At 66.3% G+C, this 56,739-nt stretch carries 52 protein-coding genes and 1 riboswitch (2 of these 53 running past the window's edge); of the genes, 21 read left to right on the top strand and 31 right to left on the bottom strand.

The annotated features are described in order from the left end of the window. Positions 1–531 carry the 3' portion of a DsbA family oxidoreductase gene (locus tag ACQR03_RS27495; protein ID WP_315716055.1) on the top strand. The gene continues 135 nt to the left of window position 1, outside the view, so only the last 531 of its 666 coding nucleotides appear in the window; its start codon lies beyond the left edge, outside the window; it ends in the stop codon at positions 529–531. Here the strand turns inward: ACQR03_RS27495 and ACQR03_RS27500 are convergent. From ACQR03_RS27500 to ACQR03_RS27510, 3 genes are all read right to left on the bottom strand, one after another. Further along, on the bottom strand, positions 509–1,744 hold the full coding sequence (locus ACQR03_RS27500) for a GNAT family N-acetyltransferase (protein ID WP_316194705.1): 1,236 nt from the start codon (positions 1,742–1,744) through the stop codon (positions 509–511). The genes ACQR03_RS27495 and ACQR03_RS27500 overlap by 23 nt on opposite strands. A gap of 137 nt (positions 1,745–1,881) precedes the next feature. Further along, positions 1,882–2,928 (bottom strand): HD-GYP domain-containing protein, encoded by a 1,047-nt coding sequence (locus tag ACQR03_RS27505; protein ID WP_315716057.1) that lies wholly within the window; start codon positions 2,926–2,928, stop codon positions 1,882–1,884. 208 nt (positions 2,929–3,136) lie between these two features. Further along, positions 3,137–3,547: a hypothetical protein gene (locus tag ACQR03_RS27510; RefSeq protein WP_434842009.1), complete on the bottom strand. Its 411-nt coding sequence runs from the start codon at positions 3,545–3,547 to the stop codon at positions 3,137–3,139. A 222-nt stretch (positions 3,548–3,769) separates the two neighbouring features. Between ACQR03_RS27510 and ACQR03_RS27515 the strand changes: the two genes are divergently transcribed. Then, complete coding sequence (locus tag ACQR03_RS27515; RefSeq protein WP_434842010.1) at positions 3,770–5,281, top strand: caspase family protein; 1,512 nt, start codon at positions 3,770–3,772, stop codon at positions 5,279–5,281. A 228-nt stretch (positions 5,282–5,509) separates the two neighbouring features. After that, entirely contained in the window at positions 5,510–7,534 is a 2,025-nt protein-coding gene (locus ACQR03_RS27520; protein WP_315753110.1) for a pyrroloquinoline quinone-dependent dehydrogenase, read from the top strand. A gap of 15 nt (positions 7,535–7,549) precedes the next feature. On the opposite strand, the gene ACQR03_RS27525 is transcribed toward ACQR03_RS27520, so the two are convergent. Next, positions 7,550–7,801, bottom strand: coding sequence for a PilZ domain-containing protein (locus ACQR03_RS27525; RefSeq protein ID WP_315716061.1), 252 nt, complete (start codon positions 7,799–7,801; stop codon positions 7,550–7,552). A 144-nt stretch (positions 7,802–7,945) separates the two neighbouring features. Next, positions 7,946–8,404 (bottom strand): PaaI family thioesterase, encoded by a 459-nt coding sequence (locus ACQR03_RS27530; RefSeq protein ID WP_409977944.1) that lies wholly within the window; start codon positions 8,402–8,404, stop codon positions 7,946–7,948. 260 nt (positions 8,405–8,664) lie between these two features. Between ACQR03_RS27530 and ACQR03_RS27535 the strand changes: the two genes are divergently transcribed. Next, positions 8,665–8,961, top strand: coding sequence for a hypothetical protein (locus ACQR03_RS27535; RefSeq protein ID WP_315716062.1), 297 nt, complete (start codon positions 8,665–8,667; stop codon positions 8,959–8,961). A gap of 120 nt (positions 8,962–9,081) precedes the next feature. Then, a complete protein-coding gene (locus tag ACQR03_RS27540) occupies positions 9,082–9,327 on the top strand; it encodes a hypothetical protein (RefSeq protein WP_315716063.1) in 246 nt (81 codons plus the stop codon). Positions 9,328–9,666: 339 nt separating this feature from the next. On the opposite strand, the gene ACQR03_RS27545 is transcribed toward ACQR03_RS27540, so the two are convergent. Both ACQR03_RS27545 and ACQR03_RS27550 read right to left on the bottom strand, forming a co-directional pair. Then, a complete protein-coding gene (locus ACQR03_RS27545) occupies positions 9,667–9,906 on the bottom strand; it encodes a DUF6894 family protein (protein WP_012045383.1) in 240 nt (79 codons plus the stop codon). Between the two features lie 1,261 nt (positions 9,907–11,167). Further along, positions 11,168–11,461, bottom strand: a complete 294-nt coding sequence (locus tag ACQR03_RS27550; protein ID WP_315753150.1) for a hypothetical protein — start codon at positions 11,459–11,461, stop codon at positions 11,168–11,170. Positions 11,462–12,043: 582 nt separating this feature from the next. On the opposite strand from ACQR03_RS27550, the gene recA reads away from it, so the two are divergent. Both recA and ACQR03_RS27560 read left to right on the top strand, forming a co-directional pair. Beyond that, positions 12,044–13,138, top strand: a complete 1,095-nt coding sequence (gene recA, locus ACQR03_RS27555) for a recombinase RecA (RefSeq protein WP_315716064.1) — start codon at positions 12,044–12,046, stop codon at positions 13,136–13,138. A gap of 296 nt (positions 13,139–13,434) precedes the next feature. Beyond that, the gene (locus ACQR03_RS27560; RefSeq protein WP_434842011.1) at positions 13,435–14,514 is read left to right on the top strand and encodes a DUF1835 domain-containing protein; all 1,080 of its coding nucleotides are present in this window, start codon (positions 13,435–13,437) and stop codon (positions 14,512–14,514) included. Here ACQR03_RS27560 and gcvP read toward each other — a convergent pair. The 3 genes from gcvP to gcvT form a co-directional block, all read right to left on the bottom strand. Further along, a complete protein-coding gene (gene gcvP, locus ACQR03_RS27565; RefSeq protein WP_315753108.1) occupies positions 14,493–17,366 on the bottom strand; it encodes an aminomethyl-transferring glycine dehydrogenase in 2,874 nt (957 codons plus the stop codon). The genes ACQR03_RS27560 and gcvP overlap by 22 nt on opposite strands. Positions 17,367–17,520: 154 nt before the next feature. Further along, a complete protein-coding gene (gene gcvH, locus ACQR03_RS27570; RefSeq protein WP_315716067.1) occupies positions 17,521–17,886 on the bottom strand; it encodes a glycine cleavage system protein GcvH in 366 nt (121 codons plus the stop codon). A 9-nt stretch (positions 17,887–17,895) separates the two neighbouring features. Next, on the bottom strand, positions 17,896–19,044 hold the full coding sequence (gcvT, locus tag ACQR03_RS27575) for a glycine cleavage system aminomethyltransferase GcvT (RefSeq protein ID WP_315753107.1): 1,149 nt from the start codon (positions 19,042–19,044) through the stop codon (positions 17,896–17,898). A 145-nt stretch (positions 19,045–19,189) separates the two neighbouring features. Next, positions 19,190–19,300, bottom strand: a riboswitch (glycine riboswitch). 181 nt (positions 19,301–19,481) lie between these two features. Here gcvT and alaS point away from each other — a divergent pair. From alaS to ACQR03_RS27600, 5 genes are all read left to right on the top strand, one after another. Next, positions 19,482–22,193, top strand: a complete 2,712-nt coding sequence (alaS, locus tag ACQR03_RS27580) for an alanine--tRNA ligase (protein WP_434842036.1) — start codon at positions 19,482–19,484, stop codon at positions 22,191–22,193. A gap of 2 nt (positions 22,194–22,195) precedes the next feature. Further along, positions 22,196–23,425, top strand: coding sequence for a cyclic nucleotide-gated ion channel (locus tag ACQR03_RS27585; RefSeq protein ID WP_434842012.1), 1,230 nt, complete (start codon positions 22,196–22,198; stop codon positions 23,423–23,425). A 521-nt stretch (positions 23,426–23,946) separates the two neighbouring features. Continuing rightward, positions 23,947–24,078, top strand: coding sequence for a hypothetical protein (locus tag ACQR03_RS27590; protein WP_316171163.1), 132 nt, complete (start codon positions 23,947–23,949; stop codon positions 24,076–24,078). A 1,010-nt stretch (positions 24,079–25,088) separates the two neighbouring features. Continuing rightward, the gene (locus ACQR03_RS27595; RefSeq protein WP_434842013.1) at positions 25,089–26,438 is read left to right on the top strand and encodes a carbohydrate porin; all 1,350 of its coding nucleotides are present in this window, start codon (positions 25,089–25,091) and stop codon (positions 26,436–26,438) included. Between the two features lie 205 nt (positions 26,439–26,643). Then, positions 26,644–27,843, top strand: a complete 1,200-nt coding sequence (locus ACQR03_RS27600) for an adenylate/guanylate cyclase domain-containing protein (protein ID WP_315753104.1) — start codon at positions 26,644–26,646, stop codon at positions 27,841–27,843. 34 nt (positions 27,844–27,877) lie between these two features. On the opposite strand, the gene ACQR03_RS27605 is transcribed toward ACQR03_RS27600, so the two are convergent. From ACQR03_RS27605 to ACQR03_RS27630, 6 genes are all read right to left on the bottom strand, one after another. Further along, complete coding sequence (locus ACQR03_RS27605) at positions 27,878–28,270, bottom strand: hypothetical protein (protein WP_315716076.1); 393 nt, start codon at positions 28,268–28,270, stop codon at positions 27,878–27,880. After that, the gene (locus ACQR03_RS27610; RefSeq protein WP_315828238.1) at positions 28,255–28,572 is read right to left on the bottom strand and encodes a DUF3303 domain-containing protein; all 318 of its coding nucleotides are present in this window, start codon (positions 28,570–28,572) and stop codon (positions 28,255–28,257) included. Before ACQR03_RS27610 ends, ACQR03_RS27605 begins: the two co-directional genes overlap by 16 nt. Positions 28,573–28,662: 90 nt before the next feature. Continuing rightward, positions 28,663–30,327 carry a caspase family protein gene (locus tag ACQR03_RS27615; protein WP_434842014.1) on the bottom strand — a complete coding sequence of 555 codons (1,665 nt, stop codon included), beginning with the start codon at positions 30,325–30,327 and terminating at the stop codon, positions 28,663–28,665. Between the two features lie 85 nt (positions 30,328–30,412). Continuing rightward, entirely contained in the window at positions 30,413–31,831 is a 1,419-nt protein-coding gene (locus ACQR03_RS27620; protein WP_315753100.1) for a TolC family outer membrane protein, read from the bottom strand. Between the two features lie 248 nt (positions 31,832–32,079). Continuing rightward, positions 32,080–32,859: an enoyl-CoA hydratase gene (locus ACQR03_RS27625; protein ID WP_315716080.1), complete on the bottom strand. Its 780-nt coding sequence runs from the start codon at positions 32,857–32,859 to the stop codon at positions 32,080–32,082. Positions 32,860–32,942: 83 nt separating this feature from the next. Continuing rightward, the gene (locus tag ACQR03_RS27630) at positions 32,943–33,482 is read right to left on the bottom strand and encodes a hypothetical protein (protein WP_434842015.1); all 540 of its coding nucleotides are present in this window, start codon (positions 33,480–33,482) and stop codon (positions 32,943–32,945) included. A gap of 174 nt (positions 33,483–33,656) precedes the next feature. Here ACQR03_RS27630 and ACQR03_RS27635 point away from each other — a divergent pair, with 174 nt between their 5' ends. Next, positions 33,657–34,202: a sigma-70 family RNA polymerase sigma factor gene (locus ACQR03_RS27635; RefSeq protein ID WP_315753097.1), complete on the top strand. Its 546-nt coding sequence runs from the start codon at positions 33,657–33,659 to the stop codon at positions 34,200–34,202. A 2-nt stretch (positions 34,203–34,204) separates the two neighbouring features. Further along, positions 34,205–34,843 carry a DUF1109 domain-containing protein gene (locus ACQR03_RS27640; RefSeq protein ID WP_315753096.1) on the top strand — a complete coding sequence of 213 codons (639 nt, stop codon included), beginning with the start codon at positions 34,205–34,207 and terminating at the stop codon, positions 34,841–34,843. Between the two features lie 10 nt (positions 34,844–34,853). Here the strand turns inward: ACQR03_RS27640 and ACQR03_RS27645 are convergent, their stop codons facing one another. Both ACQR03_RS27645 and ACQR03_RS27650 read right to left on the bottom strand, forming a co-directional pair. Then, a complete protein-coding gene (locus ACQR03_RS27645; protein WP_315753095.1) occupies positions 34,854–35,963 on the bottom strand; it encodes a DUF2336 domain-containing protein in 1,110 nt (369 codons plus the stop codon). Further along, positions 35,960–37,123 carry a GGDEF domain-containing protein gene (locus ACQR03_RS27650; protein WP_315753094.1) on the bottom strand — a complete coding sequence of 388 codons (1,164 nt, stop codon included), beginning with the start codon at positions 37,121–37,123 and terminating at the stop codon, positions 35,960–35,962. Before ACQR03_RS27650 ends, ACQR03_RS27645 begins: the two co-directional genes overlap by 4 nt. Positions 37,124–37,445: 322 nt before the next feature. On the opposite strand from ACQR03_RS27650, the gene ACQR03_RS27655 reads away from it, so the two are divergent. The 4 genes from ACQR03_RS27655 (at position 37,446) to ACQR03_RS27670 (ending at position 41,627) form a co-directional block, all read left to right on the top strand. Beyond that, a complete protein-coding gene (locus tag ACQR03_RS27655) occupies positions 37,446–38,015 on the top strand; it encodes a sigma-70 family RNA polymerase sigma factor (RefSeq protein ID WP_008961196.1) in 570 nt (189 codons plus the stop codon). Next, a complete protein-coding gene (locus tag ACQR03_RS27660; protein WP_315716086.1) occupies positions 38,012–38,854 on the top strand; it encodes a hypothetical protein in 843 nt (280 codons plus the stop codon). The genes ACQR03_RS27655 and ACQR03_RS27660 overlap by 4 nt, the downstream gene beginning before the upstream one ends. A 33-nt stretch (positions 38,855–38,887) precedes the next feature. Further along, on the top strand, positions 38,888–40,531 hold the full coding sequence (locus tag ACQR03_RS27665; protein WP_409998673.1) for a S8 family serine peptidase: 1,644 nt from the start codon (positions 38,888–38,890) through the stop codon (positions 40,529–40,531). Positions 40,532–41,000: 469 nt separating this feature from the next. Then, on the top strand, positions 41,001–41,627 hold the full coding sequence (locus tag ACQR03_RS27670) for a TIGR03809 family protein (RefSeq protein WP_434842016.1): 627 nt from the start codon (positions 41,001–41,003) through the stop codon (positions 41,625–41,627). Positions 41,628–41,631: 4 nt separating this feature from the next. On the opposite strand, the gene ACQR03_RS27675 is transcribed toward ACQR03_RS27670, so the two are convergent. Next, positions 41,632–43,005 (bottom strand): TIGR03808 family TAT-translocated repetitive protein, encoded by a 1,374-nt coding sequence (locus tag ACQR03_RS27675; RefSeq protein WP_434842017.1) that lies wholly within the window; start codon positions 43,003–43,005, stop codon positions 41,632–41,634. 228 nt (positions 43,006–43,233) lie between these two features. On the opposite strand from ACQR03_RS27675, the gene ACQR03_RS27680 reads away from it, so the two are divergent. Next, positions 43,234–43,521 carry a GlsB/YeaQ/YmgE family stress response membrane protein gene (locus ACQR03_RS27680; protein ID WP_315716090.1) on the top strand — a complete coding sequence of 96 codons (288 nt, stop codon included), beginning with the start codon at positions 43,234–43,236 and terminating at the stop codon, positions 43,519–43,521. A 40-nt stretch (positions 43,522–43,561) separates the two neighbouring features. Here the strand turns inward: ACQR03_RS27680 and ACQR03_RS27685 are convergent, their stop codons facing one another. The 12 genes from ACQR03_RS27685 to ACQR03_RS27740 all read right to left on the bottom strand — a co-directional run bounded on the left by ACQR03_RS27685 (position 43,562) and on the right by ACQR03_RS27740 (position 53,461). After that, positions 43,562–44,218 (bottom strand): pyroglutamyl-peptidase I, encoded by a 657-nt coding sequence (locus ACQR03_RS27685; protein ID WP_315828246.1) that lies wholly within the window; start codon positions 44,216–44,218, stop codon positions 43,562–43,564. Beyond that, positions 44,215–45,204, bottom strand: a complete 990-nt coding sequence (gene meaB / locus ACQR03_RS27690; protein ID WP_316193833.1) for a methylmalonyl Co-A mutase-associated GTPase MeaB — start codon at positions 45,202–45,204, stop codon at positions 44,215–44,217. The genes ACQR03_RS27685 and meaB overlap by 4 nt, the downstream gene beginning before the upstream one ends. 35 nt (positions 45,205–45,239) lie before the next feature. After that, positions 45,240–46,013, bottom strand: a complete 774-nt coding sequence (locus tag ACQR03_RS27695) for an RsiV family protein (RefSeq protein WP_315828247.1) — start codon at positions 46,011–46,013, stop codon at positions 45,240–45,242. A 201-nt stretch (positions 46,014–46,214) separates the two neighbouring features. Continuing rightward, on the bottom strand, positions 46,215–48,371 hold the full coding sequence (scpA, locus tag ACQR03_RS27700) for a methylmalonyl-CoA mutase (protein ID WP_315753089.1): 2,157 nt from the start codon (positions 48,369–48,371) through the stop codon (positions 46,215–46,217). After that, entirely contained in the window at positions 48,368–48,520 is a 153-nt protein-coding gene (locus tag ACQR03_RS27705; RefSeq protein WP_315753088.1) for a hypothetical protein, read from the bottom strand. Before ACQR03_RS27705 ends, scpA begins: the two co-directional genes overlap by 4 nt. 33 nt (positions 48,521–48,553) lie before the next feature. After that, positions 48,554–49,018: a GFA family protein gene (locus tag ACQR03_RS27710; RefSeq protein WP_315753087.1), complete on the bottom strand. Its 465-nt coding sequence runs from the start codon at positions 49,016–49,018 to the stop codon at positions 48,554–48,556. A 2-nt stretch (positions 49,019–49,020) separates the two neighbouring features. Beyond that, a complete protein-coding gene (locus tag ACQR03_RS27715; RefSeq protein ID WP_434842018.1) occupies positions 49,021–50,883 on the bottom strand; it encodes a methylmalonyl-CoA mutase family protein in 1,863 nt (620 codons plus the stop codon). Between the two features lie 100 nt (positions 50,884–50,983). Then, positions 50,984–51,475 (bottom strand): 2-amino-4-hydroxy-6-hydroxymethyldihydropteridine diphosphokinase, encoded by a 492-nt coding sequence (gene folK, locus ACQR03_RS27720; RefSeq protein WP_316171190.1) that lies wholly within the window; start codon positions 51,473–51,475, stop codon positions 50,984–50,986. Between the two features lie 5 nt (positions 51,476–51,480). Then, entirely contained in the window at positions 51,481–51,849 is a 369-nt protein-coding gene (folB, locus tag ACQR03_RS27725) for a dihydroneopterin aldolase (RefSeq protein WP_315716098.1), read from the bottom strand. Next, positions 51,846–52,703: a dihydropteroate synthase gene (gene folP / locus ACQR03_RS27730; RefSeq protein ID WP_315716099.1), complete on the bottom strand. Its 858-nt coding sequence runs from the start codon at positions 52,701–52,703 to the stop codon at positions 51,846–51,848. The genes folB and folP overlap by 4 nt, the downstream gene beginning before the upstream one ends. Before the next feature lie 75 nt (positions 52,704–52,778). Next, on the bottom strand, positions 52,779–53,186 hold the full coding sequence (locus ACQR03_RS27735; protein WP_315716100.1) for a DUF4332 domain-containing protein: 408 nt from the start codon (positions 53,184–53,186) through the stop codon (positions 52,779–52,781). 68 nt (positions 53,187–53,254) lie between these two features. Beyond that, complete coding sequence (locus tag ACQR03_RS27740) at positions 53,255–53,461, bottom strand: hypothetical protein (RefSeq protein ID WP_316167043.1); 207 nt, start codon at positions 53,459–53,461, stop codon at positions 53,255–53,257. Positions 53,462–53,796: 335 nt separating this feature from the next. Between ACQR03_RS27740 and ACQR03_RS27745 the strand changes: the two genes are divergently transcribed. Both ACQR03_RS27745 and ACQR03_RS27750 read left to right on the top strand, forming a co-directional pair. Continuing rightward, positions 53,797–55,407: a helicase HerA-like domain-containing protein gene (locus ACQR03_RS27745; RefSeq protein ID WP_315828251.1), complete on the top strand. Its 1,611-nt coding sequence runs from the start codon at positions 53,797–53,799 to the stop codon at positions 55,405–55,407. 159 nt (positions 55,408–55,566) lie between these two features. After that, on the top strand, positions 55,567–56,739 hold the 5' portion of the coding sequence (locus ACQR03_RS27750) for a M20/M25/M40 family metallo-hydrolase (protein WP_316187280.1). Its footprint extends 231 nt past the window's final position; 1,173 of the gene's 1,404 nt are visible here — the first part of the coding sequence; the start codon lies at positions 55,567–55,569; its stop codon lies off the right edge, out of view.

Consider the following 56,739-nt stretch of genomic DNA (forward strand, 5'->3'; position numbering starts at 1 on the left):
TTCTTCCTCAATCCCTGGGTGCCGCGCGAGGGCATCAGCCGCGAGCAGTACCTCACGACCAAGTTCGGATCGGTTGAAGCCTACAAGGGCATCGCAGGCCGCGTGGTCGCGGCCGCGGAGCAGGAGGGGCTGAGCTATCATCCCGATCGTGTCGCCCGTCAGCCCAACACGATCGATTGTCATCGCCTGATCCGCTGGGCCGGCGAGATCGGCAAGGCGCCCGAGATGAAGCAGCGGCTGATGGAGTTGTATTTCCGCGACGGCGGCGATCTGACCGATGTCGAGGTGCTGGTACAGGCCGCAGCGGAGTGCGGGCTCGATGCCGAGGTGGTCCGCAAGATGCTGGCGACCGACGAGGATGTGGCGCTGGTCTCGGCCCAGGCGCAGGAGGCCGCAGAGAAGGGCATCTCCGGAGTGCCGACCTACGTCTTCGCGCAGAAATACGCCGTCTCCGGCGCGCAGGATCCGCAGATGCTGGCGCGCGCCATCCGGCAGGTGTCGGCGGAGGTCAACGCCGAGGCGGCTGAGTAGTCGGCCGGCGCTTTCGGACGGCGCGGACCGCGTGCACGGCGCGGCGTGCCACGGCGAGGCCTTCGCGTCGCGCAGTCAATGCGCCGTGAATAAGCTCGACGACCAGATCGCGCGTATAGAGCGGGATAATCACGTCGCCGATGGCAAGGCGTTCGCGCCAGATCGGGTTGATCATGGGATGGTCGGGACCGGCGGTGGAGTCGGCGGCGTTGATCTTCGGATCCGCGCAAAGGTGCCGCGTCAGGTCGAGCGTCAGCTGGACACCGGGCGAGTATTTCGCGAAGCGCTCGTCGACGCCGAGCTTGAAGAAAAAGGCGCGATCCTGATGCCGCAATACGACGCCTGCGGCGACGGTGGTGTCGCCCGCGATGAGGCTGATGATCTCGCAGGCCTCGTGCTGTGCCAGCGCCGGTGCAGCGCGTCGGATGAACGCCGCGTCGCCGTCGTGCTGGATCAGCGCAGTGCCGCGACGCCCCTTCCAACCGCTCGCCTCCAACACCAGAAAAGTCTCCAGCGCAGTGGAAACGTCGCCGGGAGAGCGCGCGACCTCGAAGCGGACGTCGCCATGCTCGGCCAGCCGATGACGCAGGCGGCGCAACTCCTTCAGCTTTTTGGCGCCGAGCGCATCATGCAGCACCGTGTCGGCGTCCCCGCTCGCATCGAGCAGGGCCCGGTCATAGGATTGCAGCACGCGCGGGCGCAGATCCACGCGACGAAGCGCCGCCTCGAACGCCTGCATCACGGAGCCTGCCAGCGACATGTCTCGCAGCAGCAGGGCGCGCGCGCCTGTTCGTCGCGCAGCGTCGAGCAGTTGCGCCGCAGCCCGCTCCGCGCTCCTTCTGTCGAGCAGCGGCGTGCACAGCGTGCCGTAGGGATGGCCGCTGGCGAGCGCGGGCAGGGGAAGCCTGCAGGCATGCCATAGAGAGGTCGTGGGCATCAGGCCGATGAGACGCGAGGGCTGATCGTCATCCCATGCGCACAGCGCCGATGTTCCGGTGCGGCCGCGTGCCGTGGCGTTCACCGCGCGTTCCCAGCCGGGCAGGTAATAGCCGTTCGGCTCCCGCGCATGCTCCGCCAGATCCTGCCACGCCTGCGGTGAAACGGTATCGAGCGGCACCAGGTCAGCGGCGCGCACGCGTTCGAGCGGACCGGCCTGCTGGTTCCTTGCCGTCGATGAAGCAGTCGCAATCGCGCGATCGATGATCTCGGCCACGTCCCGATGGTCCCCTCGCGGCGCGGACAACCCACACCGCGGGCGACACTAGCGCAAAGCTGACAAGAGACACTTGCCGTTGGCAGACAATTCGAATCGATGCGTTAACGGCCGGTTCAGCACGTCGCCTGATGCGATCAGCGGATCAGCGCCACCTCGCGGAAGGCGCCGATCAGCGGCTTCTCGAGCTTGCCCTCCATCCCCCGGAGGATCTCGTAGGCCTTCTCGCGCGTCATCATCGGCTTGTAGCTGCGGTATTCGATCAGCGCCGAGAAGATGTCGGAGATGGTGAGGATGCGCGTCAGGTCCGGGATGCTGTCGGCCATCAGCCCATCGGGATAGCCGCTGCCGTCGAGAAATTCGTGATGGTTGCGCACCGCCTTCAGCACTTCGTCGGTGATCGCTGCGTTGTCCTTCAGTGCATCGTAACCGGCCACCGGATGGGTTTCCACCAGCGTACGTTCCTTGACGTCGAGCCGGCCCGGCTTGTCGAGAATGGTGAGCGGGATCTTGGCCTTGCCGATGTCGTGGAACATCGCGGCCATGTAGAGACGCTCCAGATCCGAACTGTGGACGCCGAGGCTCAAGCCGAAATCCACGGTGATGCCGGTCACGAGCAGGCAGTGTTGATAGGTGCCTTCGTGATGGCGGCGAACGGTGGCAAGCCAATCGGACAGACCGTTTTCCGCTATACAGTCGGCGATCCGCTTGCCCGCCCGCCGGGTCTCCTCGACGTCGATCGCTGCACCGCCCAGCACGGCTGCAAACATCGAGGCGATGCAGGACGCGCCGGCAAATGCGGCCTGTCGGTCGTCGACCGCGATGCTCTTGGCCGCAGAACCGGGACGCACATCGAGCAGCTTTCCGAGCAACTGATTGCGGCTCGGCGTGCTCGACAATACACTTGTCGCACCGAGCGCATAGGCCTGGACCGTTGACAGACGGGATTTGTTGTTGGTCAGGAAGATCCGCCGCGGAATACGCGAGAGCCGCTCCGAGATCTCCTTCAATGCGGTGATGTTGTCGACGTGGCGCAGATCGGCGGCCACGACGATCGCGTCGATGTCGCCGCCTTTGAAGTCGGCATCACCGATCAGTTCAGATGTGAGCGAGCAGCGTTCGGCCAGCATGCCGCGAAGCATAGCGAGCTTGGCCGTGTCATCGCCGACGAGGTGAACGTTCATGGAAAACCAGGTCCAGGGTCATTCCGCGTTTAGGCCCCGATGTTCCGCAGGAATTGTTAAATTTGAGCCATTCGTTCGCTGTGCGGTTGCGGATTTGCGTTAGCTAAGAACTAACAATCTGCGACCGGTGCGGTAGCCCGTTCCTGTACGCCCACCGACAGGGCGAGTTCCAGCCGACGTGGCCGATCCAGCTTGTCTTCGGAGGGAATTACTTCGTCGGCAGGACGGCTTTGTAATCTTCAGAAACACAGTCGTCGCCGGTCGCCGCGCGCCGCCGGTCGATGATCTCGTTGTGCCTGATCAAGAGCCGATAGGTCTGGCGCCGGAGCGCGGTCCCACTGGCGGATATGATCTGAGCCCGCACGCAGGCGGTCCATGTATCGCCGGCATCGGCATGTCGGGCGGATGTTGCCTCGACATCACGTGGCAGCGTCGTTGCGACGAAGATCATGTCGAGATTCTTGCGCACGAGAAGCGCGACATCTGGCGCGGCTTCGGGCTGCGGCGGCTCGGGCGCCTTGGCCCGCATGAAGGCCGGCAGGCGCGCATTGCTGTCGGCGGCGCAGCCGATCAGGAGCAGGGCCGAGAGCAGCCCCACGCGTGACGCAATCCGCCGCATGCCGCATCGTCCCCCATTGCGGCGCGCACGCTAGCGAGAGATCGCGGCATTGCTGCGGGAGACTCGTGCCGCAACGATGTCCGGTCGCGGCCGGCGGCGGTCATGCGCGCGCGAACGGCGCCGGCCGTCCGGCATCGTGCTCACCGGATTGTGCTCGTCGGGATGAACCGGGCCGCGAACCGGCTCGACCAACAGGCACGCCATGAGCAGATTGGAGATCCCATGTTTCGGCACGCTCTCAGGGCTGCATTGCTCGCCGGCGGCCTGTTTGCCGGCCTTGCTCCCGCATTGGCTGAAAGCAGCAGGCTGGCGCTGGTGATCGGGCAGTCGGCCTATCGTTCGGTGACGCCGCTGCCGAATCCCGCCAGCGATGCCAAGGCAATGGCGAAGATGCTGGGTGAAGCGGGGTTCGACGTGACGACCGCCGCCGATCTGTCGCAGCGGGACCTCAACAGGGAGGTCGGCGACTTCGCCGCCAAGATCGCGGCCAAGGGACCCGACACGGTGGCGCTGGTGTTCTATGCCGGCCACGGACTGCAGATCGATGGCGAGAACTATCTCGTACCCGTGGACGTCGATCCGCGACGTGAAGCCGACATTCCGCTGCAGGCCGTGCGTCTCAACGATCTCCTGAACACGCTCAATTCGGTGCCGAGCCGGATGCGAATCCTGCTGCTCGACGCCTGCCGCAACAATCCGTTTCCCGCCATCAGCCAGAACGCGGGCCGTGGCCTCGCGCTGGTCGACACAAAGACGGGAGCGCCGGGCACCTTCCTGTCCTACTCGACCTCGCCCGGCGCGGAAGCCGAGGATGGCACCGGCGCCAACAGCCCCTATACCACCGCACTGCTGCAGGCGGCGCGGGAGCCGGACCTTCCCATCGAGCAGGCGTTCAAGCGCGTGCGCGTTGCGGTGAACAAGGTCACCGAGGGCCGGCAGACGCCGTGGGATTCGTCGTCCTTGACGGAGGATTTTCGCTTCGTCGGGTCGGCGGATGGGGGCGCTGCCAATGCCGGCCCGCGGCCGGTCGTCGCCAAGCGCAGCGTCGACGAATGGAAGCGCAGCCTGGAGGGCAAGCCGATCGAGGCCGCCAACGAAATCATCGTCGGCGACGGCAGCGTCGAGGCGTATGAGGCCTTCGTGACGCTCTACACCGCGCCGCCCTATGGCCCGCAGGCGCGCGAATGGCTCGACCTCCACAACAGGATGGCAGCCTGGAACGAGGCGGTGCTGATCAATACGGTGGCGTCCTATCAGGGCTTTCTCGACCGCTATCCGAACAGCGACCTGACCCCGACCGCGCGCAAGCTGATCGAGCGCCTGCGCAACCGGCCCGTGGTGACGCCGGTGGTGGCGGCCGCCAATGCAGCGATCCCGGCCGCCGCTTCGGCAACCCTGCCGGTCGTGCCGGCCGTAGCCGCGGCAGGCCCGACCTGCCCATGCTCGCAGACGCCTCCGCCGGCTCGGAAGTCTGAGACGCCGAAGCGGGTCGAAGAGAAGCCGGCGAGGAAGCGCGACGAGGACCCTCCCAAGCGCGCCGGCCGCACGCCCCGACGCGACCCTGACGACGATGTCGTCGTCTACGCGCCACCGCCTCCGCCGCGCGCGTATTATGGACCGCCGGTGCGCGTGGCGCCGCCGGTCAGTATCGGGATCGGCATCGGCGGCGGCTATGGCGGTGGCTATGGGCGGGCACCTCAGAACTATCCGACACGGCGCGGCTATGGCTACTGAAGCTGGCTGACGTCTGCGCATCGATGTGGCCGCCCGCAAGGGCGGCCACTGATGTTTGGCGGGGGACGTTCGTTGGGGTCATCCTCTCGGTTCTGCCATTCGTCATCGCTCCTCACCACTCGTCCCGCGGATGCCGCCGCCCGTCCCATCCTGCTCGATCCGCCCGCGAAGGCTGCTTTCATCGTCCCGGTGCGTCGCTTCGGATGCAGTCTGCGGGAGGGAAGGGTCATGTCATTGCGTCGAGCAGGTGTTTGCGCGGTCCTCGTCGGGAGCCAGTTGACGGTCGTGCCGGCCCTTGGCTGGCAGCACTGGGGCGGCGATGCCGGTGGAACGCGGTTCTCGCCGCTGGCGCAGATCACGCCTTCCAATGTCGATCGGCTGGTGCCTGCCTGGGACTATCACACCGGGGATCTGCAGAGCCGGCCGCCCGCGGCAGCCTTGCGGACCAAGTTCGAGGCGACGCCGATCCTGGTCGAGGACAGCCTGGTGTTCTGCACGCCGTTCAATGAGGTGGTCGCGCTCGATCCCGGCACCGGCGTGCAGCGCTGGCGTTTCGATCCCAAGGTCGGTGACGGGCGGCGCCCGGCCAATCGCTATGCCTGCCGCGGCGTTGCCCATTGGGTGGACGAGCGGGCGCCGGCCGGCGCGGCATGCCGCAGCAGGCTGTTCATGGGCACGGTCGATGCTCGCCTGATCGCCCTCGACGCGCAAACGGGACAGCCCTGCGCCGGCTTTGGATCGGACGGCGAAGCGCGGATCGACATTTCCAAGGATCTGCTATGGCCGGGCGAGTTCCAGATCACCTCGGCGCCGGTGGTGGGCGGGGGTGTCGTGGTGGTCGGCTCATCGATCGGCGACAATGTGCGGGTCGATGCGCCCAAAGGCACGGTCCGCGGTTTCGATGCGCGCACCGGCGCGCTGCGTTGGAGTTTCGATCCGTTGATCCATGACGGCATCGCGGCGGGACATGCGAACGTCTGGGCGCCGATGTCGGTCGACGAGACGCGCGGCCTCGTCTTCCTTCCGACCTCGTCGCCCAGTCCGGATTTCTTCGGCGGTGCGCGTCCGGGTGACAACCGGCATGCCGATTCCGTGGTCGCTTTGCGGATTGAAAGCGGCGAACTGGCCTGGTCGTTTCAGACCACGCACCACGACGTCTGGGATTACGATCTGCCGGCGCAGCCGACGTTGGCCCGAATCGATGCCGGGCAGGGGGCGCGTGACGTCGTCATACAGCCGACCAAGCAGGGCTTCGTGTTCGTGCTCGACCGCGACACCGGCGCGCCGGTCTGGCCGGTGGAGGAGCGCGCAGTGCCGCAAGGCGCCGCCGAGGGTGAGGTTCTATCACCGACGCAGCCATTCCCGACCCATGTGCCGCCGCTGCTCGATCAGCGCTTCGCAGCGGATGATATTTTCAGGGCCGTGCCGGGCGTCCTGGATTCCTCCTGCGACGATCAGCTCGCGCCATTGCGCAATGAGGGTTTGTACACGCCGCCCACGATCCAGGGCACGTTGCTGTTTCCGATGACCGGCGGCGGCGTGAACTGGGGCGGGGCGGCGTTCGATCCCGTCCATCAGATCCTCTACGCCAATGTCAGCCGTGCCATCCACATCGTCCGGCTGATCCCGCGTGCGGAAGCTGACGGGATGACGCCGCCGCGTGGTGTCGATGTCGGGCTGCAGCGCGGGTCGCCGTTCGCGGTGATGCGGGTGGTCGCCATGTCCAAGCTCGGCCTGTTGTGCAACCGGCCGCCATGGGGCGAAATGGTCGCGGTCGATCTCAAGGCCGGCAAGATCCTGTGGCGCTCGACCGTCGGCACCACCGAGGATCGCGCACCGCTCGGGCTGGCGTTCAAATGGGGCACGCCGCTCGTCAACGGCGTCGTGGTCACAGCCGGCGGCCTCGTCTTCACCGGCGCAATGGACGCCTATCTGCGCGCCTTTGATGCTGTCTCAGGTCAGGAGCTCTGGCAGGGCCGGTTGCCCGCGCCGGGCGTCGCCAATCCGATGACCTATGAATGGAAGGGCGAGCAATTCGTGGTGACCGCAGCCGGCGGCCATTCGGAGGCGGGAACGTCGCTCGGCGACAGCGTCGTGGCGTTTCGGCTGGCGCGCGATGGCGAAGGGCCCTCGCTGTGGTCACGGACGATTGATCGTCCGGGCGGACGGTTCGCTGCCGGCTCCCTGCTCGCGGCCGGGGTGCTGGCCGGCCTGTTGGTGGCGTTGTGGCGAGGGCGCCTGCGGTGGGTCTAGCCCGCCGCGCCGCTATCAGTCGAATGCCACGCCGATCCGCTTGTCGTGGCTCCAGACTGCGTGGCAGCGCCGCGTGAATTTGTCGGCCGGGATCACCAGCGTGAAGGCTTCGGGCAGACCGACCGGACTGACCACCTCGACCCTGGCGCCGGTGTCGGACATGTTGCGGACCATGCAATCGACCGCGCCGCCGCCGTCGAATGCCAGCCTGCCCTGCTTCAGCACCCGATGCCTCGGTGCAATGCGCTTGTCACTCGTCTCGCTCATGGCCTGTATTCCGGTGCCGGACGGCGTCACCTTTCGCGTCAAAAGCACCTAAAATAAATCAGGCTCGCGTTTCGATCAGATGAATCCGGCGTGCGAAGCCCGGGCCCTCGCCTTCACGTTTCGTTAACCCGGCCAGGCCGCGGATCAGAGCATCGCGAAGGCGCTCGACACCATGGCCACTGGCTTGCCATCGCCGGCGCTGGTCAGTGTGACCCGGCCGAAGCTCATGGTGCGGCCCATCCGCACCACGCGCGCATCGGCCATCACGTCGGCGGAGGCAATGGCGCGCATGAAATGCGTGGTCTGGTCGACAGTGGTCATCGGCCGGTAGCCGCCGCTGGCGGTGACCATCCCGATCACCATCGCGGTATCGGCAAAAGCCATCAGCGCCTGGCCGCAGACGACGCCATTGTCGCGGCAGAGCCGCGGCGAAAACGGCATGCGCAGGATGGCGCCGGCTTCGCCCTGCGGAGACGGCGCGATGTCCTCGACGATCAAGCCAAGATCCTTGATCCAGGGCGCGAACACGTCATCGAGGATGCGCCTCGCGTCGTCGGTGGTGAAGTTCAGGGTCTCGTTCGGCACGCGCGGAGGTCCTTCCATGATCGTGTCATCGACGTGTCTTGGCATCGACTTGCCTCGCCGCGATCGGCGGAGCCGCCGGAATGTTGCCGCAGAGCGGCGGCTTGAAAAGGCCGGAGTTGGAAAACTATGATGATGGCCCGCCGTGGAACAGACGGCAGGTGCGCGCAGACGATGCGGCCGTGAACATCCCGACCTGCGCTCCACCGTTCCGGCACAGTGCCGCGGGCTTGGCGCATGGCGAAGCGATGGTATAAGGCGCCTATACCGGGGAGTAACCAATGAAGAAGCTGATCGTGACGATGGCGGTCGCCGTGCTGGCCGGCTGGGCGGTTCCCGCAATGGCGCAGATGCCCAACATCAACCTTCTCGCCGACGGTCCCTCCAAGTCGCCCGAGGAGAAAGAGGCCGAAGCGGCGCGGGAGCAGGCCTACAGGGACACCATGCGCAAGATTCCTGACGCCAAGACGAGCACCGATCCCTGGGGCAACGTCCGGGCGGCGGAGCAGCCCAAGGCGGCGCCTGCCATGAAGACCACCGCGGCCAAGAAGCCGAAGGCTGTCGGCAGCACCAACTGAGATTTATCGCGCTCGGGTCGGGCGGGCTCTGACCCTCCCGGGCCCGCTTGCCGATTGCGGACTCGGATTCTTCGCGGCCCCGTCTATATTGATGGTGTGGCAGCGCGTTGGAGTTCGTCGATGGGGATGCGCCCCCGGGACATTGCCAGCCGGATGGCGGCCCGGCGCCAGAAGGGCGCCCCGCAGGCTCGCGACGGCTACGTTCGCGACACGTTCACGCTGCCGCGCGAGCAAGCGCGCGCCAAGGCCCGCGACTATCTGACCCGCTATCCCAAGGCCGGCTACATGAGCGCCGTCGAAAGCTGGCGCGAGCTTCCCGATGGGGCCATCGAGTTCACGATGCGGCGGCTTCCCAGCGCCGATTGAACGATTGCGGCGAGCGCCTCATTCCTTTTCGCCGAGAAGCTTGCGTGTATCGCGATTGATGAAATGAAGCCGCGTGCAGGCCTTGCAGACCACGGTTTCATAGGAGCACGTGGGATCGCCTGGCTTCGGCTCTTCCAGCCAATGCTGCACGTTCATCCCCGTTCGCGGACATTTGAAGATCAGATTACCCATACAAATTTAAATGTCTGCCAAGATGCAGACAGGCATTTTGATCTCGATCAAGTTCGGCTGCCGAAATGACGCGCAGCAACCTCGCTGTCAACAATCTTAGATTGTGTCTTTTTACCTGCGGCGATCCACAAGAGGTGTGGCGAGCCGTCAGGCCTGATCCAGCGACTCGGCGACGATCCGGATGCGGAAGACCGGCTGCCTTGCCTCGTCGAGCAGCTCCATCTGCCATTCGGAGTTTTCGGCGAGCTTGCGCGAGATGCTGCTGGCCATGTCGGCACAGACGGTGGTCATCTCTTTCCAGGCTGCGTTGCGGTCGGCGCACTCGGTCCCATACTCGGACGCGCCTGAGAAGTGGCCGTTGCGGATACGAAAGAAATAGAGCGGCATTGCCAAAACCGGTGAGCCCTGACCGCCCCAGGCCGCTGGGTTTGATGTACGCACCACAAATGGAAGCGCAAAACCCACTCGGATCAATTCCGGTAAAATACGGTCGGTCGCGCTGTTCGCTTCCGTTAGGCTGATTGCCATGGGTGATGTGCGGCGCAACCGGACGAATTGCGCGCCAACGAATGAGCCTCGGACCGCTGCGGTCCGAGGCTCGGCGTCAACGTCGTAGCTTCCCAGCGAGGGCAGTTCGGCAGTGACATAATTAAACTAGTGCGAAATCTGTAGGCATGCCTTGCGTCAGATCAAGGTTGCAATCTCGATCAACCGCCGTGGGACGCGCACCTAGCTATGGTCGAAGATCCGTTCCGGCACGACTGTCAGTCGGTAGGCGATCTGCGTCGCGCCGTCGACCATCTCCAAGAGTTCATCGCAGGCCGGACAACGCCTCTCTCCCGCCGCGTCTTGCTGCGAGTGAAGCTCGATCCTTTGAAGGCCGGCCCTGCAGGACGGGCACGTCACGTCATTTGTTGTCATCGCCAATATGAAGCGCAACGCACGCGATCCGTTCCCCGACATCACGACAATGACGGAGGGAGATGCATCCCGAGCGGAGCTATCAACGTCGAAAGCCCCGGACGTCGTCCGGGGCTTTCTTTCGGCGCGGATGGTTTCAGGGCCGTGCGCCTACGTGTGACGGAGCCTGCAAGTGCGGGAGCTGGCAGGCTGCAAGGGATCGGTCGACGGCACACCAAAGGCGATACACTAGACGATGTGCGGCGACCATCATCGCAACGAACAAACAAATCCGGGGCTGATCAAAAATCTGCTCAGACGTACGACAACCACGATTCTATAACGCAACCCAAAGTTTATGACAATGGTTTGTGGCCTGAAGATGTCGTGAGCGCCGGCGCGCGTGATGCGGATCACGCGGGTTTTGTCCGGGCCATTCCTCGGGCCGGCATGAGGAGCTGCGCGAATGGCGCGCTAACGCATCCTTGGGCAGGGTCCGACACGGGGGCGTCCGAGGTTCGTCGCTTCATCTGTCGTCCGTCATATGGTGGCCGTCGAGTGCTTGCACGCCACGTGATGCGGAACCTGATGGCCGGCCGCCCCTTGCGCACGGCTGCGCGTCTGCATCGAAATCGTGCGCCTGCACGCACGACGAGCCGAACAAAAGCAGAAGAGGCGATGGAACTTCGTTCCTCTCAGGAGAACCACGGAATGTGCGATCTACGCACGCGTGTAGGAGTTGGTAGTTTCAAGGAAAAGACCTGACGAGCACGATCGGTCCAACGATTGCGGCGTTGAAGTCGACGAGGTCTTCGCTGGGAATCCAGTACTCGCGATGCTTGCGGCCGCCGGCCTCGCGCACCTCGTAGGTGTCGATGAAGCCTCGCAGGATCGCAAAGCGCAGCACGTGGCCGGCTCCGCTCGCCGGCACGTTCCAGTCCCGTGCGATCTTCACGGCATAGTCCTCGGTCAGCACCGGGTAGAAGATCGGCTGCTCCGGAAGGCGCGGCGGAAACGCACGCATGCCCGACGCCTCGATCAAGGCAAGCTCCTTTGGGCCGACAGGGCGCCACAGCGTGAGGGTCTGTTCGTTGTTGGATCCGGTCATGCTGGTTCCGAAAATTGGAAGCAGTCTGCGAGGCTCACAGAGAAGGACCAGCAGGATGATGGGACACGGCCGAGACGACAATAACAATTTATAGTTGGGTCGGCGTCTGCCGCTGGTGCGGGCGATGAGGTTGGAGCGCTCGGACAGTTTGGTTGTAATCCGCGTGATCGCCGGTCGGCGGCTGCGCCGCTCGCGCGCATGGCTTCCGCCTCCAGCCGGATCGGGATCCCTTCGCAGTCGCCGTCATCCAGCATCCCGCATGCCGTACTTCGCTTCCGGGCGCGCTGATCGGGCAGCGCTCCCTCGCTGGTGCTCGGTGCACTGCGCGCCGGCCCTCGGCCTTCGAGCGGCAGGCGTGTCTCCCGCGGGTTGTCAGGGGTTTGTGAAAGAGAGGTGTGAATGTCGAGAAGAACATATTGCGAACAAAGAACGGATGGAGTACATTCGCCTCAAGATTGCTGGCCGACCTCGTTAACCGTTTGTCCATCCCGCGAATCCCCGCCATAAGGAGCGCCAATGTCCGCCACCGCCCTGCGTATCGTCGAAGGTTCCTCCATGGATAAGAGTAAGGCGCTCTCCGCTGCGCTGTCCCAGATCGAGCGTCAGTTCGGCAAGGGCTCGGTGATGAAGCTGGGCAAGAACGACCGTTCGATGGATGTCGATACGGTGTCCAGCGGCTCGCTCGGGCTCGACATCGCGCTCGGCATCGGCGGTCTGCCGAAGGGCCGCATCGTCGAGATCTACGGGCCGGAATCCTCGGGCAAGACCACGCTGGCGCTGCACACGGTGGCGGAAGCGCAGAAGAAGGGCGGCATCTGCGCCTTCATCGATGCCGAGCATGCGCTCGATCCGGTGTATGCGCGCAAGCTCGGCGTGAACATCGACGAGCTTCTGATCTCGCAGCCGGATACGGGTGAGCAGGCGCTGGAGATCTGCGACACCCTGGTGCGTTCCGGTGCGGTCGACGTGCTGGTGGTCGACTCCGTGGCGGCGCTGGTGCCGAAGGCCGAACTCGAAGGCGAGATGGGCGAGTCGCTGCCGGGCCTGCAGGCCCGCCTGATGAGCCAGGCTCTGCGCAAGCTGACGGCCTCGATCAACAAGTCCAACACGATGGTGATCTTCATCAACCAGATCCGCATGAAGATCGGTGTGATGTACGGCTCGCCGGAGACCACCACCGGCGGCAATGCGCTGAAGTTCTATGCTTCGGTCCGCCTCGACATCCGCCGCATCGGCGCGATCAAGGAGCGCGACGAGGTGATCGGCAATTCCACCCGTGTGAAGGTGGTGAAGAACAAGCTGGCGCCGCCGTTCAAGCAGGTCGAGTTCGACATCATGTATGGCGAGGGCGTCTCCAAGATGGGCGAGATCCTCGATCTCGGCGTCAAGGCCGGCATCGTCGAGAAGTCCGGCGCCTGGTTCTCCTACGATAGCCAGCGTCTCGGGCAGGGACGTGAGAATTCGAAATCGTTCCTCAAGGCCAATCCGGACATGACCGCCAAGATCGAAGCCGCGATCCGCCAGAACTCCGGCCTGATCGCCGAGCAGATCCTGGCCGGCAACGCCGAGCGCGACGCCGACGCCGACGGCGAGGAGCCGACGGAGGAGTAGAGGTAAGACGGCGGCGGGTGCCGTGGACGTTGCGTTGCCGACGTTCCGGCGCCCGTTTGCAGATGTGTGGTGTTCTGCCGAAATCTGGGGTTGCTGCATGATCGAATGCAGTGAGCCTGAATTCCGAGCGCCGGATACGATCTTCAGCGCGAATAGTCGAAAGCGCGTGCGCGGGCGAGCGGACCGGATCCGCGCGGCGGCACCGACATTTCCGACGCCAGTCCTGGGCGCCGGGAGCCGATCGCGAGCGTGTTGATAGCGTCTTGAGCCAATCAGGTCGTGCCGGAGCCAACAGCATGACGCGTTTGATTCTAGCGGCCGATGATCCCAGCGCCGGAGCGCTTCGGAGAGGCGGCTTTGCCGACCTGGTGGTGCCAATTCTCCATCGTTTCGTATGGGGACCGTTGCCATCAGATGCCGAGTTATCGGCTTATCTCGTCCAGCGCACCGCGCGACCGAAGCGCGGGCATTGGTTGGATTTCGCCTCGCGTGGCGACTTCATGGCGGTCGGCGGGCGGAGTCAGAGTTTTCTCGAACTTGTCGACCGTTGCGATAGCGTCGAGCTGTGGATGGGGACCCGTCCGAACGACCAGTTGGTGCTGATCTGGCTCTTGGACTATCTGCGCCATCACGCGGAGATCGCGACGAAGATCGTATTGCGGCATGTCGATGTCCCGCTATCCGATGCCCCGGCCGGGCGACTCGCCGGTCGGGCCATTGCCGGCGTAGAGCTTGCGCGTGAGCATCTCGATTTGGGCCATCTGGCATGGCAGGTGTTTCGGGCGCCCACGCCGCAAGCCTGGTTCGATCTGTTGAAGCAGGATCTCAGTGCACTGCCGCAGCTTCGCCGCTGCGTGCAGGAGATGCTCGATGAGCTTCCTGGTGTTGCGACGGGCCTGGGAGCATCGGAGCTGAGAATCCTCGAATTGCTGTCAGCCGGCTATCAGCACCCATTCGACCTGTTGCCGCATCATCGGGATCGCTTTCAACGCCGCGTCTATGACTATTGGGAGGGAGGCGCGTTGCTCGACGGTCTGGCACTGGCGCCGGCGCCGGCAATTTCGGGCCTCGCCGAACGGCCGTTCTCGGTCGAGATGCACGACAGCCGTGAACGCCTCGAGCGCTACAAGGCGAGCACGCTGTCGCTGACGCCGCTCGGCAAGGCGATCCTGGCCGGCGAGGAGGATTTCAGCAGCCATAATCCGATCCGGCGCTGGTGGGGCGGCACCGAATTGATCAACGCCAATCTCTGGCGTTGGCATGCGGTGCTCATCGCTCCGGATCCCGACACGCCTCACGTCATTGATTGTCGCGAGCCGTGGCGCCCGATCCACTGGAACATGCGTGAGGAGGCTTACTCCGCCGCCTGGGCGTAGTCCGCCACCGGCGGGCATGAGCACACCAGATTGCGGTCGCCGTAGACGTTGTCGACGCGGCCGACCGGACACCAGTACTTGTCGGTGCGCGAGGTGCCCGCGGGGAAGCAGCCCTCGCTGCGCCGGTAGGCCCTGTTCCAATCGTCGTCGGCGATGTCGTGCACCGTGTGCGGCGCGTGGCGCAGCGGCGAGGCCTCGATTCCGAAGCGGCCCTGTTCGACCTCGGCGATCTCCTTCCGGATCGCGATCATGGCGTCGCAGAAGCGGTCGAGCTCCGCCTTGGACTCCGATTCCGTCGGCTCGATCATCAAGGTGCCCGCCACCGGGAAGCTCATGGTCGGCGCGTGGAAGCCGTAGTCGATCAGCCGCTTGGCGATGTCGTCGACGGTGACGCCGCTGCTCTGCTTGAGCGGCCGCGGGTCGATGATGCATTCATGCGCGACGCGGCCGCGCTCGTTGCGGTAGAGCACCGGAAAATGCGCATCGAGCCGCGCCGCGACGTAGTTGGCGTTGAGGATCGCAATCTCGGTGGCGCGGGTCAGGCCGTCGCCGCCCATCAGCAGCATGTAGATGTAGGAGATGGTCAGGATCGAGGCCGAGCCGTAGGGGGCGGCCGAGACCGGCCCGATCGGATGCGCGCTCGCGCCGTCGGTCACAGGGTGACCGGGCAGGAAGGGCGCCAGATGCGCCTTCACGCCGATCGGGCCCATGCCCGGGCCGCCGCCGCCATGCGGAATGCAGAAGGTCTTGTGCAGGTTGAAATGGCTGACATCGGCGCCGTAATCGCCGGGTCTGGCGAGGCCGACCTGCGCATTGAGGTTGGCGCCGTCGAGATAGACCTGTCCGCCGTGGGCATGGACGATGTCGCAGATGTCGCGGATGTGCTCCTCGAACACGCCATGCGTCGAGGGATAGGTGATCATGATGGCGGCGAGCTTGGCGCTATGCGCTTCCGCCTTGGCCTTGAGATCGGCGAGATCGACATTGCCGCCTGCATCGCAGCCGACCACGACCACCTCCATGCCGGCCATGTGCGCCGAGGCCGGGTTGGTGCCGTGGGCGGAGGAAGGAATCAGGCAGATGGTGCGATGGCCCTCGCCGCGGGCGGCGTAGTAGCCGCGGATCGCCAGGAGGCCGGCATATTCGCCCTGCGCGCCCGAGTTCGGCTGCAGCGACACCGCGTCATAGCCGGAGATCCGGCACAACCAGTCGGTCAGATCGGCGAACATCGTATGATAGCCGGCGGCCTGCGCGCGCGGCACGAACGGGTGCAGGCTGGCGAATTCCGGCCACGTCAGTGGAATCATCTCGGTCGTCGCGTTGAGCTTCATCGTGCAGGAGCCGAGCGGAATCATCGCGCGATCGAGCGCGAGGTCGCGGTCCGCGAGCTTGCGCAGATAGCGCAGCATCTCGGTCTCGGAGCGATGCGCGTGGAACACCGGATGGGTCAGGAACGGCCGCTGCCGCTTGAGCTCGGCCGGCAGAGCCTCGCGCGCTTCCGCCTCGATCGTCGTGTAGGAGAGCTCGCCGCCGAAAGCGCGCCAGACGGCTTCGACGACATCGGCCGTCGTGGTCTCATCGAGCGCGATCCGCAGCCTGCTGCCGTCGCGCCCGAGATTGATCCGCTCGCCTTCCGCGCGGGCGATGATCGACTCGGACTTGGCGCCGGCCTCGACGGTGACCGTGTCGAAGAAGGCCTCGCTTTCCGGCGCAAAGCCGAGCTTGCGCAGCCCTGCAGCCAGCACCGCGGTCCGCCGATGCGCGGTGCGGGCGATCGCCTTCAGCCCGTCGGGGCCATGATAGACCGCGTACATCGCGGCAATCACCGCCAGCAGCACCTGCGCCGTGCAGATGTTCGAGGTCGCCTTCTCGCGGCGGATGTGCTGCTCGCGGGTCTGCAGCGCCAGCCGATAGGCGGGAGCCCCGCGTGAATCGACGGAGAGGCCGACGATGCGGCCGGGCAGCGACCGCTTCAGCGCATCGCGCACCGCCATGTAGGCCGCATGCGGTCCGCCATAGCCCATCGGCACGCCGAAGCGCTGCGCCGAGCCGATCGCGATGTCGGCGCCGAGTTCCCCCGGCGAGGCAATCACGGTCACCGCCAGCAGGTCGGCGGCGAGGATCGCGAGCGCGCCCTTGTCATGCAGCTTGGCAATCGCGGCGCGCGGATCGCGCAGCGCGCCCGTCGTGTCCGGATATTGCAGCAGGCCGCCGAACACCTCGGTGCCGTCCAGATCCTCGGCGGGGTCGCCGACGATCAGCTGCCAGCCGAGCGGCTCCGCGCGGGTGCGCAGCACCGCCAGCGTCTGCGGATGCACGTTCCGATCGACGAAGAACGCCTTGGTCTTCGCCCGCGCCGAACGCTCGGCCAGAGCCATCGCTTCCGCCGCCGCCGTGGCCTCGTCGAGCAGCGAGGCGTTGGCGACGTCGAGCCCGGTGAGATCGCAGATCATGGTCTGGAAGTTGAATAGCGCCTCCAGCCGGCCCTGGCTGATCTCCGGCTGATAGGGAGTGTAGGCCGTGTACCAAGCCGGGTTCTCCAGGATGTTGCGCTGGATCACCGCCGGCATGAGCGTGCCGGAATATCCCTGGCCGATCAGCGAGGTGAAGACCTGATTCCGTGCGGCGAGTGCGCGCATGTGTGACAATGCTTCGGGCTCGCTCAGCGCCGGCTCGAGGGTGAGCGGCGCCGTCTGCCGGATCGTGCCGGGTAGCGTCTGCGCCATCAGCTCCGCCACGCTCTTGGCGCCGACGGTCTCCAGCATCGCCGCGACGTCGCGCGGCGAGGGACCGATATGGCGGCGGGCGAAGCTGGTGGCGGCATCATCGAGCGGCTTGAGCGGCGTGGTCATGAGCAAATCCTCTATGCCTCGTCATGCCCCGCGACGGCGGGGCATCCAGTAAACAGCGACGGCGAGATCGGCAGACCGTAGCCCGGGCGAGCGCAGCGACCCGGGACCGCCGGTCCCGCATCGCTCCGCTCATGCGGGCTACGCACCGCGCGTCTCACGCCGTATGCGCCTTGTAGGCGGCCTCATCCATCAGGCCGCCGAGTTCGCCCCGGTCGGCGATCTTGAGCTTGAAGAACCAGGCCTTGCCGCCGGCGTCGGTGTTGACGAGCGCCGGCTCGTCGACGATCGCCTGGTTGACCTCGACCACCTCGCCGGTGATCGGCGCGTAGACGTCGGAGGCGGCCTTGACCGATTCGACCACGGCGGCGGCTTCCGACTTCTTCAGCGCGCGGCCGACCTGCGGCAGCTCCACGAACACGACGTCGCCGAGTTGGGCCTGCGCATAGTCGGTGATGCCAATGGTGGCTGTGTCGCCATCGATGCTGAGCCATTCATGGTCGGAGGTGTAGAGCGTGGTCATGGACGTCCTTCAGCGCTTGTAGGTGTTGGGAACGAAGGGCATGGCGGCGACGCGCAGCGGCAGGCGTTGGCCGCGCACATCGGCGAACAACGGGGTGTCGAGCGCAGAGAGAGTGGTCGGCACGTAACCCATCGCGACCGGAGCATTCAGCGTCGGGCCGAAGCCACCAGAGGTGACCTGGCCGACCGGCTCGGCTGAATCGGCCGACGCGAACAGCGCAGCTCCCTCGCGCACCGGCGCGCGGCCCTCGGGCCTCAAGCCGACGCGGCGGCGTGTCGCACCGCCATCGAACTGGGCAAGGATCTTGTCAGCGCCGGGGAAGCCGCCGGCGCGCGCGCCGCCGCTGCGGCGGACCTTCTGCACCGACCACTCCAGCGCGGCCTCGACCGGGGTCGTCGTCGTGTCGATGTCGTGGCCATAGAGACAGAGCCCAGCCTCGAGCCGCAGGCTGTCGCGGGCGCCCAGCCCGATCGGCAGCACGTCCTTGTCCGACAGCAGCGCTTCGGCGAGCTGCTCGGCCTTGTCGGCGGGAACGGAGATCTCGTAGCCGTCCTCGCCGGTGTAGCCGGAGCGCGAGACGTAGCAGGCGAGCCCGTCGACCGTGCGCGGGCCGGAATCCATGAAACGCATGCCCTCGGCATCAGCGCAGAATTTCGCCAGCACGCTCGTGGCCTTCGGCCCCTGCAACGCCAGGAGTGCCCGGTCGGTCAGCGGCTGCACCTCGCAGACGTCGGACAGCCCGTCGCGCAGCAGCTCGATGTCGGCGTCCTTGCAGGCGGCGTTGACCACCAGCACCAGGTGCTCGCCGAAATTCGCCACCATCAGGTCATCGAGAATGCCGCCCTCGGCATTGGTGAACTGGGCATAGCGCTGCCGGCCCGGGGGAATGCCGATGACGTCCTGAGGCACCAGCCGCTCGAGCGCGGCTGCGGCGTCGGCGACCTTGCCGGATTTCGGCACCAGCGCGACCTGCCCCATGTGGGACACGTCGAACAGCCCGGCCGCGCTGCGGGTATGGAGGTGTTCCTTGAGCACGCCGGGCGCGTACTGCACCGGCATCTCATAGCCCGCGAAGGGCACCATCTTGCCGCCAAGGCTGACATGCAGCGCATGGAGCGGCGTTCGCTTCAAAAAAGGGGGGGCAGCCGGTTCAGCCATCGATCAGGGATCCTCGCGCGGTTCCTCGGGACCAGTCCCGAAAAACGCCACCGAAGCCCCATCTGTCGCTGTGCCTGAGAGTATTATCCCGTCGGCGGACGCGTCCCGGTCAAAACCGGACAAGCGTCTCTTTCCAGATGCAGTTGCAGTCGCGAGGGTCCTTTTGCCTGAGAGTTTCCGGGGCGGTTGCTCCTTCGGCGCCGACCCTTGACGTTCAACCAGAACCTCAAAGGCCAGTCTCTCCCGACGCGACTGTCGTCTATGTCCGGGACCAAACACCAGCCCGCGCAAGCTGTCAACGCGTCACGGCGGCTTTCAACCAGCTTTAGGAGCCGTGCAGCAAGCCCATGATGTTTCTGCACAGTTTCTGGACACGCGAAGTCGCCTTGTCTAAAAGCATTGCCGCCGAATTCCCGGACTTCTTCGATTGGATTGCTATGAGCGGCGTCAACGAGATCAGGTCGACCTTCCTCAATTTCTTCGCTGCGAACGGCCACGAGATCGTGCCGTCCTCGCCGCTCGTGCCGCGCAACGACCCGACCCTGATGTTCACGAACGCCGGCATGGTGCAGTTCAAGAACGTCTTCACCGGCGTCGAGAAGCGGCCCTACAACCGCGCCACGACGTCGCAGAAATGCGTGCGCGCCGGCGGCAAGCACAACGATCTCGACAATGTCGGCTACACCGCCCGGCACCACACCTTCTTCGAGATGCTCGGCAACTTCTCCTTCGGCGACTATTTCAAGGAGAACGCCATCGAGCTCGCCTGGACGCTCGTCACCAAGGAGTTCGGCCTCCCGAAGGACAAGCTGACCGCGACCGTCTACATCGATGACGACGAGGCGTTCGGCCTCTGGAAGAAGATTGCCGGCCTGCCGGAATCGCGCATCATCCGGATCGCCGGCTCGGACAATTTCTGGCAGATGGGCGACACCGGCCCGTGCGGCCCGTGCTCGGAGATCTTCTACGACCACGGCGACAAGATCTGGGGCGGCCCGCCCGGCTCGCCGGAGGCCGATGGCGATCGCTTCATCGAGATCTGGAACCTCGTGTTCATGCAATACGAGCAGCTCGAGGGCGGGGTCCGCAATCCGCTGCCGAAGCCGTCGATCGACACCGGCGCCGGCCTGGAGCGCGTCGCCGCGGTGCTGCAGGGCAAGCACGACAATTACGACATCGACCTGTTCGTCGCCCTGATCCGCGCCATCGCCGACCTCACCAATGCCGACCCGCAGGGCCCGCAGAAGGCGTCGCTCCGGGTCATCGCCGACCATTTGCGCGCCTCGTCGTTCCTGATCTCGGACGGCGTGCTGCCCTCGAACGAGGGGCGCGGGAGCGTGCTGCGCCGGATCATGCGCCGCGCGATGCGCCACGCGCAGTTGCTCGGCGCGCGCGAGCCGTTGATGCACAAGCTGGTCGGCGCGCTGGTGCGCGAGATGGGTCAGGCCTATCCGGAGCTCGGCCGCGCCGAGAGCCTGATCAAGGAGACCTTGCGGCTGGAGGAAACGCGGTTCCGCAAGACCTTGGAGCGCGGCCTTGCCCTTCTCGATGAGCAGTCGGCCAGCTTGAAGAAGGGCGACATGTTCGACGGTGACGTCGCCTTCACATTGTACGACACCTACGGTTTCCCGCTGGACCTGACCCAGGACGCGCTGAAGTCGCGTGGCATCAGCGTCGATCAGGCCTCTTTCCAGGATGCCATGAGCCGGCAGAAGGCGAAGGCGCGCGCCGCCTGGGCCGGCTCCGGCGAGGCTGCGACCGAGAGCGTCTGGTTCGAACTGCGCGAGAAGCTCGGCGCCACCGAGTTCCTCGGCTATGAGACCGAGACCGCCGAAGGCGCGGTCACCGCGCTGGTCAAGAACGGCGCCGAGGTCGACAGCCTCAAGGCCGGCGAGAGCGGCGTCATCGTCCTGAACCAGACCCCGTTCTACGGCGAGTCCGGCGGCCAGGTCGGCGACACCGGCCTCATGACCGGCGACGGCGTCCGCGTGCGCATCACCGACACCCAGAAGAAGGCTGGCGACCTGTTCGCGCACATCGGCACCGTGGAGCAGGGCACGCTCAAGCTCGGCGCGGCGCTGCAGCTCGACGTCGACCACACCAGGCGCTCGGCGATCCGCGCCAACCACTCGGCGACCCACATCCTGCACGAGGCGCTGCGCCAGGTGCTCGGCGACCACATCGCCCAGCGCGGCTCGCTGGTCTCTCCGGACCGCCTGCGCTTCGACTTCGTCCATCCGAAGCCGATCACCCCGGATGAGCTCGCCCGCGTCGAGGACATCGCCAACGACGTCGTGCTCGAGAATGCCGAGGTCACGACCCGCCTGATGGGGCTCGACGATGCCCGCGAGGCCGGCGCCCGCGCGCTGTTCGGCGAGAAATATGGCGACGAGGTCCGCGTCGTCTCGATGGGCAACGCCGCGCGTGATCACGGCAATAACGCCATGGGCTGGTCGGTCGAGCTGTGCGGCGGCACCCATGTCAGGCGCACCGGCGACATCGGCCTGATCGCGGTCACCTCGGAGAGTGCGGTGGCGTCCGGTGTCCGCCGCATCGAGGCGCTGACGGCGCGCGGCGCCCGTGCGCATGCCAACCACAACCTCTCGCTCGCCAAGGCGGCGGCGGCCGAGCTGCGCACCACGGTCGAGGACGTGCCGGCGCGCATCACCGCGCTGATGGAGGAGCGCAAGAAGCTCGAGCGCGAGCTGTCGGACGCGCGCAAGAAGCTCGCGATGGGTGGCGGGGTCAGCGGTGTCATGTCAGCAGGGGAAGCTGCCGATAGCATGGAGGGGCGAGGCCGCACAGGTCCGACTCTGATCGGAGACATCAAGTTTTTCCGGCGCGTGGTCACCGGCATCGAGATGAAGGATCTGAAATCGCTGGCCGACGACGCCAAGAAGCAGCTCGGCTCCGGCGTGGTCGCGCTTGTCGCGACCTCGGAGGACGGCAAGGCCGGGGTCGTGGTCGGCGTCACCGCCGATCTCACTTCGCGTTTCAATGCGGTCGACCTCGTGCGGGCTGCGTCCGAGGCGCTCGGCGGCAAGGGCGGCGGCGGCCGTCCCGACATGGCCCAGGCCGGCGGTCCCGACGGCTCCAAGGCGGAGGCTGCGCTGGCCGCGATCGAGAGCGCGATCAGCAAGGCAGGCTGACCGTGCCGACGCTCGGGCCGGGCGAGAGCGTTCGCGATCCCGATCTGCGCGACCGGCTGTACGAGCTGCTCGAGCACGACCATCTGCCGAGCACGCACGGCTCGCGCGTCGTCCAGTTCATCGTGCTCGTCATCACGCTCGACGTGCTGGCGGTGGTGCTGGCCTCCGACCCGAACATCGCGGCCGCCATTGGCGGATTGCTGCGAGCGATCAAGGTCTGTTCGCTGATCGTGTTTGCCGCGGAGTATGTCGCTCGGCTCTGGAGCGTGGCGGGGCACATGCCGCGGCGCCAGTCGCCGCACCGGGAGCGGCTCGCCTACGCCTTGTCAGCGCTCGGCCTGATCGATCTCCTGTCCTTCGTGCCGGCCGCGATTGCGCTCGTGCTCGGCGACCGCAGCCTGGAAGCGGTGTGCATCGTGCTGCCGTTCCTCAAGCTGGTGCGCTATTCGCCGGCGCTGCGCTCGCTGCTGTCGGCGGTGCAGGCCGAGCGGCGCATCCTGATCGGCTGCCTCGTCATCCTGGCCGGCGCGGTGCTGCTGTTCGCCTCGCTGCTCTATGCGGTCGAGCGCGACGTCCAGCCCGACAAGTTCGGCACCATCCCGCACGCGATGTGGTGGGCGATCGTGACGCTCGGCACCGTCGGCTATGGCGATGTCGTGCCGGTGACGCCGCTCGGCCGCATCATCACGGTGTTCGCGATCATCTGGGGCTTCGCCATGATCGCGCTGCCGGTCGCGATCATCTCCACCGCGTTCGCCGAGGAGATCAAGCGGCGCGACTTCGTCGTCACCTGGGGCATGCTGGCGCGGGTGCCGCTGTTCTCGCATCTTTCGGCGTCCGAAATCGCCGACATCATGCGGCTGCTGCGCGCGCGCACGATCGAATCCGGCGAGGTGCTGGTGCGGCGCGGCGATGCCGCCTCCTCGATGTATTTCATCACTGCCGGCGAGGTCGAGATCGAGCTGCCGACGCAATGCGTCAAGCTCGCCGACGGCACGTTCTTCGGCGAGATCGCGCTGCTGCACCGGACCAAGCGCTCGGGCACCGTGACGGCGACGCGCAAGACCCGGCTGCTGGTGCTCGACGCGCAGGATTTCCATGCGCTGATCGCGCGGATGCCGGCGCTCGCCGCGCATGTCCGGACCATCGCCAAGGCGCGCATGGCCGATTCCGGCGACCTCGCCCTTGCCGAGCTGTCGCAGGCCGAGCACGACGACCAGACGGACGAGTAGGGGCTGCGCGCGGATTCCGTACGTCGTTGGCGACGGCAGGCGCGCGTCTCATTCCATCTTCCAACGAGTCAAACAGCCGGGCGCGCGCGCACCATCCCGCGGCGCGATTGCACCCAGGAGATGCGGAAGACGTCCGCCCTCGAGAGTGATGAGGGCGCAGGGAATGCCGGGTGAGGGCCTCACCCATGGCCCGCCTGCGGAAAAAAATGCAGGCGGCAGGTACCACAGGCAAAGCCGGTTCATCCGGCATTCCCTGCGCGGCGGTTTTAACGCTTATACGCGATCTCCTCGGTGCACCGGGCTTGTTGGCCACCGTGCGCGACGACGCGCTTCTCGCTCGCCGCCGCGGGGACACCAGCTTCGGGGTGTCAGGACCACGCGACTTCACGTCCGCGAGCGCATCAATCGTCCGCGCATGAAGCGCGCTGATGCCCTCACGTCCACCGCATTGCCGGCCCAACGTTTCGTGACGACGCGTACGCCCCTCATCCGGACCGGAACGTGGAGAGAATAGACATGATTTGCTGATTTTCGGAAGTGATTTATTTTTGCGCGAAGCCCTTGAAACGGGCGATGGCGTTGAAGCTGCTGATGAAATGCGCCGTTCCGGCGAAGGCCGATTTGGGGTGGCCGAGACCAATTTCGTTGCATGAACGGCCGGGACGCTGCTCGTCGGGCAAATCAACGACGACAGGTCACGACCGAATTTGGCCCGATCGCTCCGACTCGCCCGGCGCAGCACGTCACCCGGAGACCAAGGGCGCTTCTGGCCCGTCTCGGGCCTTTCGGTCCGCGGCGGAAGTTTACGCTATCAGGGTGCAACTGGAAGTAAGCTTGCAGTGACGCCACAAGGCAGTTTTTTTCTCCGAAGCTGGCTGACCCTCGGCTGACGCGTAACTGGTGTTTACACACTTAAACCGCATAACTGCCGATGCAATTCTGATGGGCTGGATGTCATGGGGATCGATGCCTTGAGAACGGCAATTGCATTGCTGCTTGTTGCCGCTGCGCTGTTAGTATCAGCACGGGCTGAGAACGACAGACTGCGTCAAGTGGTCTCTAACCTCAAAGCCTGCGTCCGCACGTATGCACCGACGGCCAAAGCCGCTGGGGTTGAGACAACAGACGATGCCGTCAATTTCCTGATCGAGACATGCAGCCCACAGCCTAGTCATCTTGCGCCAGAGAACGTGGGCGCGATCCCTCCTGGTCTGCTTCGGGACGCCGTTCGCGATGAGTGGAATGCCCTCGTTCAAGATGCGCAGCCTCGCTAGGAAGTTGCCTCGGCCCGAGAGCTCTCGAACTCGCAGCTCCTCTCCAATGACGCGCGGAGACATCGTGCTTCCAGGCGAGCCGCTCGTGAGCGTAGCGACATACGGACGGCTTCACGTGGTCGGACCTGAACAGCAGATATTCCGCAGTGCGGCATGTGACGCTCATGTCACAGTTACGGTTATACCGACTCCCAAATATAATATGACTATTCAAAGGCGCCTCGGCGCTTGCTAGGATTGCCATCCAATCTCAGGTTGACGAAATCGCCCCTCGAATGGGCGGCGGCCGGGGATTGAGCCGTGGGGAAGCGCGTGCCGGGACGGAGGCTCTGGGCCGGGCGCGACAGAACAACATCCAGAGCCTGGGGACGCTGCGAGGAGCAGGAAAAATGAGTGGGTTTGCGACGACCGCGCGCATGTGCGGCGTAGGGGTTGCTTTGTCTTGTTTGTTGGGTGGCGGTGGTGCGGTCGCGGCCGATCTGCCGATGAAGGCGCCGCCGATTCCCTATGCGGGTGTCGATGATTTCTGGACGCGGCCGTATCTGTTCGGCGATCTCGGCCGGACCAGGCTGAAGGAGCAGGGCATCTCGCTCGCGCTCACGCTCGGCGACGAAGCCGTCACCAATCTGTCGGGTGGCTCGCGCAACACCGCGGCCAATGCCGGGCAATTGTGGTTCGAGGCCAAGTTCGACATGGCCAAGCTCGCCGGCATCCAGGGCGGCATGATCGGCGTGACGCTGGTCGATCGCTTCGGCAAGAATCTCAACAGCGAGGCCGGCATTCCGGCGCTGCAGCTGACCAACGAGGTGTTCGGCCGCGGCAACATCCTGCGCCTCACCGAGTTCTACTATCAGCAGAAGCTGTTCGACGACCGCCTCGTGCTCAAGGGCGGCCGGCTGCCGGTCGGCTCCGACTTCTTCTTCGGCCAGTGCGAGTTCATCAACCTGACCTTCTGCGGCGGCCAGCCGGGCAACATCCAGGGCGGCTACATCTACAACTGGCCGGTGAGCCAGTGGGCCGGCGTCGTGCACTACAACTTCACCAAGGAATGGAAGCTGTCGGTCGGCGTCTACGACGCCAATCCGAACTATCTGACGACGTCGGACGCGGGCGTCTATCTCGCGCCGGGCATTCCGCGCTCGAATCCGGCCGCAGGCGTCTTGGTGCCGGTCGAGGTGGTGTATGAACCGAGCGGTCCGCTCAACGGCACCTGGCGCGTCGGCGGCTGGTATGACAGCGCCTCGACCATCGACGGCGGTCTGCCCGGCATCACCGGCGTGTATGCCGGCGGCCCCGGCGTCGGCGATCAGAACCTCAGCAGCCAGCGCGGCCGCTACGGCTTCTACGAATCGATCCTGCAGCGGTTGACGGTCGAGGGTCCCAAGGCGCAGGGCTGGTACACCTTCCTCAACACCAGCGTCGCCGATCACCGCACCGCGTATCAGGACTACCAGATCTCCTGGGGCGTCAAGCACACCGGCACCTTCTCGTTCCGTCCCAACGACGAGGTCGGCTTCGCGGTCGGCACCACGCATGTCAACTCGGCGGCGCTGACGCCGAATGCGGGCGGCAACGAGGTGCCGATCGAGGCCTGGTATGGCTGGCAGGCGACGGGCTGGATGAACCTGAAGTTCGACGCCCAGTATGTCATCAATCCGGGCGGACGCGGCTTCAACGCCGCCGGCTTGAAGACCGGCAATGCGGTGGTGCTCGGCCTGCGGACGGTCGTCCACTTCTGATCTTGCGACGTGAGCCGATGGGGTGGATGTGCAGCATCCGCCCCATCTGCGCGAGGCGTCTCGGCTGTCCCGGCTCGCCGATCCGATGAGGAGCTGGCGTATCCTGCCCATCCGGGTGGGCCGCGATGCGATGACGTCGATTGACTCTTTCGCATTGCGGCACGACATCTCCTGGACCGCGACGCCGAGCCGCCAGGAGATCGCCATGACCGCAACAGACGTCCATCTCGCCCCTGGCCAGCGCCTGGGCGACGAGGTCGTGGACTGGCTCACCAACGGCACCCGCGACGAGCGCTTCATCGACAACATCTTCGCGCAGATGTGCATCCGGCTGCAGCGCGCCGGCATTCCGCTCAAGCGCGCCTCGCTGCACGTTCAGATCAACCATCCGCAATGGCTCGGCGCCCGGATGCTGTGGAGCGACGGCATGCAAGGGGCCGAGATCGCCCGCATCGACTACGACGTCCGCGAGCGGTCCGAATTCATCGGCAGCCCCGGCGCCGAAATCTACGGCGGTGCCGAGGAGATTCGCGAAGATCTGGCGCGCGATCCCAGGCTCGGCCGTCAGCATGCGATCTATGACGAGATGCGGGCGCAGGGCCTGACCGACTACGTCGCCTGGCCGATGTATCACACGCTCGGCAAGCGGCATTTCGTGACGTTCGCGACCGATCGCCACGGTGGCTTCGACCAGGCCGACATCGACGCGCTGCAGCGGCTGCTGCCGGTGCTGGCGCTGGTGAGCGAGATTCGCATCAAGAACCGCCTGGCGCGGACGTTGCTGGAGACCTATGTCGGGCCGCATGCGGCCGAGATGGTCCTGGCGGGAGCGACGCGGCGCGGCAGCGGCACGACGGTGCGCGCGGCGATCATGATCTGCGACCTCAGAGACTTCACCAGGATCTCCGACAACTGGCCGCGCGACGATGTCATCGATCTGCTCAACGGCTATTTCGACGCGATGGTGGAACCGATCACGCAGCACGGCGGCGAGATCCTGAAGTTCATCGGCGACGGCCTGCTCGCGATCTTTCCGCTCACCGAGCCCGCAGCCTGTGCCAACCTGCTGCATGCCGTGACTGGCGCCAGGCAGGCGATGGCGGAGCTGAACGCACGCAACGCCGAGAGCGGCCGGGCGCCGCTCCGCTACGGCATCGGCATCCATGTCGGTGACGTGATGTACGGCAACATCGGCTCGCAGACACGTCTGGATTTCACGGTGATCGGACCCGCGGTCAACATGGCCTCGCGCATGGAGGCGCTGACCAAGCAGGTCGGCCGTCCCGTGCTGATGTCGCGTGCGTTTGCCGAGCTCGTCGAGGGCCCGTTCGCGCTGGAGCGCGTCGGCGAATTTCCGGTACGCGGCTTCAGCGACCCGATCGAGCTGTTTTCGTTCGAGGGGTAGCGAATTCGGGCAGGGCCGTGTCGATCGACTGAGCCTAGCCCAGCCGGGGCGGGTGCCAGAAAACAACATCCGGCGCGAACAAGACGATTGCGATGGCGATGGGCCCTCCGGCAACCAAGATCATGATGATCGCCCGCGACGACAGTCTTTGGGCATGCGGAAGGAAGGTCAGTGCGCGGATCGCTGCTCCGGTCAAGAAGCCTGCTCTCGCAATCGGCAGCAGCGGAATGGCGAGCAGATCGTTGAGTGTACAGGTGCTGTGACAACGATCCGACGCTGGCGACCACCAATGCCGTATCCCGTCGAACGCAGTCAGCAGCACGACGATCAGAGTCGCCACGAGCAACGCCCGCCACGACGGCATTAGAACAGCGATCGCGTAGGAGACGATGCATGCGGCGAGCACCTGCGTCAGGATGTCGAGCATCGTCCGCCCGCGAGTGGATTCTCATCCAAAAAGGGCGCCACCACCTCGCGCGTCTCCGCGCTGGTCACCACCGGCACGATCTCGAAGGTCATGCCGGTGTCGCGGGCGTTGGCGAGAACCCATTGCTGCAGCAGGCGGGCGTCGTCGCATTCCATCAGCTGGAAGCAGCGGTCGAAGTTCGGCTCGATCCAGCTGCCGAGATATTTGAGCCCTTCGGGAAACGTGATGCCGGGATCGCGCACGCGGCGGTAGACCGGAATCGGATCGCGGTCCTTGAAACGTTCGATCACCATGAACAGCATGCGCGCCTCCGGTTGCCGCCCATTGTGGGCGAGTTCGCGCGCCTGTTCCAGATCGCCCCGGTTGTCTCGTCTCCGGACGCGGCCGTCCGCTCAGCGCCGCCCGGCCATCATCCGGCCGATGCAATTGTTGAACGACATCGTGTTGCCGCCGGCGCCGTTGCGGCCGTATTCCCAATGGCCGGTGGCGGGATTGCAGCGGCCGCCGATCTCGATTGCGCAGCGCTGGCTGATGCTCGTGCAGCGGCCGCCGCCGCTGACGCGCTTCGGCTCCGGCTCGGAGCGCGTCGCCACCGCCGGCTCCTTCTTGCGCGCCGGCTCGTCGCGCCTGAGCGCCTCGTCCGGCTTCTTCGCGACCGGCTCGTCCTTGCGCCTCACGCAGTCGCCGTCGGCATCGCGCGCCTGACCGGCGGGGCAGGCGATCGCGACGCAAGCATCGCCGTCGGCGCGCTGGCCCTTGGGGCAGAGCAGCGGGCAGACACGGGCCGTCTTCGCCTTGACGGCGTCGAGCGCGTCGAGGCTGGCGAGCTTGGTATCGAACCGGGTGCCGGCCTGCTTGTTGAAGCGCTCCAGCGCCCGGCGCGCGTTGAGGTCCCAGGTGCCGTCGCTGTCGGCGGTGCTGCAGCCGACGCGCCGCAGCTCGCCGGCAAGCTCGCGTGCCGGGTCCGGCGGCGCGACCTTGTCCGCGGGCGGCGGCAACGTCGCGACCATCGCGGGCTTGGCTGGCTCGGACGCCGCGGGCGGCTTGTCCGCCCGTTGCCCTGACGCTTCGGGCGGGCTGCGCGTGACGTCGGTCGTGGCGGGCGCGGCGACGTTGGCTGCCGCCGGCGCGAGCTTGGCGCGCTGCGCCCTGGCGAGCGCGGCGTAGAATCCGCTTGGATACTTCTCGATGAAGGCATCGAACGCCGCCTCGCTGCCGATGCGCTCGGCGAGCTCGTAGTCGCGCCGCATCGCTGCGTCGGAATCGGCCGCCGCGCTCGGAGCTTGCACGACCGGCACCAGCGCCACGTCGTTGCCGCCGAGCGATCCGTAGACATAGGGCTCCTGGCGATAGCCGGTCGCCTTCAGTACGTCGTCGCGGACGAAGCCGAACGCGCGGCGCAGATCGAGGCCGGGCTTTGGCAGATGCGCCACCAGCGCCGTTGCGAACGGGCTGTTGCTGGCGTCGCCGTCGGCGGCGGTCGACCCGGCCTTGGCCGAGAATGCGATCATCGTGTTCGGGCTCGACGGCTCGACCTTGGCGAGGCCGCGTCCGATGCTGCGCGAGGCGACGCTGCGCTTCATTGTCTTGGCGAACGGATTGTCGCGGCAGGCGTCGAGCACGACGAGGCGCAACTGCTTGGCCGGCTCGATCGCGAACAGCACGCGCTCCAGCGCGATCGCCTCGTCGAGAACGTCGCTGTCCGCCTCCAGCGCGGCATCGGTCGGGATCAGATAGTTGGTGCCGTCGAGCTCGATGCCGTGGCCGGCGTAGTAGATCACCGCGACCTCGGCCTCGCGCGCCCGCGCCCCGAACTCGCGCAAGGCCCGGCGCATCTCCTGCACGCCGAGATCGAGCCTGACGTCGACGCGCTCGAAGCCGGCGTTGCGGAACATGTCGCCGACGAGCTTCGCATCGTTGGCCGGGTTCGATAGCCTGGCGACAGTCTTGTAGGCGGAGTTGCCGATGATCAGCGCGACGCGCTTGTCCGCCAGCGCGGCGGTGCTGCCTGAACTGATGAGAACGAGAACAAGCAACAGGTAACGCAATGCCGTCATGACAGCCCCGGAGTCGGTCGTGCGTCAGACTATCCGGCAATATCGGCAAAGCAAGGTCGTCGGCCTTGAGCGATGACCGCTCGCACTACTGTCCGGAGGGCGTGCGCAGGCCGTGCCAGGCGTCGCGCACCTGGTGGTAGTGCACCTCGGGCAGATAGTCCGGCGTATTCAGATTGAGGTTCTTGACGTCGAGCCGGCCGATCGCGCTGAGCAGCGTATAGGAGGCGATGACGCGGTCGCGCTGCGCGCCGATCAGCCGTGCCTTGGCCTGGATCAGATCGGCCTGCGAGTTGAGCACGTCGACGGTGGTGCGCTGGCCGCCCTGGGCCTCGCGCGACACGCCTTGCAGCGCGATGGTGGCGGCCTTCACCTCGGCCTCGGAGGCGCTGACGGCGACCTTGGCACCCTCGTTGGCAACCCAGGCGCTGACCACCGCAGTTCGCGCCTGGTTGCGGACCTGGTCGAGCACGAGGCGGCTCTGCGCCGCGAGCTCCTTGCTCTGGCGGGTCTGCGACGCCGCCGTGCCGCCGTCATAGATCGGCGCGGTGATGCTGCCGACGATCGAGGCCTGGTCGGTGCCGAAGGTACCCAGCGTCTGATCCGAATCGCGGCTGCGGCTGACACCGCCCTGCAGGGTCACGCTCGGCAGCAGCGCGCCCTCGGCGACCTTGATCGAGGTCGAGGCCACGTCGACGTCGAAGCTCGCCGCAGCCACGGCCGGATTTTCCTTGTTGCCGAGCGCAATCGCGTCCTCGCGGCTGCGCGGCAGCAGGCGATCGATCGGGTCGGCCGCGCGCAGCTGGCCCGGCGCCATGCCGATGACCTGGGCATAGGTCGCCTGGCTGATGGCGAGGTTGACCTCGGCGGCGTTGAGATCGGACAGCCCGCGCGACAGCCGCGCCTCGGCCTGCGAGGCGTCGGTCGGCGTGACGTCGCCGGCATTGAGACGGCGCTGCGTGACCGAGAGCGTCTCGCGCAGGAAGGCGACGTTGGAGCGCTGTGCCTCGACCAGCGACTGGTTGGCGAGCACATTGGTGTAGGCGGTGACGGCGTCGAGCAGCACGCCCTGGCCGACATTGCGCAGCGCCTCGCGGCCCGACTGCACCTGCAGCTCGGCCATGCGGACGCTGTTGGCGGTCCGGAAGCCGTTGAACAGCGTCTGCGTAACGGTGACGCCGATGGTCCAGGGCTTCAATGTCGCGGTCTGGATCGTGTTGTTGGGCAGCAGATTGCGCACCGCCTGCAGGCCGGCGCCGAGGCTCGCGATCAGTTGCGGACGATAGCCGGCAAGCGCCTGCGGCACGTTCTCGTCGGTGGCGCGCTGGCGCGCGCGCTCCGCATTCAGCGCCGGATTGGTCTGATAGGCTTTCGCGAGCGCGGCGGCGAGATCCTCGGCGCGCGCAGGCGAGCACACGACGACAAGGCTGCCCGCGAGGGTCAGGCCGAGGCCGATCCTTCGCACACGCATCTTGCCGACGCCAAATTCTTTGGCTCGACCCACCATCCGACTCCGCCGCGTCTCACTGTCTTAACCAGTTGTTTACCTGTTTAGGGCGGATGGCGGCCACATACAAACCGCCGATGTGGAATCCGGCGGGCTTTTCCATGGTTTGTTGTGGCGTGCTCGCCACAGGCCGTTTGTCGCAGTGCTGCGGCCCGGCGCGCGGATACGCGCTTGGTAAGCGGGTGAGGTGCACCCGTCGACATGAGAGGCAGATCGATTCGTTCAGCTGCGAGTGACCCGCAGCAATCTCACCGGTTCTTGTTCACCGGCTTGCGCTTCTCGATGAACGCAGCCATGCCCTCGGCGCGGTCTTCCAGCGCGAAGGTGGCGTGGAACAGGTTGCGCTCGACATTCATGCCTTCGGACAGCGGGGTCTCGAAGGCGCGGTTGACGGCCTCCTTGGCCATCGCCGCTGCCGGGCGCGACATCGATGCGATCTTCTCGGCCGCAGCCATCACCTCATCCATCAGCCTGTCGGCCGGCACGATGCGGCTGACGAGGCCGGAGCGTTCGGCCTCGGCCGCATCCATCATGCGGCCGGTGAGGCAGAGGTCCATCGCCTTGGCCTTGCCGATCGCGCGCGTCAGGCGCTGGGTGCCGCCGATGCCCGGGATGGTGCCGAGCGTGATCTCGGGCTGGCCGAATTTCGCGGTGTCGGCAGCGATGATGAAGTCGCACATCATCGCGAGCTCGCAGCCGCCGCCGAGCGCGTAGCCGGCGACCGCCGCAATCGTCGGCTTGCGGCAGCGCGCGACGCGGTCGCCGCCGATCGCGGTGAAGTCGCTCGAGAACATGTCGATGAAGCTCTTGGGCTGCATCTCCTTGATGTCGGCGCCCGCGGCGAACGCCTTCTCGCTGCCGGTGATCACGATGCAGCCGATGGCGTCGTCGGCCTCGAGGTCATCCACGGCGGCGGCGATCTCGCGGAAGACGCCGAACGACAGCGCGTTGAGCATCTTCGGTCGGTTCAGGGTGATGATTCCGACCGCGCCTTTGCCTTCGACGATGATGTGCTCGTAAACGCTCATGATCCCACCCCGCAAATCAAAACAGCGGGCAATGTGCCCGCTGGATCGATGCGCATCAAGTAGGTGCGGCGCCGCGCGGCGCCTCAGATCATGAACATCCGTGCCGCCGAGCCCAGGGTGAGCAGGGTGCCGCAGGCGATGAAGATCTTGCCGATGATCGAGGCCTTGTCCCAGCCGGAGCTGTCGTCATTGCTGACCGTGACCATGTTCACGGTGACGTCCGAGGCCGCTGGCGCATCGCTCGGCGCGGCGTCGGCCGATTCCGCCGCGGGTGCGGCCTGAGCCTGGGCTTCGACCGGCATCGGCGCCGGGAATCCGTCCTGCTTCGCCGCCGGAGCGCTCTCGGAGCCCACCGGCAAGAACGGACTGTAGCTCTGCTGTTCGGCCGCGCGGGCGAATCCAGTGCCAACGAGGCCCAGAACGAACGCGGCGGCAATGATCAATGCTGAACGTCCACTGGCTTGGATCGTCATCGTCGGCTCTCTCCCCATCCCGCCAGCCCAGGCCGGAGTGAGACCCCGACAGATGTCGAGAACGGGGCAGAAAATGGGTATCTTCCTGCCGCTCACGGCAAAAGCTGGGCGGCGCCGCACTTTGCGGCGCGGCCCATTAAAGCTGATCATGCACCTTTCGATTCGGTGCTATGGAGCGGTTCCAAGACTTGCCCGGTGGCGTGCTCTCGTTGTGGCGTAACTCGGATGGTTCCGAGGCCAATGCCCGCATCACGAATTAGTGATCAGGATGTCGCGAGAGTAACAAGCTGACGATTCGGGCGAATTGCTGGGGGTGGAGCGGAGTTGCGCGAGCGTGACGACGAGTGGACGGGCTGGATGCGCCAGGCCGTCGCCGGTGACGACGAGGCCTATCATCGCCTGCTGAGGGCGATCACGCCGGTGTTGCGCGCAGCATCACGGCGCGGGCTGGCGCGCGCCGGTCAGCCCCCCGACCAGGCCGAGGACATCGTGCAGGAAATTCTGTTGGCGGTTCATCTCAAGCGGCACACCTGGGACGTCCACGCGCCGTTCGCGCCCTGGCTGTTCGCGATCGCGCGCAACAAGCTGATCGACATGCTGCGCCGGCGCGGCCGGCGGGTGTTCGTCGACATCGACGATTTCTCGGAGACGCTGGCCGACGAGCCGCCGGCGCCCACCGTCTCGGCCGGCGAGGTCGAGGCGCAGCTGAAGACCCTGCCGCAGCGTCAGCGCGACGTGCTGCAGTCGATCGCAGTCGAGGCTGCCTCGATCAAGCAGACCGCGGAGAAGTTTTCCATGAGCGAGGGCGCGGTGCGGGTGGCGCTGCACCGCGCGCTCGCAAGCCTCACGGCCAAGCTACGGGATACCTGACCATGGACACCGATCAGCTCATCCGCACCCTCGCCGCCGACAATGCGCAGCGCGCGCAGCCGGTCGGCATCGTGCTGGCGCTGGCCCTGATGGCGGCAACGCCGGTCTCGACCGCCATGCTGCTCATCGGCCTCGGCGTCCGGCCGGACATCTGGCTCGCGGTGCGCAATCCGTTCTTCGACCTGAAGTTCGTCGTCACCACGGCGCTGGCGATCCCGGCGCTGATCATCAGCCTGCATCTGTCGCGCCCTGAAGCTTCGCTGCAGGGCTGGAGCTGGCTCCTGATCGCGCCGATCATCGTCCTCGTCGGCGGCATGGCGGCGGAGATGATGCTGCCGCAGCGCACGCCGATGATGGCGCGGCTGGTCGGCCACAATTCGATGGTGTGCATGAGCGCCATTCCCGTGCTGTCGCTGCCGCTGCTGGCCGCCGCGCTGTTCGGTCTGCGCCATGGCGCGCCGTCGCGTCCGGCGATGACGGGCGCGATCGCCGGGCTGGTCTCGGCGGGCATGGCGGCGACGCTCTATGCCGCGCATTGCACCGACGATTCGCCGCTGTTCGTGGCCACCTGGTACACGGTGGCCGCGCTGATCGTGGCCGGGCTCGGCGCGCTCATCGGCGCGAGGGTGCTGCGCTATTGACCGGGGGCGGCTACGCCTGCACCGGCGTCGCGGCGTCCTGGACGCGATGGAAGCGCAGCACCTGCTGCGCGGTGGACCGCCGGAGCCGCTCATAGGTGGCCTTGCAGGCGTCGAGATCGGTCGTCGCGGTGGTGGCGAGCCCATCGCGCATCAGGATGATCGACTTCACCGTTGGCCATGACAGGCCTGCGACCTTGGCGAGGATCATGACGCCCTCGGCGCGGCTTTCGATCATGATGCTCTCGGCGACCGCGACCGGCACGTTGGCCATGGCCGCCACGGCGGCATTGGCCTCGTCGAACTTGCGCTGCTCGGTGAACTGCACGACGAGACGGTCGTCGAGCCGGCCCTCGGCATGCAGCGAGCGCACCAGCGCGTGCGCGATCTCGGTCTGGCTGGTCAGCGCCACCGCGCTCGATCGCGCCCGCCGGCCTGCCGTCCGCACCGCCGAGGAGACCTCCTGCGCGAGCTTCGGGTTTGCTGCCTCGAGCCGCGCGCGGACCGTGGCCGACGCCTTGGCGACCAGCTTCAGATAGAGGTGGCGCGGCAGATTGGGCCGCATGGCGAGGCACGCGGCGAGGTTTTCGTCCAGCGCGGCGCGATCGGCCAGCGTGTCGAGGCTGGCCTCCGAGACGTCGGCGCCGGGATTGCTGACGGTGCTGTGAACGACCTCGTCGTTGCCGCGCCTGAGCAGGATGTCGGTGACGGCGCGGCTGAGCACGCGCCGGAGCGAGATCGCGAGCAGATGCGCCTGGCTCTTGGTCTCGGCTGTGCGGATCAGCGCGGCCTCGTCGAGCCGTTCGGACTTCGACAGCACCGGGCCTGCGACATCGATGGCGTCGTCATCGGCCAGCCGGTAGAGCGTTCGCGGCGGCGCCGACGCCAGCGGCGCCAGCCGCCGCGCGAGCAGCGCGCGGGCCGAGATCTCGATGTGCTCGATCAGGCATTCGAACACGTCGTCGAACAGCGCGACCTGATCATCGGCGAAGTCCGTCGCGCCGTCGACGAACAGGTCCGTCACCTTGCGCAGGGTCTCGACCCGCCGGGCGACGGTGCCGTGCGCGAGCGTGTCCTCGAGCTCATCGAGCAGGCTTTCGTTCGGGGCGGGTTTCGGGGTCATGCCGGGACGGCGCAGGCGCTGGTGACGCGATTGCGGCCCTGCGCCTTCGAGTCGTAGAGCGCACGATCGGCCCGGGCGAGCAGCGAATCGGCGGTCTCGTCGCCACGCGGGGTGGCTACGCCGGCCGAGAACGTGACCTGCAGGCCGGTCGAAAACGCACTCCAGTCGAGGCCGGCGATGATCTGGCGCAATCGTTCGGCGAGCCGCGCCGCGGCGTCGGCCGGTGCGCCCGGCAGCACCAGCAGGAATTCCTCGCCGCCGTAGCGGCCGAAGCGGTCGCTGCCGCGAATGTTGGCGAAGATGGTGATGGCGAAGGTGCGCAGCACGTCGTCGCCGGTCGGATGACCATGCGTGTCGTTGATGCGCTTGAACCAGTCGAGATCGATCAGCACGACCGAGCAGGGCTGGCCGCCCTGCCGCGCCTGCGCCATCTCCTCGTCCAGCACATCCATGATCGAGCGCCGGTTCAGCGCGCCGGTGAGCTCGTCGATCTCGGCCAGCTCCTCGATGCGGCGATAGGCTTCCTTGAGCTTCTGTCCGCGCTGGTACAGCGTCTCGCGCAGCGCGCTGGAGAAGATGCCGAGGAACATGCAGCCGGCGATGGTGAGGAGGAAGACCAGGAGCGTCGCGAGCCGCTCGAGGCCGCTGTCGTGCGGCATGCCGAGCGGCTTGTCGGTGAGCAGGAACAATCCCGCCAGCCCGATCGCGAGGAACGTCCAGCAGATCGCGCTCTGGCGCGGCGTCGCCCGCAGCGAGGCAAAGGCGACGACGATGTACAGCGTGCACAGGAAGAGGATGCTGACTTCGGGCGCGATGTAGCAGAACGCGACCGTGATCATCATGCTGGCGAGCGATTGCGGCACCACGAGGTAGTGGTCGCGGAAACGGTCGTTGAAGCCGCTCTCCGACAGGGCGGTCCACAGCGCGACGGTCAGAATGCCGGTCGCTGCGTAGGCTGGCGCGATCGTGACCGGGACGGTTCCCGCCTCGGCGTAGATCAGCAGGATGACGGCGTCGATCAGGTAGCATCCGGCGACCAGCGCCAGCATCTGCCGGCGCCGCCCGGCACGACGCGCACGCAGGTCGCTGGCCGGAGACGGTTGCGCGTCCCCGGCCTCAGCGACATTCGGACTGGGAATAGGCGGTGCCGTCGTGCCCATGTGCTCGCGATTCTTCGTCGTTGGCTTAAAATCTACGTGGGAAAGCATTTAACTTTGGTATCTATGGGCATGGACGAAGAGGCCGCCGGCGTCGTGCTGCGACGGGGAATCTACGGCTTTCAGGGCGTGCAGTTGGCGGGAACGGGCGGAACATGGTAGGCGGGAACCCGCTGGTCACGATCGACCTGGGCGCTGCAGCGAAATCTGCAAGTCTGTGCGCCAACTCACATTTCGGGACGTATCTTTCCGGTATTTTGAAGATTTTTGCGGTTGTGTTCGAACCGCGACGTCAATCCTCCAGACCAATCTTGCGAGACGGCCATTGAGCGTGACAGCAGCGGCGTCAGATGAAACCCTGATTGCCCGGATCGCTCAAGGCGACCGGCTCGCCATGCAGGTGCTGTACGGACGGCACCATGTCAGGGTGTACCGTTTCGGGCTCCGGCTCGTGCGGGACGAGCAGGTCGCGGAAGACCTCATCAGCGAGGTCTTTCTCGACGTGTGGCGTCAGGCCGGCAAGTTCGAAGGCCGTTCTGCCGTCTCCACCTGGCTCCTGGCGATCACGCGGTTCAAGGCCCTGTCGGCCCTTCGGCGCCGGAAGGACGTTGAGCTGGAAGACGAGGCCGCGAACGCGATCGAGGATACCTCCGACGATCCGGAGGTCGCGGTCCAGAAGAAGAATACCGGCGAAGCATTGCGCAAGTGCCTGACGGCGCTTTCGCCTGATCACCGGGAGATCGTCGATCTCGTCTACTACCACGAGAAGTCCGTGGAGGAGGTGGCCGAGATCGTCGGAATTCCGGAAAACACCGTCAAGACGCGCCTGTTCTATGCGCGCAAGAAATTGGCCGAACTCCTGAAAGCGGCCGGCATTGAGAGAGGCTGGCCATGATGGCTTTGAGCAAGATGCTGGAGCAAGAGCCCGGAGAGATCGAACTCCTGCTGCCGTGGTACGCCGCCGGCACGCTGAGCGCGCGCGACATGCGCCGGGTCGAGGAGGCTCTTGCCAACGATGCCGATCTCGCCAGGCAGTATGCGGAGATCCAGAAGGAGTATGCCGAGACCATCGCGCTGAACGAAAGCCTCGGCGCGCCGTCGATGCGTGCGATGCAGAAGCTGTTCGCGGCGATCGAGGCGGATCCGGTGCAGAAGCCTGCCGCGCCGCGCGGCTTCAGCGCGCGGCTGATGGATTTCTTCGACAGCCTGTCGCCGCGGACCCTGGCGTGGACCGTCAGCCTCGGCGCGCTGCTGGTGCTGGCGCAGGCCGGCGTGATCGGCGCCGTGCTGATGCGCTCGCAGACTGCGACCTATCAGACCGCCTCGGTCCAGGACAAGACCGCGGCGCCCGAGCCCGCGAGCAGGCCGATGGCCGCGCCGCCGCCGCCGAGCGCCGCTGCGCCGGCCCCGGCGGAGCGGGCGCCCGAGAGCATGACGCGTTCGCGGATGGCCGAAGCACCGGCCCCGGCCGCACCGCTGATCCGCGGCCTTGGACCGCAGGTCGCCGGATCGACCGCGCCCGCCTATGCGCTGGTGCGGTTCGCGCCGGATGCGCGCATGGCCGACATCTCGGCGCTGCTCGACAGCTACCAGGCCTCGATCGTCGAGGGCGCCAAGGGCGGCCTGTTCAAGCTGCAACTCGGCGACCGGCCGTTGTCGAAGGCCGAGGCCGACAGCCTGATCGGCCGTCTGGCGCGCGAGAAGATCGTCAGCCTCGCGGTGGCCGCGCAATAGGCCCGCGCCGTCCGAACGTCATTCGGAGGCTCCATGTCGTCTACTTCGCCGCTACAGTTCGCCAGATCGGTCGCGATGCTGATTGTCGTCGCAATGCCTGCTTTCGCAGGTGGCGACCTCAGTGCCCATGCCCAGGCGATGATGCGTTCGCCCAACATCAACATCCCGAGCCGGGTGCCGAGCATCAACCCGGGCACCGCGATGCGTGCGCCGCCGCCGACGGCGATGACCGTGCGCCCGACCTTGCCCAATGCGCGATTTGCACCGAACCTGCAGACCTCCTGCGACCCGGCGGATCGCAGCGCCTCGGGTGAATGTCTCGACCGTCGGCCGGTGACGGTGGACGGGCAGGGCCGGCGGTCCCAAGGAAGATTGGACAAGGGCAGGTCCGCCAAGGTGACGCAGCGGGGCGAGCCGAAAGCTGCGGCCGCGGTCGACCCGCGGACCATCGCCAACGAGATCGTCGCCGAAATCGATGACGGTCTCTCGACGGACCAGGCCGACGCGCTGGCGCGCCGCCATGGCCTGCAGCGCATCAGCTCGCAGCGCTTTCCGCTGATCGGCGCCACAATCGGTCTGTTCCGGATCACCGATCGCCGCTCGGTGCAGGCGGTCAGCCGTGCGCTCGCGGCGGATGCCAGGGTGCGTTCGGTGCAGCCGAACTACCGCTACACGCTGCAGCAGCAGAGCGCGCCGCCCGTCGAGGGCGATCCGGCGCAATACGCGCTGGCGAAGCTGCGGCTGCCCGAAGCGCACAGGCTGGCCCAGGGCTTCAATGTCACCATCGCGGTGATCGATTCCGGGATCGATCTCAAGCACCCGGAATTCGCCGACGCGTCGTTCGACGCGTTCGACGCACTCGGCGGCGACGAGGGGCCGCATGTGCACGGCACGGGCATCGCCGGCGTGATCGTGTCGCACAAGCGGTTGATGGGCAGCGCGCCCTATGCACGCATCATCGCCATCCGCGCCTTCGGCATGGCCAAGAAAGGCGGCGGGCCGGAGAGCAGCTCCTATGTGATCCTGAAGGCGCTGGACTACGCGGCCCTGCACGGCGCGCAGATCGTCAACATGAGCTTCGCCGGCCCGAAGGATTCGGTGATCGAGCGCGCGATCGCGGCCGTCGCTTCCAAGGGCGTCGTGATGGTCGCCGCGGCCGGCAATGCCGGGGCCAAGTCGCCGCCGCTGTATCCTGCGGGCAATCCGAACGTCATCGCCGTCAGTGCGACCGATGACAGGGACCAGTTGCTGCCGGCGTCGAACCGCGGCAATTACATCGCGCTGGCCGCGCCCGGCGCCGAGATCTTCCTGCCGGCGCCGGACGGAAAATATCAGATCATCTCGGGCACCTCGTTTTCCGCGGCCTATGTCAGCGGGCTTGCGGCGCTGGTGCTGGAGCGCAATCCGGCGCTGAAGCCGGAAACGGTGCGGACCGTGCTGACCGGGACCGCGCGCGATCTCGGGACCCCCGGACGCGACGATCTGTTCGGGGCAGGGCAGGCGGATGCGTTGGCGGCGGTCCAGGCCGTGGCCTCGCCGCAGGATGCGCCCGCTGCTGCTGTGCCTTCCGCGGGGCTGCAAACGGAGCCCGCGGCGGCCCGCGAGTTGCGCCCGGCGCCGGCCGCGGTGACCGCGGCATCTCCAGCCGGCGACGCGCTTCGGCCCGCGCAGCAATGACGCCAACGTTTTCGTGAACGTTCCGAAAATCTCCCGCTCGCCTTGAACGTGCAGCGGGGCGATCACGACAGAAAGCATGTGGGAGCGGTGATCCCCTCCCCAAGGCTATATACGGCGCGAGCGCCCATCCACCCCAAGCGCCCATATGGCTCGACCCGTCCGGTTGTCCCCCCGGACGGGTCTTTCATTTTAGGCGAGGTCGAAGCCCGGCGACGTCGATATCCGGCAGTGTCTCGCGCACCCCGAGTCGAACATCCTTGGGTTGTCTAGGGATGCCGTTGGTCGCGTTAGCGCTCCGCGCCTGGCCAAAGCCCGAAAAAACACGGACAGAATTTCCGCACGACTACGGTTTGGCCGCCAAACAACATGGCATTAGCTAGACTTTGTTAACCTTTTCCACAAAATATTCACGTCACGTTGCGTTGATTCGTGCCGAGTGCGTCCGTCCCCTTATCTCACGGGCTCCCCCATGACACATCGACCGGACGTGGCTTGCAGCCGCGAACTGGCTGCACGCTGGTGCGCGCTTGCCGAAAGGCGCCTGGACCATCTCACCGAGCTGTTCCAGAGCGGCCGCTGGCGCCGCTACTACACCGAGCAGTCTCTCCTGGACGATATCCGCCAGGCCAAGGCCGCGGTGCAGACCTGGCAGGCGCTATCCCGCGCCGAGCCCGAGCAGGTGAGCATCGTGCCCAGCCAGAGGCCGGCTGCCGTTGTGGCTGCGCTACCGGCGCCCGCGCGCCCCGCCGAGCCTGAGCCGATCAAACTCCGTCTCCATGAGAATCATCCCATCGAGCGGCGCCCCATTGCGCTGCCGCCTTCGCTCGAAACCATCCTTGCGGAGTCCAAGATCATCGTCGAGCCCGAGATCGAGCTGGCCGCGGATGATCTGGAACCGGACGACGTCATCGAACCCGACTATGTGGCCGAAGACGACATCGCGCCGGAGCCGACCGTCGCGCCGTCCCGCATCGACATGTTCGCCCTGGAGCAGGCCTTGAGCATCGGCATTCAATCCGACGCCGAGTATGACGAGCCGGTGGTCGATCTCGATGCCATCGAGCGCCGCTATCCAGCGCTGGCGGTCGCTTATTAGTCTGTTACCGGCTGACGGCGTTGCCGTTGACAGTCAGATGGGCAAATCGCTGCGCACCGTCCTGCGTCAGGTCCGATGTCACCGGCTTGATGTGATCGAGTCCGATCACCGCGCCGCGCGGGGTGCCGGAGATCATGTTGTTGCTGACGAGCGCCGTGCTCGCGCCCGGAACGACGGACACGCCGACGCCCGCGAGCGCATTGCGAATGACGTTGCCGGAGATCACCACATCCCTGAGATATCGACCCCAGCCGGCGACGATGCCGTAGGACGGGGCATTCTCGACCACGTTCCCGGTCACCGCGGAGTCCGCCTCGACATAGATGCCGATGCCGGCATCGTCCTCGGGTGCTGTGCCGATCGGCCGCTTCGGGATCAGATTGCGGATGATGTTGCCCTGGACCACCGCGATGCGGCCGCCTTCGTTGAAGTTGCAGACGGAGACGCCGAAGGCGGCACCATCCACCGTATTGCCTGAGATGACGGCGCCCTCGAATGCGAACTCAGAGTAGAGCGCGACCTCGCGCACGTCGCTGACGCTGTTGCCGACGATCTGGATGTTCGAGGCCGAGTTGCCGCGCACCGCCGAGTAGTCGCAGTTCCTGATGCGGTTGCCGCGCACGATCACGTTGCCGGCGCGAAAGGCGTTGATGGCGTTGCCGTACTGGCCCGAGCCGCCGGGGCCGGCCTTGATGTCCGTGATGCTGTTGTCGAGCACCATCGTGCCGTCGTCGCCGATCGCGGTGCGCAGGATCTCGATGCCGTTGTCGCGCGTCCCCTTGATGGTATTGCGCGACACGATCAGCCCGAGGGCATCGAACGACACGATCGCGGTGACCGCGATGTCGGTGAGGACGTTGCCGCTGAGGTCGCCGGAAACCTGCTCGAGCCAGATGCCGCTGCCGCCGGAGCGGGTGATCTCGCAATCATGGATCCTGACATCGTTGCCGGCTGCAACGTGAAGCAGGCCGCGCCGCTGGGGCAGGGCAATGCCGCCGCCGTCGAGCGCGACGCCGCTGATGCCGAGGCCGTCAGCGCCTTCTGCTGACAGCATCGACGGGCCGCCACCGGTGAACACGAGCTTGGTGGCACCCCGGACGCCGACCATCTGGCTGCCCCTGGCAAGCCGCAGCATCGAGGTCCTGTAGGTGCCCGGCGGCAGCGCCAGCGGCACCTGGGCGCGGGTGGCCTCGTCGATCGCACGCTGCAGCGCGCGGGTCTGGTCGTCGGGACTGTTGGGCTTGACGCCATATTGCGTGGCGTCGCGGCCGAGTGTGGAGATCAGGGGGGCGGCCTGCGCGGCATCCGCCGGCAGGGCCAATGCCCCGGCGGCGCCGGCAGCCGATCCAGCCAGAATGCGGCGGCGATTGACATCCATGGTCAGCGTCTCGCGCAAAAGATGATGTGCGGCCACGACTTAAGCTGAAAGTCTCAATGCTGATGCCGAGGATGAGCGCCTGCGCCCGGGATTGTTGGCGGTAGGGTTAAATCTTCACGTCAGATCGCCCGCCGGCGTGGGTTGCCCGTCGAACCGGTGAGCCTCTCCCGAGGGAACCAATGGGACTCGCGGACATTGTTCCCGCAATGGATCGGCGAGGAGAGGGTCATGCATCTGTCAAATGAGAGTCTACTGGTTATTCTGTTCGTGGGCATTGTCGCGGGCTGGCTCGCAGGCCGCGTCATGGAAGGCGGCGGCTTCGGCCTGATCGGCGACCTGATCGTCGGCCTCCTCGGTGCCTTCATCGGCAACTGGCTGTTGCCGCAGCTCGGCATTCATCTGGGTGTCGGACTGGTCGCCGCGATCATCAACGCCTTCATCGGCGCCGTGGTCCTGTTGCTCCTGCTGCGCTTGATCGGTGGGGGATTTGGCGGTCGGCGCCGCTGGAGCATCTGATATCCCGCGCTGACCGTCAGCGGTCATACCACCATCGGCGTCAGCTCGTGCGACAGGACGCCTGTCGCACGAGCTTGACCAGCTCCGTCAGCATCGCTTCGCCGGCATCGACGAGCCCCTCCAGCGTGATGCGCGAACTGCCGTGCGGCAACGCCGTGCCGGCACGCGGCAAGGGAGGAATGTGGATGAAGGCGGCGAGCCGCGGCCCTTCGGCGGCCTTGGTCGCCTCGATCGCGCGCCAGCTCAGATAGTTGCAGAGATAGCTGCCGGCATCGCGCGAGGCCCGGGCATCGATGCCGGTGGCGCGCGCCGCGCGCAGCAGCCGCGCCATGTGCGGGCCGAACGGCATCGGATGTGCACCGGGGACGATCACGCCCTTGCGCGCGACGTGGCGGTCGGCATCCGGGAAGGTCGTGGTGATCGTGTTGCGGGCGCGCGTCTCGATCCGCAGATAGGACGTTCGCCCGGCGAGGCCGAACATCATGAGCGCATGCGGGCGCCGCTCGGCGATCAGCGCGGGCAGCTCGCGATCCACGGTCGCATAGGTCACGTGAAAAATGTGGCTGCTGATGGCGACGTCATCCAGCGCTGGCCGCCGCAGCTCTGACAACCGCTTCACCAGCGGCATGGTCGGATTGGACGGCGCGCCGGGAAACGGGCCGAATCCGGTGATCAGGACGCGCGGCCGCTCGCTCATGTCAGCATCTCCGCGAGCTGCTCGGCGGCGAGCGCCGGCGCGACGCGGCCCTCGGCGACGTCGCTCTCCAGCTTCTTCACCTTCGCGCGGATGGATGGATCGGTGCGCAGCCGCGCCATCAGGCGCTGCTCCAGCATGGTCCACATCCATTTCACCTGCTGGTCGCGCCGCCGCGCGGCGAACTCCCCAGAGGCGATCATCGCCTTGCGATGATCCAGGACCTTCTGCCACAGCTCGGCGATGCCCGTGCCTGATATCGCCGAATAGGTCACGACCGGCGGATGCCAGTGCTCGGAGCGGGGGCTGAGCAGATGCAGCGCGCCGCGATAGTCGGCGGCGGTGATGTTGGCGCGCTTGACGTTGTCGCCATCGGCCTTGTTGATCGCGATCATGTCGGCGAGCTCGACCAGGCCCTTCTTGATGCCCTGCAGCTCGTCGCCGCCGCCGGGCAGCATCAGCGCGAGGAAGAAATCGGTCATGTCGCAGACCGCGGTTTCGGACTGGCCGATGCCGACCGTCTCGACCAGGATCACGTCGAAGCCTGCGGCCTCGCACAGCAGCATCGCCTCGCGCGTCTTGGCGGCGACGCCGCCGAGCGTGCCCGACGAGGGCGAGGGGCGGATGAAGGCGTGCTCGTGATGGGACAATCGCGCCATCCGCGTCTTGTCGCCGAGGATCGAACCGCCCGTGCGCGCCGACGAGGGGTCGACCGCGAGCACCGCGACCTTGTGGCCCTGTCCGATCAGGAACATGCCGAGAGCATCGATCGTGGTGGACTTGCCGACGCCGGGCGAGCCGGTGATGCCGACGCGGATCGCGTGCCCCGTCCGTGGCAGCAGCGCCTGCACCAGTTCGCGCGCGGCGGCCTGATGGTCGGCGCGGCGGCTCTCGACCAGCGTGATCGCGCGCGCCAGCGCCGCGCGGCTGCCGGCGCTGATATCGTCGGCCAAGGCCGTGGTATTTGGCGAAGGAGAACGAGAGGACATGCGCCCGTTATAGCGGATGCGAGCGGCCCGGCCAGCTAGTTCTCCTCCGCATCCCCCTTCGGCCTCGCGCCGCCGAAGATCGCCTGCCCCTCCGCGCTGAGATAGGGCTTCAGCGTTTCCCAGGGCACGAAGGCGACATAGTCGCCTTCCGCGTAGGCGCCAACGGCGTAGGGCGGATAGTGGAAGGTGAGGCCCGAGCTCTTGCCGGCCAGCGTCGAGGGCGCGAGCGTGACGGCGCCAATGCCGAGCAGCTTCGGCTCGACGCTCTTCAACCACCACTCGTCAGTGTCGCCGGCGTCGCGCGCCTTCTTCTCTGCTCGCAGCGAGGCGATGATCGCCTTGCTGATCGCGGTCATGGTCGGACCGTTGTCGGCGGTCTCGTTGAAGAACGGGCGGATCGAGATGCGCTTGGCGGCGGCCTTGTCCCAGAGGATGGTGTCGACCGTCCGGTTGGGATGGGCGCCATGCGTGTCCATGTAGTCGTTGCGCAGCACGCTGACATAGCGATCGGCGACCATCGAACGCACCGAATAGTCGCGGCCATAGGTGTAAGGGCCGTCGCGGAACAGTTCCTTGTCCGCCTTGTAGTCCTTGGCGGCGTCCGCGGCCTGCTTGTCCATCCACTTGCGGCCTTCGGCGAGGCAATTCGCGGCGAGCGCCGGATCGGCCTTGATGTCGGCACTCAGCGTGACGCTGGCCTCGGCGGCCTTGGTCTTGATCGACGCATCGGGCTTGGCTTCGGCGGCGATCGCCGGCGAGAGGGTGAGCAGGCCGAACAGGGCGGCGACAAGCAGTTTGGTAGAATACATGAGGCTTGTGATCCGGGTTTGGTTGTCTGTGCGCGCACGTACCGCAAAGGTTCGATCGTGCCCAGATCGAACGCGCGGCGATGGATTACAGCGCGTCAATAGCTCGACGCTCTCGGGAATGGACGCAAGACAATGTCGAGATTCCGGGTTCAAGGCCTTTGGCCTTGCCCCGGAATGACGGTGGGGTGTGACGCAGTCGGACTACTCCGCCGCCTCGCTGTGCCCCAGCCGCGCATTGAGCTTTTGGATCAGCTCCTCGGCGGCGTCGGCGATGACGGTGCCCGGCGGGAAGATCGCCTCGGCGCCGGCCTTGTACAGCGCATCATAATCCTGCGGCGGCACGACGCCGCCGACGATGATCATGATGTCCTCGCGGCCCTGCTTCTTGAGCGCGGCCTTCAGCTCCGGCACCGCGGTGAGATGCGCGGCCGCCAGCGATGAGACGCCGAGAATGTGCACGTCGTTCTCCACCGCCTGCCGCGCCGCCTCGTCGGCGGTGGCGAACAAAGGTCCGATGTCGACGTCGAAACCGATGTCGGCGAAGGCCGACGCGATCACCTTCTGGCCGCGGTCGTGGCCGTCCTGGCCGATCTTGGCGACCAGGATGCGTGGCCGGCGGCCCTCAGCCTCCTCGAACGCCTCGATCAGCGCCTGCAGCTTCTCGGCTTTGCCGGACATGGCGGCGATCTCCCGCTTGTAGACGCCGGTGATGGACTTGATCTCGGCGCGATGGCGGCCGAACACCTTCTCCAGCGCGTCGGAAATCTCGCCGACGGTGGCCTTGGCGCGCGCCGCGTCGATCGCGAGCGCCAGCAGGTTGCCGTTGCCGTCGCCGGCCGAGCGCGTGAGCGCCGCCAGCGCCGCATCGACCTCGGCCTGCCTTCGCTCGGATTTGAGCCGCGACAGCTTGTCGATCTGCAGCCGGCGCACGGTGGAATTGTCGACCTTGAGCACGTCGAGCGGCGGCTCGTCGGTCGGCTTGTACTTGTTGACGCCGATCACCGACTGCCGGCCGGTGTCGATGCGGGCCTGGGTCTTGGCCGAGGCCTCCTCGATGCGCAGCTTCGGCACGCCGGCCTCGATCGCCTTGGCCATGCCGCCGAGCTCCTCGATCTCCTGGATGTGGCCCCAGGCCTTGGCGGCGAGGTCACGGGTGAGGCGCTCGACATAATACGAGCCGCCCCAGGGATCGATGATCCGGGTGGTGCCGCTCTCCTGCTGCAGGAACAGTTGGGTGTTGCGGGCAATGCGGGCGGAGAAGTCGGTCGGCAGCGCCAGCGCCTCGTCGAGCGCGTTGGTGTGCAGCGACTGCGTATGGCCTTGCGTCGCCGCCATCGCCTCGACCGCGGTGCGCACGACGTTGTTGTAGACGTCCTGCGCGGTCAGCGACCAGCCCGAGGTCTGGCTGTGTGTGCGCAAGGACAGCGAGCGCGGGTCTTTCGGATTGAAGGGCTTCAAGAGCTTCGCCCACAGCAGGCGCGCCGCGCGGAGCTTGGCGACCTCCATGAAGAAGTTCATGCCGATCGCCCAGAAGAACGACAGCCGCGGCGCGAAGCGGTCGACGTCGAGTCCGGCGGCGATGCCGGCGCGCAGATATTCGACGCCGTCGGCGAGCGTATAGGCGAGCTCGAGATCCTGCGTCGCGCCGGCTTCCTGCATGTGATAGCCGGAGATGGAAATGGAATTGAACTTCGGCATCTTCTGCGAGGTGAAGGCGAAAATGTCGGAGATGATCCGCATCGAGGGCGAGGGCGGATAGATGTAGGTGTTGCGCACCATGAACTCTTTCAGAATGTCGTTCTGAATGGTGCCCGACAGCTTCTCCGGCGGCACGCCCTGCTCTTCGGCGGCGACGACGAACAGCGCCAGGATCGGCAGCACGGCGCCGTTCATGGTCATCGACACGCTCATCTGGTCGAGCGGAATGCCGGCGAACAGGGTGCGCATGTCGTAGATCGAGTCGATTGCGACGCCGGCCATGCCGACGTCGCCGCCGACGCGCGGATGATCGGAATCATAGCCGCGATGGGTGGCGAGATCGAAGGCGACCGAGAGGCCCTTCTGGCCGGCGGCGAGGTTGCGCCGGTAGAAGGCGTTGGAATCCTCGGCCGTGGAGAAGCCGGCATATTGCCGGACGGTCCATGGCTGGTTGACATACATGGTCGGGTAGGGGCCGCGCAGATAGGGCGCGATGCCGGGCCAGGTGTCGAGGAAGTCGATGCCGGCGAGATCGGCCTCGCCGTAGGCTGATTTCACCGGGATGCCTTCCGGCGTCAGCCACGGCTCGGCAGCGCCTGCGGGCGCGGGGGCTGCGATCGGCGCGAACGCGATGTCGGCGAAATTCGGAATCCGGGTCATTCCCTGGCGTCCTCAAACCTGCGGTTTCTCTCGATCAGCTCTTGGATGTTCTTCTTGTAGACCGGATCATTGCGTGGATCCGTTGTCATGCTGCGCGTCCAGAGGCCGTGGACCGCAGTTTCGATGAGCGCGGCCAGCCAGTTGATCATGAGGTGGTCCTCGGACGCTCGCATGTCGCGCGCTCAGTCATGATCCGGATGCTGATGACTGACGATGGACGCCATCTTCTCCGGTCCATAGTTCTGTTGTGTCGTCTGGCTCGGCAGATTGGCGATCGCGACCACCCAGCCAAGTCGCGACTCCGAGCCATATTGTCGCGTCGGCACCACCCGGTCCGGCCGGTCGAAGCTGCCGGTCATGATCTCGATCCGCGGCCCATCAATACGCCCGAAGCCGAGCGGCGTGCCGCAGGCGGGACAGAAGAAGCGCTCGGCGATCGTGGATGAACGGAACGCGGCGGGCTGACCGCGCGTCCAGGCGAAGTGCTCGCGGTCGATCTCAGCGAACGAGGCGAACGGCGCGCCGGAGGCTTTCTGGCACATCCGGCAATGACAGATGCTGACCTTGTTCGGCGTGGTCTTGAACGCGAAGCGGACGGCACCGCATTGGCAGCCGCCGGTCAGGAGAGGCTTGGTGTCGTCGGTCATGCTCACTCCAGATGCGTATAGGCGTCCTCGAGCGTCTTCAGCGCGTCGCCGCCGGCGAACACGAAGCTGCCGATGCCTGCTTCACGCAACGCAGCTTCCCGCTCGCCGCCCCGGCCTGCCAGATAGATATGTCGTGCGCCCGCGGCCTGAAGGGCCTTGGCCGCCGGAACCGCGGCCTCGGCATAGACCTTGTCCGACGAGCAGAGGCAGGCGATCGCGGCGCCGGAGGCGCGGTATGCATCTGCGAGCGCGGCCGGATCCGCGCCGCCCTGGCCGTCGATCGCGGCGATGCCGCCGGCCTCGAAGAAGCTGCGGACGAAGGTCGCGCGGGCGGTGAAGTCGGCGGCGGTGCCGAGATTGGCGAGGAAGACCGAGGGGCGCTGTCCCTGGCTCTTCAGCAGGCTGTCGGAGCGGTCACGCAGCCGCTCAAATCCTTCAGCGAGGCGGATCGGCGTGAGCGGTGCGAAGCTGAGCGCAGCCTTGGCCGCCAGCGGCGCGGCCAGAGGGGCGACCGCTTCCACGGCGACTTCGGCCTCGTTGAGATTCGGAAACTCACTGGCGCCGGTCAGCACGTCGCGCCGCTTGGCGATGTTCGCATCGCGCGCCTGCTTCACGGCGGCGACCTTGGTCTGGATGAGGCCCGCCTGCAACGCCGCAACGACGCCGCCGGCCTTCTCGATCTCCTGGAACAGTGCCCAGGCGGCGCTGCACAACTCGCTGGTCAGCGCCTCGATGCCGCCGGCACCGGCGGCGGGATCGGCGACGCGGGCGAGATTGCTTTCCTCCAGCAGCACCAATTGCGTGTTGCGGGCGACACGGCGCGCGAACGCGTCGGGCAGGCCGAGTGCGGCCGTGTGCGGCAGCACCGTCACGGCATTGGCGCCGCCCAATCCGGCCGCGAACGTCGCGATGGTGGCGCGCAGCATGTTCACGTAAGGATCGCGCCGGGTGAGCATGCGCCAAGCCGTCTCGCCCGAGATGAAAAGCGGCTTTGGCGCCAGGCCGCAGGCCTCCTCGATGCGCGCCCACAGCCGCCGCAGGCTGCGGAATTTCGCCAGCGTGAGAAACTGATCGGTGTCGGCGGCGAGCCGGCCATAGATCATGCCGCGCGCGGTCTCGAGCGCGATGCCTTCGGCTTCGAGCGCCCGCAGATAGGCGACGGCGGAGGCGAGCACGAAAGCGAGCTCCTGCGCCTCCGATCCGCCGGCGTCGTGCACGACCCGGCCGTCCGCGGCGAAGAACGGGCCCTTGAAGCCGGCCTCGTGCAGTTGCTTGACCAGCGCGCCCGAGTTGCCGCCGAGCGTCGATGCGTCATGCGAGCTTGCGCCGCGAGCGGCCGCATGCCCGATCGGATCGAGGCCGAACCGGATGTCGCAGGCCGCGGCCTTGATGCCGCGCTGCTTGACGGTGTCGGCGAGAAGCGAGGCGGGCGAGAGCGAGTCGCCGAGGTGCAATTCGATTGCAATCGCAGCATCGAGATGCACGCCATCGAGCGCGCGCGCCACTGCGTCGGGGCTGGCGGCGAGGCCGAAGCCGTGCGCGGCATTCGACCCGGCAAACACCAGCGACAAGCCGGTCGCGCCATTCTCGAGGTCGATCAGCGCCTGCGCATTGGCCTTGGTCGGATCGGGATGATCGACGCGCTGCATGATCTGCCAAGGCGCCGATGGCGCGCGGCCGGCGACCGGCGCGGCATGCTTGGCGCGCGGATAGATCGGCTGGATCTCGATCCCGTCATAGGTCTTGCCGACCAGCTTCTCGAAGGCCGCGCCCTTCAGCACGCCATCGACCAGCTTGCGCCAGTCCGCCTCGCCGGCCGGCGCAAAATCGGCGGCCAGTCGCAGATTGTCGGTCTCGGTCGTCATGCGGATCGCGTCTCCCGGGCGTCTGTTATCGCGATTGTTGTGGCGCAAAATGCCACGTCAGGACGGCCAAGCCAAACGGTTGTTTGGCCGGAGATGTCAGCTATTCGGCTGACGGCAACGGCCGGATTCCGTCGCGCGAAACGGCGAGCATGGCCTCATCGACGCGGCGGCCGGCAATCTGTCGCGCCGGCACGATCTCGGCCAGGGGTACCAGCACGAAGCCGCGTTCGAACAGGCGAGGGTGCGGCAGCGTGAGATCGGGGGTGTCGATCGCGAAATCGTCATAGGCGATCAGATCGAGGTCGAGCGTCCGCGGACCCCACCGCGTCTCCTGCGCGCGATTGCGGCCGAACATGCGCTCGACCGCCTGCAGAACGCCGAGCAGCGGCCGTGGAGGCATCGCGGTCGCGATCTCGATGCAGGCATTGATGAAGGGCGGCTGCTGCTCCTCGCCCCATGGCGGCGTGATGTAGTCGGACGAGCGCGCGATAAGCGCCGCCGACGCGCGCGCACAGATCTCCGGAATGGCGCGCCGGAACGTCGCCCTGACGTCGCCGACATTGCCGCCGAGAGCAACCAGCGCGCTCGCCATCGCCGTCATGGATGCCGCGAGCGCGTCAGCACCACGCCGACATCCTCGAAGATGGCGGCGATCGGCGCATGCGGCTTGTGCACCGTGACCTTGACGGCGCGAATGCGGGCGAAGGTCGACAGGATCGCATCGGCCACCGCGCCGGCCGCGCGTTCGAGCAGGCGGTAGTTGGAGTCCTTGAACGCCGCCGTCGCCGTCTCCACCACGTCGGAATAGGACACGGTGTCGGCGAGGCGGTCGCTGCGCGAGGAGTCCGAAAGGTCGGTGTAGAGCTCGAGGTCGATCACGAAGCGCTGGCCGACCTCGCTCTCATGCTCCATCACGCCATGACGCGCGTGGATGAGAACGCCCTTGATGAAGATCGTATCGGTCATCGCAGTGCCTCGATTGCCGCGGCCACGCGTACGGCCTGAACCGTTTCGGCGACGTCATGCGCCCGGATGATTGCAGCACCGCGCCGAGCCGCAATCAGATGCGCCGCGATCGAGCCGCCGAGCCGCTCCTGCGGCTCCGACGCCACCACGGTGCTGATGAAACGTTTTCGCGACGCGCCGACCAGCAGCGGCAGCCCGAAGCATGCGAATGCATCGAGCCGGGCCAGCGCAATCATGCTCTGCTCCGCCGTCTTGCCGAAGCCGATGCCTGGATCGAGCACGATGTTCCCACGGGGAATGCCGGCCTTGGCCGCGATGTCGAGCGAGCGCGTGAAGAAGCCGATCATGTCGGCGACGATGTCGATCTCCGGATCGACGGCAGCACGGTTGTGCATCACCACGATCGGCGCGCCATGCGCGGCGACGACATCGGCCATCGCGGGATCGCGCTGCAGACCCCACACATCATTGGCGATCGCAGCACCATGGTCCAGCGCGTAGCCTGCAACTTGAGATTTCATGCTGTCGATCGACACGGGCACGCCGAGTGCGACGACCGCGGGCAGGATCGGCTGCAGGCGCGCCAGTTCCTCCTCGGCCGTGACCGGCACCGCGCCCTTGTAGGGCCGGGTGGACTCGGCACCGATGTCGATGATGTCGGCGCCGGCGGCGATCAAGCGCTCGGCCTGCGCAATGGCGCGTTCCGGTGCATCGAAACGGCCGCCGTCCGAGAACGAATCCGGTGTGACGTTGAGAATGCCCATCACCGCCGGGAATGGACGCGAAAGCCAGCTCCGCAGCAGCGGGTGGCTCGACGCGAGGTCCGGGGCGGAGTGCAGCGAAATGGCGCTCATGGGCGCCGCTTTGCGCGGTTGCCACCCTCAAGTCAAGGTGTCGCACTGCACAAGCGCGGTCAATCTAGAGGCTGGTCAATAGCTGATCTTCGGCTCCAGCCGGCGTGCCCTTTCGATGAGCTGGCCGACCGACTTCTCCGATGGCAGGATGCGAACCAGTTTCCGCCGGGTGTTCACCTCCTTGATGTTCTGCGCCAGCCGGGCGGGATTGCGGTGCGCCAGCTCGCGCACGGTGGTCACCCCGGCTGCGCGGACGAGGCAGACCTTGGCCTTGCCCATGCCGGGAATGCGCATGTAATCGGCGGCGTTTGCCCAATCGAGCAGTTGCTGCTCGCTGATGCCGGTCTTGGCGGCGAGCGCCTTACGCCCTTTCACGGTCCGGGCGGCTTCGAGAAATGTGTCGGTGGTCCGGATGCCCAAAGCTTTCAGCTTGGCGGCATAGAAGGTCGTCATGCCTTCGAGTTCGGTGATCGGATATGTCATGATACTCGGCGCGCGCGAAGGTGCTTCAGGTGATATGGCCCGGGCGGTCGGGCTTGGGGCAACCGGGCTCAGGCCGGGTGTGCCTGTCGCGATCGTGCCAACTGATCGGCTTCGATTTGGTCGCGGCCGAACGCAAAAAGTTCACCGGCTGACGGCTGCGGCGCCTGCCATTGCCGTCCATTGCCGCTGAGGAAGTCAGGCCCGATGCCGATGATTTCAGCCACGACTTTACTGATGCCGGCCGTTCTGGCCAGCGGCTCAATCAACTCGTTCATGTGAACCCCGTCTCATCCGGTCCCCCACGACCGGATGTCCTCTCGCTGAATTCATCTTGATCGGACGATCCGTGAATTACAAGCGAGGAGCCGGCTCGGTGCGCGAATCGATTCGCGATCGACGATGAACTGTTGCAGCGATGCAAGACCGGATGTTGAATCCACGGATCAAACGTGCGCATCGCGCAGCACCAATGCTAAGAAGAGTGCGTGCCGTGCGAAGAGGTGAGGCACCCTGACGCTGGTTCCAATTCGCGAAACTCAACTATGTTATCGCGCGCGATGCTCCGCACCACGTGTGATGCGAAACATTCTCTCTCGAAAGATGGATCATCATGGCACCATCCGGAAAACCCGTGGCTGATACCGACGACAAGATCTTCGTGGGTGCCGGAGAGCAGCCGGCCTGGTTGACGCTTGCGCTTGCCAATCGCCATGGACTGGTCACCGGCGCGACCGGCACCGGCAAGACAGTCTCGCTACAGGTGATGGCCGAGGGTTTTGCCCGTGCCGGTGTTCCGGTCTTCGCCTCCGACATCAAGGGTGATCTCTCGGGCATCTCGCAGACCGGCGAAGCGAAGGACTTCATCCTCAAGCGCGCCACCGAGCTCGGCCTCACCTATCAGCCCGATCAGTTCTCGACGGTATTTTGGGATGTGTTCGGGGAGCAGGGCCATCCGGTGCGCGCCACCGTTACCGAGATGGGACCGCTGCTGCTGGCGCGGATGCTCGACCTCAATGATGTCCAGGAAGGCGTGCTCAACGTCGCGTTCCGCGTGGCCGACGAGAACGGCCTCGCCCTGATCGACATGAAGGATCTGCGCGCGCTGCTCGACGCCATCATTCCGGAGGCCGGCAAGAAGGGTGCGGATGCGGAGGCCGATCCGCTGGCGCCGATCCGGAAGGCGGCGCAGTCGTTCGGCAACGTCACGCGCGCGACCGTTGGCACGATCCAGCGGCAGTTGCTCGTGCTCGAGAACCAGGGCGGCACGAAGTTCTTCGGCGAGCCGGCGCTGATGCTCACCGACTTCATGAAGACCGACCGCGACGGCCGCGGCATGATCAACATCCTCGTTGCCGACAGGCTGCTGGAGAGCCCGCGACTCTACGCGACGTTCCTGTTGTGGATGCTGTCCGAGCTGTTCGAGGAGCTGCCGGAGGTCGGCGATCTCGCCAAGCCCAAGCTGGTCTTCTTCTTCGACGAGGCGCATCTGTTGTTCAACGATGCGCCGAAGGCGCTGATGGACAAGATCGAGCAGGTGGTGCGGCTGATCCGGTCGAAGGGTGTCGGCGTCTATTTCGTCACGCAGAATCCGCTCGATGTTCCGGACCGGGTGCTCGGGCAATTGGGCAATCGCGTGCAGCATGCGCTGCGCGCCTTCACGCCGCGCGATCAGAAGGCGGTGGCAGCGGCCGCCGACACCTTCCGCCCCAATCCCAAGCTGGACACCGCCAAGGTGATCACCGAGCTCGGCAAGGGCGAGGCGCTGGTGTCGTTCCTGGAGGGCAACGGCACGCCGGCGATGGTGGAGCGCGTCCTGATCCGGCCGCCGTCGGCGCGCATCGGACCCGTCACGCCCGAGGAGCGCAAGGCGATCATCGCCGCGAGCCCGGTCAAGGGCAAATACGACACCGCGATCGACGCCGAGTCCGCCTACGAGCTGCTGCAGAAGCGGATCAGCGGAACCGCCGCGACGACGGAAGCCTCCTCCGGCAGCGTGCTCGGCAAGATCGGCGACATCGCCGCGACGATTTTCGGCACCAACGTCAAGCGCGGCCAGCTCTCGACCACGCAGGTGATCGCGCGCAACGTCGCCCGCTCGGTCTCCGACAAGGTGGTGGGCGGGATCGCGGCCGATCTCGGCAAGCAGGTCGGCGGCTCCTTGGGCAGTTCGATCGGCCGCTCCCTCGTGCGTGGCGCGCTAGGTGGACTGCTGCGGCGTTGATATGGTGTCGTGTTCCCGGTCGGCGTGATGGCCTTGTCATGTCATCTGCGCCGATTGGGGGGCAGGCGGCATTTGCTGCCTTTGCATGAGGCTGGCCCGGACCGCGCAACGGAGCTACAAGCGGGCCGATAGCCGTTACATGCGAAGGATCCGGTGGCCATGGCCAATGCGCAGCTTCAATCCGTTCTCGACCACATCGACGCCGACTTCGACAATAGCCTGGAGCGGCTGTTTGCGCTGATCCGGATCAAGTCGATCTCGGCCGATCCGGCCTTCGCTGGGGATTGCAAGGCAGCAGCCGACCATCTTGCCAAGGATCTTGCGACGCTCGGTTTCGCCGCCGAAGTGCGGCCGACCGCCGGCCATCCGGCCGTGGTCGGCAAGAGCAACGGCCATGGCGCGGCCAAGCCACATGTCCTGTTCTACGGCCATTACGACGTGCAGCCGGTCGATCCGCTCGAGCTGTGGCATCGGCCGCCGTTCGAGCCCGTGGTCGCCGACCATGCCGACGGCCGCAAGATCATCGTCGCGCGCGGCGCCGAGGACGATAAGGGCCAGCTGATGACCTTCGTCGAGGCCTGCCGCGCCTGGAAGAAGGTGACGGGCGCGCTGCCGCTCGACATCACGATGCTGATCGAAGGCGAGGAGGAGGTCGGCTCCAAGAACTTCGTGCCGTTCCTCGAAGCCAACAAGGACGAGTTCAAGGCCGACTTCGCGCTGGTCTGTGACACCGGCATGTGGGACCCGAACACCCCGGCGATCACGACCTCGCTTCGCGGGCTGCTCTATGAAGAGGTGAAGATCAAGGCCGCCAATCGCGATCTGCATTCCGGCGTGTTCGGCGGCGGCGCGCGCAATCCGATCCGCGTGCTGACCGAGATCCTCGGCGGCCTGTTCGACGCCGACGGGCGCATCACCATCCCCGGCTTCTATGACGGCGTGAAGGATGTGCCGCCGGAGGTCCTGGAGCAGTGGAAGAAGCTCAACCTGACGCCCGAGAGCTTCCTCAAGCCGATCGGGCTGTCGATCCCCGCCGGCGAGAAGGATCGTCTGCTGATCGAGCAAATCTCGTCGCGGCCGACCTGCGACATCAACGGCATCTGGGGCGGCTATATCGGCGAGGGTTCAAAGACGGTGATTCCGTCGCTGGCGCATGCGAAGGTCTCGTTCCGTCTCGTCGAGGGCCAGGACCCGCTGAAGATCCGCAAGGCCTTCCGCGACTACGTGTCGGCGCGCATCCCCGGCGACTGCTCGGTCGAGTTCGGCGATCATTCGGCGGGCGCTGCGATCGCGCTCGACTGGACCATGAAGCCGTTGGCGGCTGCCAAGCAG

Origin of the sequence: Bradyrhizobium sp. HKCCYLS3070, from assembly GCF_051167575.1 — a bacterium.
GTDB lineage: Bacteria > Pseudomonadota > Alphaproteobacteria > Rhizobiales > Xanthobacteraceae > Bradyrhizobium.

Excerpts from the sequence above, each read along its gene's own strand:
- ACQR03_RS27505 (WP_315716057.1), bottom strand. The coding sequence starts at position 2,928 with ATGAACGTTCACCTCGTCGGCGATGACACGGCCAAGCTCGCTATGCTT.
- ACQR03_RS27510 (WP_434842009.1), bottom strand. The coding sequence starts at position 3,547 with ATGCGGCGGATTGCGTCACGCGTGGGGCTGCTCTCGGCCCTGCTCCTG.
- ACQR03_RS27515 (WP_434842010.1), top strand. The coding sequence starts at position 3,770 with ATGTTTCGGCACGCTCTCAGGGCTGCATTGCTCGCCGGCGGCCTGTTT.
- ACQR03_RS27520 (WP_315753110.1), top strand. The coding sequence starts at position 5,510 with ATGTCATTGCGTCGAGCAGGTGTTTGCGCGGTCCTCGTCGGGAGCCAG.
- ACQR03_RS27525 (WP_315716061.1), bottom strand. The coding sequence starts at position 7,801 with ATGAGCGAGACGAGTGACAAGCGCATTGCACCGAGGCATCGGGTGCTG.
- ACQR03_RS27530 (WP_409977944.1), bottom strand. The coding sequence starts at position 8,404 with ATGGAAGGACCTCCGCGCGTGCCGAACGAGACCCTGAACTTCACCACC.
- ACQR03_RS27535 (WP_315716062.1), top strand. The coding sequence starts at position 8,665 with ATGAAGAAGCTGATCGTGACGATGGCGGTCGCCGTGCTGGCCGGCTGG.
- ACQR03_RS27540 (WP_315716063.1), top strand. The coding sequence starts at position 9,082 with ATGGGGATGCGCCCCCGGGACATTGCCAGCCGGATGGCGGCCCGGCGC.
- ACQR03_RS27545 (WP_012045383.1), bottom strand. The coding sequence starts at position 9,906 with ATGCCGCTCTATTTCTTTCGTATCCGCAACGGCCACTTCTCAGGCGCG.
- recA (WP_315716064.1), top strand. The coding sequence starts at position 12,044 with ATGTCCGCCACCGCCCTGCGTATCGTCGAAGGTTCCTCCATGGATAAG.
- ACQR03_RS27560 (WP_434842011.1), top strand. The coding sequence starts at position 13,435 with ATGACGCGTTTGATTCTAGCGGCCGATGATCCCAGCGCCGGAGCGCTT.
- gcvP (WP_315753108.1), bottom strand. The coding sequence starts at position 17,366 with ATGACCACGCCGCTCAAGCCGCTCGATGATGCCGCCACCAGCTTCGCC.
- gcvH (WP_315716067.1), bottom strand. The coding sequence starts at position 17,886 with ATGACCACGCTCTACACCTCCGACCATGAATGGCTCAGCATCGATGGC.
- gcvT (WP_315753107.1), bottom strand. The coding sequence starts at position 19,044 with ATGGCTGAACCGGCTGCCCCCCCTTTTTTGAAGCGAACGCCGCTCCAT.
- alaS (WP_434842036.1), top strand. The coding sequence starts at position 19,482 with ATGAGCGGCGTCAACGAGATCAGGTCGACCTTCCTCAATTTCTTCGCT.
- ACQR03_RS27595 (WP_434842013.1), top strand. The coding sequence starts at position 25,089 with ATGAGTGGGTTTGCGACGACCGCGCGCATGTGCGGCGTAGGGGTTGCT.
- ACQR03_RS27600 (WP_315753104.1), top strand. The coding sequence starts at position 26,644 with ATGACCGCAACAGACGTCCATCTCGCCCCTGGCCAGCGCCTGGGCGAC.
- ACQR03_RS27605 (WP_315716076.1), bottom strand. The coding sequence starts at position 28,270 with ATGCTCGACATCCTGACGCAGGTGCTCGCCGCATGCATCGTCTCCTAC.
- ACQR03_RS27610 (WP_315828238.1), bottom strand. The coding sequence starts at position 28,572 with ATGCTGTTCATGGTGATCGAACGTTTCAAGGACCGCGATCCGATTCCG.
- ACQR03_RS27615 (WP_434842014.1), bottom strand. The coding sequence starts at position 30,327 with ATGACGGCATTGCGTTACCTGTTGCTTGTTCTCGTTCTCATCAGTTCA.
- ACQR03_RS27620 (WP_315753100.1), bottom strand. The coding sequence starts at position 31,831 with ATGGTGGGTCGAGCCAAAGAATTTGGCGTCGGCAAGATGCGTGTGCGA.
- ACQR03_RS27625 (WP_315716080.1), bottom strand. The coding sequence starts at position 32,859 with ATGAGCGTTTACGAGCACATCATCGTCGAAGGCAAAGGCGCGGTCGGA.
- ACQR03_RS27630 (WP_434842015.1), bottom strand. The coding sequence starts at position 33,482 with ATGATCAGCTTTAATGGGCCGCGCCGCAAAGTGCGGCGCCGCCCAGCT.
- ACQR03_RS27640 (WP_315753096.1), top strand. The coding sequence starts at position 34,205 with ATGGACACCGATCAGCTCATCCGCACCCTCGCCGCCGACAATGCGCAG.
- ACQR03_RS27645 (WP_315753095.1), bottom strand. The coding sequence starts at position 35,963 with ATGACCCCGAAACCCGCCCCGAACGAAAGCCTGCTCGATGAGCTCGAG.
- ACQR03_RS27650 (WP_315753094.1), bottom strand. The coding sequence starts at position 37,123 with ATGGGCACGACGGCACCGCCTATTCCCAGTCCGAATGTCGCTGAGGCC.
- ACQR03_RS27660 (WP_315716086.1), top strand. The coding sequence starts at position 38,012 with ATGATGGCTTTGAGCAAGATGCTGGAGCAAGAGCCCGGAGAGATCGAA.
- ACQR03_RS27665 (WP_409998673.1), top strand. The coding sequence starts at position 38,888 with ATGTCGTCTACTTCGCCGCTACAGTTCGCCAGATCGGTCGCGATGCTG.
- ACQR03_RS27670 (WP_434842016.1), top strand. The coding sequence starts at position 41,001 with ATGACACATCGACCGGACGTGGCTTGCAGCCGCGAACTGGCTGCACGC.
- ACQR03_RS27675 (WP_434842017.1), bottom strand. The coding sequence starts at position 43,005 with ATGGATGTCAATCGCCGCCGCATTCTGGCTGGATCGGCTGCCGGCGCC.
- ACQR03_RS27680 (WP_315716090.1), top strand. The coding sequence starts at position 43,234 with ATGCATCTGTCAAATGAGAGTCTACTGGTTATTCTGTTCGTGGGCATT.
- ACQR03_RS27685 (WP_315828246.1), bottom strand. The coding sequence starts at position 44,218 with ATGAGCGAGCGGCCGCGCGTCCTGATCACCGGATTCGGCCCGTTTCCC.
- meaB (WP_316193833.1), bottom strand. The coding sequence starts at position 45,204 with ATGTCCTCTCGTTCTCCTTCGCCAAATACCACGGCCTTGGCCGACGAT.
- ACQR03_RS27695 (WP_315828247.1), bottom strand. The coding sequence starts at position 46,013 with ATGTATTCTACCAAACTGCTTGTCGCCGCCCTGTTCGGCCTGCTCACC.
- scpA (WP_315753089.1), bottom strand. The coding sequence starts at position 48,371 with ATGACCCGGATTCCGAATTTCGCCGACATCGCGTTCGCGCCGATCGCA.
- ACQR03_RS27705 (WP_315753088.1), bottom strand. The coding sequence starts at position 48,520 with ATGATCAACTGGCTGGCCGCGCTCATCGAAACTGCGGTCCACGGCCTC.
- ACQR03_RS27710 (WP_315753087.1), bottom strand. The coding sequence starts at position 49,018 with ATGACCGACGACACCAAGCCTCTCCTGACCGGCGGCTGCCAATGCGGT.
- ACQR03_RS27715 (WP_434842018.1), bottom strand. The coding sequence starts at position 50,883 with ATGACGACCGAGACCGACAATCTGCGACTGGCCGCCGATTTTGCGCCG.
- folK (WP_316171190.1), bottom strand. The coding sequence starts at position 51,475 with ATGGCGAGCGCGCTGGTTGCTCTCGGCGGCAATGTCGGCGACGTCAGG.
- folB (WP_315716098.1), bottom strand. The coding sequence starts at position 51,849 with ATGACCGATACGATCTTCATCAAGGGCGTTCTCATCCACGCGCGTCAT.
- folP (WP_315716099.1), bottom strand. The coding sequence starts at position 52,703 with ATGAGCGCCATTTCGCTGCACTCCGCCCCGGACCTCGCGTCGAGCCAC.
- ACQR03_RS27735 (WP_315716100.1), bottom strand. The coding sequence starts at position 53,186 with ATGACATATCCGATCACCGAACTCGAAGGCATGACGACCTTCTATGCC.
- ACQR03_RS27740 (WP_316167043.1), bottom strand. The coding sequence starts at position 53,461 with ATGAACGAGTTGATTGAGCCGCTGGCCAGAACGGCCGGCATCAGTAAA.
- ACQR03_RS27745 (WP_315828251.1), top strand. The coding sequence starts at position 53,797 with ATGGCACCATCCGGAAAACCCGTGGCTGATACCGACGACAAGATCTTC.